At 36.2% G+C, this 47172-nt stretch carries 35 protein-coding genes; 15 read left to right on the top strand and 20 right to left on the bottom strand.

What is annotated here, in order from left to right; genetic code table 11:
• Positions 1 to 336: 336 nt before the first annotated feature.
• From GUB10_RS15395 to GUB10_RS15310, 18 genes are all read right to left on the bottom strand, one after another.
• A complete protein-coding gene (locus tag GUB10_RS15395; protein ID WP_193712346.1) occupies positions 337 to 825 on the bottom strand; it encodes an asparaginase domain-containing protein in 489 nt (162 codons plus the stop codon).
• A gap of 82 nt (positions 826 to 907) precedes the next feature.
• Positions 908 to 2845 carry a heavy metal translocating P-type ATPase gene (locus GUB10_RS15390; RefSeq protein WP_193712345.1) on the bottom strand — a complete coding sequence of 646 codons (1938 nt, stop codon included), beginning with the start codon at positions 2843 to 2845 and terminating at the stop codon, positions 908 to 910.
• Between the two features lie 12 nt (positions 2846 to 2857).
• A complete protein-coding gene (locus GUB10_RS15385) occupies positions 2858 to 3856 on the bottom strand; it encodes a sodium:calcium antiporter (RefSeq protein WP_009778867.1) in 999 nt (332 codons plus the stop codon).
• Positions 3857 to 3858: 2 nt separating this feature from the next.
• Complete coding sequence (locus GUB10_RS15380) at positions 3859 to 4539, bottom strand: lipoprotein signal peptidase (protein ID WP_009778866.1); 681 nt, start codon at positions 4537 to 4539, stop codon at positions 3859 to 3861.
• A gap of 44 nt (positions 4540 to 4583) precedes the next feature.
• A complete protein-coding gene (locus GUB10_RS15375) occupies positions 4584 to 5375 on the bottom strand; it encodes a cation diffusion facilitator family transporter (RefSeq protein WP_027885442.1) in 792 nt (263 codons plus the stop codon).
• 85 nt (positions 5376 to 5460) lie between these two features.
• On the bottom strand, positions 5461 to 5892 hold the full coding sequence (locus tag GUB10_RS15370; protein ID WP_193712344.1) for a hypothetical protein: 432 nt from the start codon (positions 5890 to 5892) through the stop codon (positions 5461 to 5463).
• A gap of 128 nt (positions 5893 to 6020) precedes the next feature.
• Positions 6021 to 7424: a dihydrolipoyl dehydrogenase gene (gene lpdA / locus GUB10_RS15365; RefSeq protein ID WP_193712343.1), complete on the bottom strand. Its 1404-nt coding sequence runs from the start codon at positions 7422 to 7424 to the stop codon at positions 6021 to 6023.
• Positions 7425 to 7513: 89 nt separating this feature from the next.
• Positions 7514 to 7942 carry a Fur family transcriptional regulator gene (locus GUB10_RS15360; protein WP_057482988.1) on the bottom strand — a complete coding sequence of 143 codons (429 nt, stop codon included), beginning with the start codon at positions 7940 to 7942 and terminating at the stop codon, positions 7514 to 7516.
• A gap of 35 nt (positions 7943 to 7977) precedes the next feature.
• Complete coding sequence (locus tag GUB10_RS15355; RefSeq protein WP_057482987.1) at positions 7978 to 10530, bottom strand: heavy metal translocating P-type ATPase; 2553 nt, start codon at positions 10528 to 10530, stop codon at positions 7978 to 7980.
• Between the two features lie 277 nt (positions 10531 to 10807).
• Positions 10808 to 11569: a helix-turn-helix domain-containing protein gene (locus GUB10_RS15350; RefSeq protein WP_057482986.1), complete on the bottom strand. Its 762-nt coding sequence runs from the start codon at positions 11567 to 11569 to the stop codon at positions 10808 to 10810.
• A gap of 57 nt (positions 11570 to 11626) precedes the next feature.
• Positions 11627 to 11845, bottom strand: a complete 219-nt coding sequence (locus GUB10_RS15345) for an SHOCT domain-containing protein (protein WP_008615618.1) — start codon at positions 11843 to 11845, stop codon at positions 11627 to 11629.
• Positions 11846 to 11875: 30 nt separating this feature from the next.
• Complete coding sequence (locus GUB10_RS15340; RefSeq protein WP_057482985.1) at positions 11876 to 12235, bottom strand: STAS/SEC14 domain-containing protein; 360 nt, start codon at positions 12233 to 12235, stop codon at positions 11876 to 11878.
• A 26-nt stretch (positions 12236 to 12261) separates the two neighbouring features.
• Entirely contained in the window at positions 12262 to 12684 is a 423-nt protein-coding gene (locus tag GUB10_RS15335; RefSeq protein ID WP_057482984.1) for a Fur family transcriptional regulator, read from the bottom strand.
• A 24-nt stretch (positions 12685 to 12708) separates the two neighbouring features.
• Positions 12709 to 13038, bottom strand: a complete 330-nt coding sequence (locus tag GUB10_RS15330; protein ID WP_057482983.1) for a P-II family nitrogen regulator — start codon at positions 13036 to 13038, stop codon at positions 12709 to 12711.
• A gap of 95 nt (positions 13039 to 13133) precedes the next feature.
• Positions 13134 to 14357: an efflux RND transporter periplasmic adaptor subunit gene (locus tag GUB10_RS15325; RefSeq protein ID WP_193712342.1), complete on the bottom strand. Its 1224-nt coding sequence runs from the start codon at positions 14355 to 14357 to the stop codon at positions 13134 to 13136.
• A 20-nt stretch (positions 14358 to 14377) separates the two neighbouring features.
• Positions 14378 to 18811: a CusA/CzcA family heavy metal efflux RND transporter gene (locus GUB10_RS15320; protein ID WP_193712341.1), complete on the bottom strand. Its 4434-nt coding sequence runs from the start codon at positions 18809 to 18811 to the stop codon at positions 14378 to 14380.
• A gap of 125 nt (positions 18812 to 18936) precedes the next feature.
• The gene (locus GUB10_RS15315) at positions 18937 to 19263 is read right to left on the bottom strand and encodes a DUF6660 family protein (RefSeq protein ID WP_225573949.1); all 327 of its coding nucleotides are present in this window, start codon (positions 19261 to 19263) and stop codon (positions 18937 to 18939) included.
• Positions 19264 to 19325: 62 nt separating this feature from the next.
• Positions 19326 to 20540 carry a site-specific integrase gene (locus GUB10_RS15310; protein ID WP_008610969.1) on the bottom strand — a complete coding sequence of 405 codons (1215 nt, stop codon included), beginning with the start codon at positions 20538 to 20540 and terminating at the stop codon, positions 19326 to 19328.
• A 447-nt stretch (positions 20541 to 20987) separates the two neighbouring features.
• Here GUB10_RS15310 and GUB10_RS15305 point away from each other — a divergent pair, with 447 nt between their 5' ends.
• From GUB10_RS15305 to GUB10_RS15255, 11 genes are all read left to right on the top strand, one after another.
• A complete protein-coding gene (locus GUB10_RS15305) occupies positions 20988 to 22211 on the top strand; it encodes a site-specific integrase (RefSeq protein WP_193712340.1) in 1224 nt (407 codons plus the stop codon).
• 347 nt (positions 22212 to 22558) lie between these two features.
• The gene (locus GUB10_RS15300) at positions 22559 to 22954 is read left to right on the top strand and encodes a response regulator (RefSeq protein ID WP_193712339.1); all 396 of its coding nucleotides are present in this window, start codon (positions 22559 to 22561) and stop codon (positions 22952 to 22954) included.
• Positions 22955 to 23000: 46 nt separating this feature from the next.
• Positions 23001 to 26507 carry a PAS domain S-box protein gene (locus GUB10_RS15295; protein ID WP_193712338.1) on the top strand — a complete coding sequence of 1169 codons (3507 nt, stop codon included), beginning with the start codon at positions 23001 to 23003 and terminating at the stop codon, positions 26505 to 26507.
• Between the two features lie 712 nt (positions 26508 to 27219).
• On the top strand, positions 27220 to 27999 hold the full coding sequence (locus tag GUB10_RS15290) for a LytTR family DNA-binding domain-containing protein (protein ID WP_193712337.1): 780 nt from the start codon (positions 27220 to 27222) through the stop codon (positions 27997 to 27999).
• A gap of 145 nt (positions 28000 to 28144) precedes the next feature.
• Positions 28145 to 29617, top strand: coding sequence for a sensor histidine kinase (locus GUB10_RS16200; RefSeq protein ID WP_193712336.1), 1473 nt, complete (start codon positions 28145 to 28147; stop codon positions 29615 to 29617).
• 96 nt (positions 29618 to 29713) lie between these two features.
• Positions 29714 to 32284: a zinc-dependent metalloprotease gene (locus GUB10_RS15280; protein WP_193712335.1), complete on the top strand. Its 2571-nt coding sequence runs from the start codon at positions 29714 to 29716 to the stop codon at positions 32282 to 32284.
• A gap of 3 nt (positions 32285 to 32287) precedes the next feature.
• Positions 32288 to 35584, top strand: coding sequence for a SusC/RagA family TonB-linked outer membrane protein (locus GUB10_RS15275; protein WP_193712334.1), 3297 nt, complete (start codon positions 32288 to 32290; stop codon positions 35582 to 35584).
• A gap of 10 nt (positions 35585 to 35594) precedes the next feature.
• Complete coding sequence (locus GUB10_RS15270) at positions 35595 to 36911, top strand: RagB/SusD family nutrient uptake outer membrane protein (protein WP_193712333.1); 1317 nt, start codon at positions 35595 to 35597, stop codon at positions 36909 to 36911.
• An 84-nt stretch (positions 36912 to 36995) separates the two neighbouring features.
• Positions 36996 to 38027 carry a hypothetical protein gene (locus GUB10_RS15265; protein ID WP_193712332.1) on the top strand — a complete coding sequence of 344 codons (1032 nt, stop codon included), beginning with the start codon at positions 36996 to 36998 and terminating at the stop codon, positions 38025 to 38027.
• Positions 38028 to 38098: 71 nt separating this feature from the next.
• Entirely contained in the window at positions 38099 to 38737 is a 639-nt protein-coding gene (locus GUB10_RS15260) for a hypothetical protein (RefSeq protein ID WP_193712331.1), read from the top strand.
• Positions 38738 to 39233: 496 nt separating this feature from the next.
• The gene (locus GUB10_RS15255) at positions 39234 to 40118 is read left to right on the top strand and encodes a mechanosensitive ion channel family protein (protein ID WP_193712330.1); all 885 of its coding nucleotides are present in this window, start codon (positions 39234 to 39236) and stop codon (positions 40116 to 40118) included.
• Between the two features lie 1537 nt (positions 40119 to 41655).
• Here GUB10_RS15255 and GUB10_RS15250 read toward each other — a convergent pair.
• Entirely contained in the window at positions 41656 to 42756 is a 1101-nt protein-coding gene (locus GUB10_RS15250; RefSeq protein WP_193712329.1) for a hypothetical protein, read from the bottom strand.
• Positions 42757 to 42758: 2 nt separating this feature from the next.
• On the bottom strand, positions 42759 to 43541 hold the full coding sequence (locus GUB10_RS15245) for an RNA polymerase sigma factor (RefSeq protein ID WP_193712328.1): 783 nt from the start codon (positions 43539 to 43541) through the stop codon (positions 42759 to 42761).
• A 397-nt stretch (positions 43542 to 43938) separates the two neighbouring features.
• Between GUB10_RS15245 and GUB10_RS15240 the strand changes: the two genes are divergently transcribed.
• The 4 genes from GUB10_RS15240 (at position 43939) to GUB10_RS15225 (ending at position 47084) form a co-directional block, all read left to right on the top strand.
• Positions 43939 to 44184 (top strand): helix-turn-helix domain-containing protein, encoded by a 246-nt coding sequence (locus GUB10_RS15240; RefSeq protein WP_193712327.1) that lies wholly within the window; start codon positions 43939 to 43941, stop codon positions 44182 to 44184.
• A gap of 162 nt (positions 44185 to 44346) precedes the next feature.
• Positions 44347 to 44889 (top strand): hypothetical protein, encoded by a 543-nt coding sequence (locus GUB10_RS15235; protein WP_193712326.1) that lies wholly within the window; start codon positions 44347 to 44349, stop codon positions 44887 to 44889.
• A 232-nt stretch (positions 44890 to 45121) separates the two neighbouring features.
• Entirely contained in the window at positions 45122 to 46087 is a 966-nt protein-coding gene (locus GUB10_RS15230; RefSeq protein WP_193712325.1) for a hypothetical protein, read from the top strand.
• Positions 46088 to 46259: 172 nt separating this feature from the next.
• Entirely contained in the window at positions 46260 to 47084 is an 825-nt protein-coding gene (locus GUB10_RS15225; RefSeq protein ID WP_193712324.1) for a hypothetical protein, read from the top strand.
• The last annotated feature ends 88 nt before the right edge of the window (positions 47085 to 47172 follow it).

Raw genomic sequence — 47172 nt, 5'->3', positions numbered from 1 at the left:
AACGTTTACACTCTTTTTTAGGGTATAAAACTCCTTATGAAGTAGAACAAAAATTTTATCAATTTAAAAATGTAGCATAGGTCTTAGAAAAAATGTCCGACTTTTTCTTGCAAGTCCAGATAATATACTGTAAAATAAATGGACCAGGAAAGTCGTCAATTGGCAAAAAACCACCAGTAGCATTATAAGCAACAAACAGGATTCCGAGGTAGAGAAAACGCCTTAGACTACTTCGCGTTTTCTTTCTGGAAAAGTAGAGTGTAAGCAATACTATGAACGTATCTATTAATAGATAGAAAAAAGTTGTCCAATGTATCGATGTGCCAAACATTTACGCTACTTCTCATTGCGCTCAAATTTGTTGGTTTCTAAATTCTTGGAAACATTGTCCCAATTAAAAATTTGTCCGTTCATAGCAATATAAACATCCGGTTTTAGAAGCTGTAATGAGCTAATTGCATACCCCAAATTAAAGGGTGCATCTGTATCTGCAGATGAACCCAAAATGAAAGACCCAACTAAAACGATTGTTTTGTTCAAATTGAGTTTTCCTATATATTTTGCGGTATCCTCCATCGTGAAAGTACCGTGGGTAATCAGTATCTTAGTCGCATTAGTTTCCTTTATCTTGCGCACCAACAGCTTTCTGTCATCATCTGTTACGACACGACTGTCTTTTTTAAAAACATTTTCTATGGTGTATTCAAAATCGATATTGGCTTTATTCAAAAAATCTTCAATCCCTACGTTGGATGAAGTAATACCAACATCATCTGTATAGTCCAGTCCCTCGATTGTGCCGCCTGTTGTGAAAATATGAATCATTGATTAATGACCTATTCTGACTTATAAAGATAGCTTTAATTTATTTGAAACTACTTTTATTTGCTCGGCCGTAATAAGCGTTCTAAGAATCCTGCCACTTCATTTTCTGTAATCTTACCGCATTGAGAATAGCCAGAAATGCGACACCAACATCTGCAAAAACTGCTTCCCACAATGTGGCCATACCAATTGCGCCCAAAATCATAAAGATAATTTTTACACCGAAAGCCAGACCAATATTCTGCCATACGATGCGTCTTGTAGACCGACCTATTTTTATTGCCCTTGCAATTTTAGAGGGTTGGTCGGTCTGGATAATGACATCCGCCGTTTCGATGGCCACATCACTACCCAAACCACCCATTGCAATGCCAACATCACTTATCGCCAAAACCGGGGCATCGTTAATACCATCGCCTATAAATGCTACTTTGGTTCCGGATTGCTTTTTGAGTTCTTCGACTTCGTTCAATTTGTCTTCAGGCAACAATCCACCTTTTGCCCAATCGATATTTAACTCTTTTGCAACTTGTTGTGTAATAGAGTCCTTGTCGCCTGATAGCATTATAATCCTGGAAATTCCTGAATCTCGAATTTGTTTAATGGCTTGGTGTGCATCATCCTTTAATTCATCTGCAATGGTTACATAACCTTCAAATTTTCCGTCAATAGACACCATAACAATTGATTCTACAATACCATCTGTTTCCGAAGGAACTTCAATACTGTTTGAGGTCATCAATGCTTTGTTACCTACAAGTACTGTTTTTCCGTTGACCATCCCTTTCAATCCTTTTCCGGCAACCTCTGAAACATTGGTGGCCTCATAATCAGAACCGTCCGCTTTATATTCCAAGATCGCCTTGGCAATGGGATGTGTGGATTGTTCTTCCATCGCCATCAGGTACTTCATAAACGTTGCCTTTTCTAATGTTATGGGTTTGATTTCCTTTATTTTGAATACCCCGTGAGTAACGGTTCCTGTTTTGTCCATTACTACCGTATTCACTTGGGTCATTGCATCCAAGAAGGATGCACCCTTGAATAGAATACCGTTTCGGGATGCTGCACCCAACCCACCGAAGTAACCCAGGGGAATGGAAATCACCAATGCACAGGGACAAGAAATTACCAGAAAAATCAAGGCCCGGTATAACCACTCCTGAAATACGTACCCGTCCACAAAAAAATAAGGTAAAAACGTTAAGCATACTGCTAAGAAAACTACGATAGGAGTATAGATGCGTGCAAATTTCCTTATAAACAGTTCGGTCTTTGATTTACGTGCTGTGGCATTTTGCACCATATCGAGAATTCGAGCAATGGAACTATCCTTAAATTCCTTGGTGGTTTCCACTTCTACAACACCTTCTAGATTGATGCTCCCGGCAAAAACCTTGTCTCCTTTGGCAATGGTGTCGGGTTTGCTTTCCCCCGTAATCGCTGCGGTATTGACCGATGCTTTTTTAGATAGCAATTGGCCATCTAAAGGGAACTTTTCACCTACGCGCACTTGTATTTTTTCTCCAATTTCAACGGTCTCGGGATCGACCGAAACATAATCGCCGTTCCGATACACCACGGCCTCATTAGGACGTACATCAAGAAGCGCCTTTATGTTGCCCTTTGCTCGTTTTACAGCTGCGTTTTGGAAAAGTTCGCCCACGGCGTAAAACAGCATTACGGCCACACCTTCCGGGTATTCCCCAATGGCGAACGCCCCTAAGGTTGCGATAGACATTAGGAAGAATTCGGTAAAGAAATCACCGTCCCTGATACTTTTCCATCCCTCTTTTATAACAGGAAAACCAACGGGGATGTAGGCTACCGCATACCAAGCGATTCGTACCCAACCTTTAAAAAACGGAAAGGCATCAAAGTAATCAATAGCAATTCCCGCTATCAACATCACAAAACTGAATATGGAAGGGATGTATTCCTTAATGCTCAGTTGTGATGAAACCTTATTTTCAATTGAAGGATCCTTGAGGTCTCTTAGATTTAGTTTTTTCTTTTTCATATATGTTTTATTTTAAAATAGTTTTAGAACAAAAAATACCATTGTCAATAGATAGACGATATAGGCTGCATCGAACGCGAATATCTGCCATCTGCTAAAACCGTGAAGTTCCTTGCTTTGATGGACAAAAAGGGAGTACAAAAGCGGCATCAGTCCAACGAAGGCAAGATTCACCCAAAACAACTGGAAATCTTCGATAGGGGTAGTAACCAGCGCCAACGGGAAAAAGGCGACCGTCATCGTAACAGCATTATCTGCGATAACACTAGTGGTGCCTGCCGTTACTTCGCCTCCTTTCACCACGCTCCAGGTCTTAAATATTTCAGGCGCGGTGGTCATTATACCCGTGATGAACAATCCCCCAACGATTTCAGAAATATTCAGGGCCGAAACAATATTTTCTGTTGCCTTAACAATAAAAAAAGCACCCACAGCTATGGCCAGGGCCCCGGCCACGGATAACCAGACTTTCTTTTTGTCCCATTCTACTTTTTCGCCCTTTTCCCTGCCTTTTATAATGGCATGCGTTAAAAAAGCAGCATAGGCAGCCAGCATAATATAGCCATCGATGGGTTGTAATCCACGCCAGGCTTTGGGAAGGGTTAGTATAGCTACCAAAGCAATGATTGCCAGGTAGGGGATGGACAATACCGAAACAGAACGTTTGTTCAGAGCCAGTAGGTTGGCATCCAGATGTTTTTGGTGTTCCTTATTATTTTTAAATTGCTTTCTGGAAGCGAAATAGGCTATGCTAACCATCAACGGAATGGAAATTATATTGGAACCCAAAAGGTTGCCCAGACCAATTTCCGATACTCCCCGGGCTGCACTGGTAACGTTTACAGCTACCTCGGGGCTGGCGGTCACAATGGCAAGGAGAGCTGCTCCTGCAGAAGCTGTAAGCCCCCATTGCTTACGGAGCATCTTTAAAGGCGTCAAGAGTTGGTCCGCACCCCAATGGGCAGCCCAAGCTGCCAATCCCAATACTACTACCCAAAGCCAAACGTTCATAACTAATCGTTGTTTATAATTTTTCTGTTACCCTCAGTATATTTCAACTTTTTATTTTCCGATATTTTCTGGTCTTTTTTTTGTTGGCTTTGAAAGATCAGGAGTAAAATCACTCCCGTGCTAATCCAGACATCTGCGGTATTAAATACAGGGTCAAAAAAAGTAAATTGATTACCTCCCCAAAATGGCAGCCACTCCGGAAGCCTTGTATCAATAATGGGAAGGAACCACATATCCACGACATTGCCATTTAAAAATCCAGCATATCCACCCCCTGACGGGAATATTTCTGCAACGTTTTGTACTGCCGGATCACTTTTTTCAAAGATCAGTCCGTAAAATGCACCGTCAATCAAATTACCCAATGCACCTGCGTATATAAATGCTGCACAGATTACAAAAACCTTTGCATATCCTTCACGTATCATCTTTTTGATATAAAAAGTCCCCCAAACAATGGCGGCCAGCCGAAATAGGATCAAAACAAGCTTGGCCAGATATCCCTCCCCAAACTTAAAGCCCCAGGCCATTCCGGGATTTTCCAAAAAATGCAAGCGAAACCAATCCAGGCCAAATACGTAGTACTCCTCGCCATAATAAAAATGGGTCTTCACATAAATCTTTATGGTCTGGTCTATTGCCAACAACAGTAAAATCAATAATGCTACACTACTTTTATTCATAATTTCCTATTGTTTCCCAACGTCTTGTGCAACATATATTTGCATTATTTAGATAATTTTAAAATTCTTATGGCGCCCCGCATTACAAACGTGAAGACGATGCCGCCAATCACCAAATCGGGCCATTTGCTATTCAGAAAATAGACCAGTACCCCTGCCACTATAACCCCACCGTTTACAATAATATCATTGGACGTAAAAATGGCACTGGCCTGCATATGGGCCTCCTTACTTTTAGCCTTGTTTATCAACCAAAGCGAAATAAGGTTCCCCAGTAGGGCTAAAATGGAAACTACAATCATCCACTGGAACATTGGTGTTTCACTACTGGTAAAAAACCTTCTTAATACCTCTGCAAAACCAAGTGTTGCCAATGCCATCTGAAAATACCCGCTGAATTTTGCGACCTTCTTTTTTCTTGAAATGGCACCGCCTACCGCGAATAGGCTTAGCGCATATACGATGGAATCTGCCAGCATATCCAACGAATCCGCCACAAGTCCCATAGAAGAGGAAATCCAACCTGTGGTCATTTCGATAACGAAAAAACCAAAGTTGATGCCCAAGACCCACCAAAGGATTCTTTTTTGTTTGGATTGGTCTTCCATTACGGGTGGTTCGGCTTCTGTGGTTCCCTCTAAAGAATCCCCAAGGTTTAAACCGGCTATTGATGTTTGTATATCTTCAATGCCATCCACATGATATACTTCCAATTTCCTGTTGGGAATATCAAAATCCAAATATTTCACTTGAGCATAAGATTCCAACTTCATCCGGATCATCTGCTCTTCCGAAGGGCAATCCATTTTGGTTATCTTAAATGTTGTTTTCTCCATTATCTCTTTTTTTATTTTTAATATTCGTTATAATAGTTGTCCTTTATCCGGATACAATTGTTACAAAATCCTTTTAGCAGCAGGTTTACTTCTTCTGCCTGAAACCACTCCGGCAAAGGCACTTTTGCTCTTCATCTTTCTCCCATTTACCAATGTATGTTTCCCAGTGGCTCTTTTGAATTTTTAGGAACCCCCGCAGGCTATCCGGTTTCATCAAAGACATAGACATTTCATTTCTTTGCCTGTATGCTGAATTATTCAGTGTCTGGACACCCTTCTGGAGGAATAATGTTTTTTGCACTCTTTTAGGAGCAGCGTCTTTTCGCTGAAACTTTTCAGTGTCATAGAAAACCTCCGCGGCTTCTTTTCCACTCATGCAGATCGTTTCCTTTAACATCAAACGGGTTCTAAAAATATCGGACCAAAGCTTTTGACGCTTTTTCTGAATAAATTCATAGCCGTCACGAAGTAGCGTCAAACTACTATCGATGTTTTTGTCTTTCGGAATAGTTCTCATGCTCTTTACATTTTTAAAATATTTATTTTATTTTTTAGACCATAAACTTAAACTTAATACAAACTGATTTAAGTCTTATGAAATGATTAAAAACTGCCTAATCCGATTTTACAATTAAATTAAGGCCGTTAAATATGCAACGCTCTGTCTTCGGTGGCTGCCAGACAGGCCTCTTTAAAGGTTTCTGAAAAAGTTGGGTGCCCGTGGGACATCCTTGCAACATCTTCGGCAGATGCCCTGAATTCCATCGCTACCACCGCTTCGGTATAGCTGTCTGCAATGCGTGGCCCTATCATATGCACTCCCAATATCTCATCAGTTTCTTTATCTGCGATTACTTTTATGAAGCCGTCGGTGTCCATACTTATTTTCGCCCTTGCGTTGGCCTTAAAAGGAAAAGAGCCTGTTTTAATACTTCTTCCTGCTTCTTTCAATTCTTCTTCGGTTAAGCCTACCCCGGCCACTTCGGGCTGGGTATAAACAATATTAGGAATAAGCGAATAATTGATATGTGGCTTTTGATCTGCTATCCTTTCGGCTACAAAAACGCCCTCTTCACTGGCTTTATGGGCAAGCATTGCCCCTCGGATTACATCCCCAATGGCATATACACCCTTGACATTGGTTTCAAGGTTCTCATTTACCGTTACCTGTCCTTTCTCATTGGTTTCCACGCCAATGTTTTCAAGGCCTAAATTGGCGGTGTACGGTTTCCGGCCAATGGCCATAAGGCAATAGTCGCCTTCTAAATTCATTTCTTTTTTATCGGACAGGTTTTCCGCTTTCAATTCAACTTTGTTGTCCGTTGCTGTTGCATTGGTCACTTTATGTTCCAAATAAAACTCAATTCCCTGTTTTCTTAGGGAACGATGCAATTGATGTCCCAGTGCGCCATCCATAGTGGCGATGAGGCTATCAAAATATTCCACAATAGACACCTTAGAGCCCAGGCGGGCGAAAACAGAACCTATCTCAACCCCGATAACGCCTCCACCAACGACCAATAAATGGTCGGGAATTTCCTGTAGCGCAAGGGCCTCGGTAGAAGAGATTATCCTTTTTTTATCGATTTTAATATTGGGCAAGGAAGCGGGTTTGGACCCTGTGGCAATGATAATTTTATCGGTTTCTATAGTTTCCGTTTTAGCTTCGGCCTTAATCTCAATCGTGTTTTTGTCCTTGATGGTGCCGTGGCCTTCATAGACGGTAACTTTGTTCTTTTTCATCAGATACCCAACGCCATTGATGATTTCCTGTACCACATCCTGAACCCTTTGGTTCATTTTTTTGATATCGACATTGGCTTCTTTAACATCAATCCCAAAATTTTCGAATTGATGCTTGAGTTTGTAATAATGCTCAGAGGCTTCCAACCAGGCTTTTGACGGGATACAGCCCACGTTAAGGCAGGTGCCGCCAAGCGTGTTGTACCTTTCAATAATGGCTACTTTTAATCCTAATTGGGCGCAACGGATCGCACTTACATACCCGCCCGGGCCAGATCCTATTATAGTTACATCAAATTTTTCCATATTCACATTTTTTTAAGTTAGTTACGGTGGAAAAAACCTTAAGCTTGACCATTGGGGGCTGGGATTCAGGCTTAAGGCACTCCCACCTATTATTTTTTACTACAGTTTTTACATATCCCTTTTAAAACTAGGTTCACATCGTTCACCTCATACTGGTTTGGCAAACTCTCTTCCGATATTTTATTTGGTAAACAGATTGTTTTCTTACAATTGGTACAATGAAAGTGCATATGTAAATCTGTACTGTGTTTACCTTTGGCGTTTTCATCGGAAATCGCATATTTTGCAAAAGCAGTTCCATCGTCAATTTGGTGCACCATGCTTTTTTTCTCAAAGAGCTTTATCGCCCTGTAGAAAGTGGTCTTATTGGCTGTTTTGATATTTTTATTGATAAAGACTTTTTGCATTTCATTTAAACTTACTGCATAAGTTTTCCTTTTGAGGTATTTGTAAATTTTCAACCTCATTTCAGTGGGACGTATCCCTTTTGACGATAATTTTTTTTCCGTTTTTGTCATTTTATATTCTTTCGAAAAACAGTCTAAGTCCGGATCTAATCTTTTTTATAAGCCAAAAGCCTTAACGCATTAAAAACCACCAGAAGCGTCGAACCTTCATGGATTACTACCGCCACTCCAATATTTGCCAAGCCGAATATGGTTGAAGGTATAAGCAGGGCCACAATACCAAGGCTAACCCAAAGGTTTTGCCTGATAATCGCCTTTGCCTTCCTGCTTAAACCTATGGCAAAGGGCAGGGTTTCCAACTTATCGGCCATTAGCGCAATATCCGCCGTTTCCAGGGCTACATCACTTCCCGCAGCACCCATAGCTATTCCTACAGTGCTGTTTGCCATGGCAGGGGCATCATTAACGCCATCGCCCACCATTGCCACCTTGGATTCCTTTTCTTTTAATTCTTTTATAGCATCCACTTTTTCTTCCGGTAATAAACTACCCCAGGCATCGGTCAATCCTATTTCTTCTGCTACTGCGTCTGCTACCTTCTGGTTATCACCAGTAAGCATGATCATTCGTTTAATTCCTATTTCTTTTAATTTTTTAAGGGTTCCCTTGGCGGCTTCACGAGGGGTATCCATTAATGCAATGATGCCTATATATTCTTCATTTTTTCGTATAAGCATTGTTGTATTTCCACCACCTTCAAGACCACGCACTTTCGTAGCTATTTTTTCGGAAGGTGTACTCTCATCAAGCCCTTCGTACAGGTCGAGGTTACCTATATAGATTTTATCATTGCCAAATGATGCTTTAATCCCTTTACCCAGAACTGCCTCTAAATTAGAGGCATTTGGGATTTCCTCGCCTTCCAGACGCTCTTTTCCATCACGAACTACAGCTTTGGCCAGGGGGTGATCACTAAGACCTTCCACGGCTACTGCTATTTTGAGAAGTTCATTGTCTGAAATATCCCCAAGTGGCACCACTTGGGTAAGTTTTGGCTTTCCTTCCGTTAGAGTTCCGGTTTTATCAAAGGCTAGGGCGGTAATAACCCCCAGGTCCTCCAGAGGGCGCCCTCCTTTAATTAATACCCCGCCACGGGCAGCTCTGGCCACTCCACTTAATACAGCACTTGGGGTCGAGATTGCCAACGCACAGGGACTTGCAGCTACTAATACGGCCATCGCCCTGTAAAAGCTGGCGCTAAAGGGTTCGTCAATAACTAAAAAAGCAAACAAAAGAATCCCGACCAAAATAAGGACGGACGGCACAAAATATTTTTCAAATTTATCGGTGAGCAACTGGGTAGGCGATTTTTGAGTCTGAGCTTCGTTAACCAGTTTCACCAATCGGGAAAGCGTTGAATCTTTGGCTGCTTTGATAACTTTAATCTCCAAAGTATTGTTCCCATTGATCGTTCCGGCAAAAACGCGGTTTTCATCTTTAATATCATCTACCTCTGAGTAATCCTTCTCAACATCTTCTACGGGAACTTTATCTACCGGTACACTCTCCCCGGTTATTGGAGCCTGGTTAACACTACTCTGCCCATCTACCACTACGCCATCTGCAGATATTTTACTATTTGGTTTCACCACAATGATATCCCCAATATTGAGTTTTTCGATACCAACTTCTTCCGTTTTACCATTTTTCTTAACCAAAGCTGTTTTTGGCGCCAGTTCTGCCAGTGCAGCTATAGATTTTCGTGCTTTGTTCATTGCATAATGCTCCAAGGCATGCCCCAGGCTAAAGAGAAATAATAACAAAGCTCCTTCAGCCCATTCCCCAAGAATAGCTGCTCCTATAGCTGCGACCAACATGAGAAAATCAATTTCAAATCCACCTTTGGCTACGGTCTGTATGGCTTCTTTTGCTGTAAAGTAACCTCCAAAAAAGTAGGCACCTATGTATAGGGATAAGCTGACCCATTCCGGTATTGATGTTACGTAGGACAAACCAAAACCAATACCCAAAAGAGCACCACAAATAATAGCAAAAATAAGTTCGGTGTTTTTCCCAAAAATACCTCCGTGGGCGTGGGAATGTTCTTCCCCGGCCCCGTGGCTATCCGCTTCTCTATGATTCTGGAGATCAGTATCTTTATGCTTTTGTTCTTCTATATCCCTTACCTTTTCTTTATTTAAATTTTGAGGATTCTTTTCGGCAGATTTAAAGCCCTTATTCTCAGCAGAGGAGCTTTTTTTAACTTGTAGGTTTTCTTTTTCGAGCTTTGTAGTTATCTCATCAAAACTTGTTTCCCGTTTATCATATTCTAAACGGATCATTCCTCCGGCATTGGCGGAAGCTTCCAAAACACCATTGATATTCAACAGACTCTTTTCTATAGTCCTTGCATGCCGGGTATGTCTAATCCCCTCAACCTCTATAAGCAAATGTCCATATTTCGCGGTAATTTCAGCCCCGGTTCTTTCTGCCAATGATTGAATGCGGTCAATAGAAATTATATCCGGATCGTAATGAAAGCACAATTGTGGCACCGTATCTTCCTGATCATCCGCTATGTGGACTTTTTCAAGGCCATTTTCGGCTTCCAGTTCCTTAATTAGCCTTTCCACACAAGCGTCTTTTTCATTAGGTACCTGTGGAAGGATTACGGGAATTTTGATTTTTAGTTTTTTCATATCCTTAGTTATTTGTATCCAGTTTTTTGCTTGTTCCTTATCCTGAAGGTCAAAATATTTGACTTCTGAACCGGTAAAGAAATGAGTAGCTTTAACGACCCATTCCTGCTATTTTTTTCGCCTACAAATTTTATGACTTTTTTCGATGATATTGTGGATTAGCGGATGGGTTTTTTATATCCTTCTTCGTGATTCTACCATTGATTTTAGCAGCAATCAAGTTTTCTTTTTCTATGTCCAATACCTATATCATTTTTTCAATTTTATAGGGTTTATATTAATTTAAGTGTATCTCCAAATACTCCAGAGCCTCAGGCATATCCAACTCGCGGGTTCCGTTCCCGGTTCTGATAAAGAAATGCGAACGATCGCCCAAATTCAAATACACAGGTTTTTGTGATTTGTGAACCCTTACATAACAGATATCCTTTTCTTCGAATTGGTAAAAGGCCACTTTAACCAAAGGGCAAAAATGAGTGCCGAACTTGAGGGACACCAATTGCATTATATATTGCTCAAACCCGTCCTTGCCAGGTTTTTTTAAAGTACCGCAATCCTGTTCCAGCCCCAGAATACTACCTTCATCATCAATTCCGATAATTAAATGCCCTTCTTGGGTGTTCATAAACCCGGCAATTGTTTTTGCTATTACGTCCTCCAAAGCCTTATTCGGTTTAAACTGCCTCAAATCCCATCTCAAGGTAGATTTAAATTCTACTTGCTGGTTTTCTCCTGCCGCAATCAGCTCCCTGATCTCCTCCAGCTTATCTCTTCTTCCGGTCAATTGAAATATTCTTTGCCTGACCATAAACATAAGCGACAAGGCAATGCCCAGCAGTCCAAATAGCAATTTGATGATGGCTTGATCCAAATCCCATGAACTAACTTCCTGCTGATATGAAGCAAGCAGAGATTTCCACCATTCGCCATTACCTCCCTGCATGTCATACATGTGGAGTGAAATAACCAGGGGCTGTATTATAAATAAGCCAAGGGCTAATCCAATGAATATAAAAACAAATACTTTGCGTTTTTTCATTTTTACCTTCTTTTATAAGCCATAGGTGCCATCGCTTTCGATGCCTGTGCCTTATAACTACTTCTTCTTATCCTGAAGGACTTTCTTCTTTTGTTCAAATTCCTCATCGCTTATCTCGCCCCGGGCGTATCGTTCTCTCAGGGCTTCCATAGCCTTATCCTTCCGTCTATTTTGTCCCGGGGTGGGATAAGGAATTAAGAATATCCAAAAGATGAGGATTATCCAAAGCCCCCACCATATCCAGTGCATTCCCCCAAAATTCCAGTTGTCCATCATAATCTTTCTGTTTAAATTTATTTAACTTTTTTAATGATTTCCTTTCTCCATCCATTCCTTGGCCAAATGTTTTTCTTCAAGGCTAAAGAATTTAATATGTGCCTTTGTAAAGGGTATCAAAACTTCGGTAAACTGTTCCTGCCATTTTGTAATTCCCACCAATGCAACCTTTTTAACGCGTTCTTCATTCGGAAGTTTCAGTTCAATGCCCTTCCAATACGCACTTGCAGTCCACCCCTCAAAATTTTCCATTTCAATATACCAGTATACTTTATGGTTTGCCTGTATATGGTTTTTTAATTGAGATATCAAATTGTCATAATCGGTAGCATCCAATCTATTTTGAGCTACCATATATACCTTGTTTTCTTTTTTATAAATTTTCATCATTGTTCCAATTTTTTAAATCAAAAAACTTAATCCAAGTCATTGCTACATTTCTCACAGACTCCCTTAGCCACCAGATTAATATCCTCTGCCACGTAACCTTCGGGCAGATTTATCTGAGGGATTTTATGTTCTGTAAGGCACACGGTTTCCCCGCAACTATTGCAATGAAAATGTAAGTGAAGGTCGTTACCCACCTCGCATTCACAATTGTCTTCACACAGGGCATATTTAATGATGCCGGTGCCATCCTCAATTTGATGCACAATTCCTTTTTCTTCAAATGTCTTCATAGTACGGAAAAGCGTACTCCTTTCCGAGCTTTCGAAATCTTTCCCAAGGTCGCCTAAACTAATGGCCACATTCAATTGTGCCAACCGTTTATAGGTCATCAGGCGCATTGCCGTAGGGCGGATGCCTTTGCTTTCTAACTTTTTTACTATTTTTTCCATTGGGCGTAAAAGGGTTTAGAAAATTTAACGCTTTAAGGATTCCCCGGTTTTTATCTTGAAAGCATCTTCAATGTCAGACAAATAAATGATGCCATCACCTGGATCCGGTGTTTTCCCGTTTTCCAGGATGATATTGATAGCCGATTGTGCTTCTTCATTTTGACATACCAGTTCTAACTTTACCACCGGGCTGTCGGTTACACGGAAATCTAAAGAAGGTGATGCGCCTTTTGCTTTAAATGCTCCGGTACCTTCCCCCTGAGACAGCGTCATACTTTTGAATCCGCTTTCGCTAAGGGATTCTATCACTATTTGAACCCGTTTTGGCTTTATAAATGCTTTTATTTCTTTCATTACTGTGGTTTTAATTTAGTATTAAGGATGAACCCTCTGGAATTTTAATCAAGACAAACATTTAACAGAGAGTCCATCCATCTATTTTTTTTAATTTAATGACCATGGGAAGTCTGGCTTTTCTGCATTTCAGAGACCAGATAATAGGCATTATTATAAGCAACCAAAGTACCTTCAGGCAGAGGCTCCAGCAGTTTAATTTCAACCCAACCATCTTCAGTTATTCCCGTTCTTACCTGCACCGGTTTCAATTCCCACTCGGTTTCACCATCTTCCTGGTGTTTTTGGGCCGTAAAGATGTAGGGATTTCCTTCTTCTTCAATTATTGCTTCTTCCGGTAAGGCAGGAACAGCTTCTTCACCCGTCCTGATTTTTCCTTTGATATACATACCAGGAATAAGATAATCTTTCTTATTATCTATTTCTGCATGTACGTGTACCGCTTTGGGGTTTTGTTCAAATTGTTTTCCCACGGAATAAATCTCTCCCGTTAAATTACTTCCAGGAACCGATTCCAGCGTAAAAGAAATTTTTTGACCTTCTTTAACCTTATAAATATCTTTTTCAAAAACCATTAGATCGGCATGAACATGTTCATTATCAACTACCATAAACATACTGGTTTGTGGTTCTACATATTGGCCAATTTGCACCTTTACTTTTTCTATATAACCTTCAATAGGACTAACTACCGGTATATATTCGTAAAGTTCCCCATTTCTAACCCTCGAAACACTCAGGTTTAACTGACGTAATTGTGATTCATATCCACGTACTTCACCTTGTACAGACTGATAATCTGCCTGTGTTTGTTGAAAAGATTTCCCCGACCCTACTTCGGCTTCATATAATCGTTTTTGCCTTGCAAATTCCTTTTCCAAAAACTGCATCCGGCTGTATGCATTTATATAGTCCGTTTGGATTTTCGTCAAAGTAGGATGGGAAAGGTAAGCCAGTATCTGACCCTTATTTACTTTATCCCCTTCAATAACTTTTATTGAATTTATATTGCCCCCTAAGACGGCCGTAACTGTAGCTTCGTATTGAGGCGGCACTTCTAGTTGTCCATTGGCTTCCACTATTCCTGATAATGCTTTCTTAGGTAAGGTATCTACTTTGATTCCCAAACTATTAAATTTCATCTCTGAAAGATGTACCGAGCGCATCCCGCCTTCTTCTTCATTGTGACCTTGTGTTTCTTTAGAATCCGATGCTTTAGTCTCCTGAGTATCTTTTTCCGAATTAGAATTTTCTTCACACCCCAAAAACAATGTAAGTGATAAGGCAAGCATTAAAATATTTATTGATCTTATGTTCATATCGTTTTCTTTCTTAGTTTTTAATTTGAATTTTCAAGGTAATATTCAAGTTGGTACCGGCTATCGAGATAATCATCGAAAGCACCCCAGGCATTTACCTCAATTCTAATGGCATCTCTTATATTCTGAAGGAAGGTTACATAATCTATAGCTCCTTCCTTAAAAGCTAATACAGCTCCATCCTGTTGCTCCTTAGCCAATGGAAGCGCTTCATTTTTATAATAATTCCAGGAGTTTCTCCATTTGATGAATTCTTCCCGCATATTTTTATAGGCGGTTTCCAGTTCGAGTTTATCCTGGTAAAAATTTTGCTCGGCAATCTTTCGATGGACTTTAGCTTCTTGTGTACGTCCTAATTCCGGTCCAAAAAATAGCGGGATTTGAATTCCCAATTGATATTGATAGAATCCCGACTGTCCATTTATTTCCTGCCTGGCATACTGGCCCTGAAATTTGGGCAGAAATTCTGATTTTCGTTCTCTGGTAATTGCTTTTGCAATATCCACCCTTTGTTCAGAAACCTGAAGCGATGGATGATTTTCAAGGGACTCTACCAGAAAGTTCAAAGGTTCGTCTAAGGTTTCAACGGGCAAATCTGGTACATCATAGATCGTATCACTGGCAAACCAGAGGTTTAGGCGCTGCAATGATTTCAGGTAATTTCGATAGGACTGTTCTAATTGTATTTTTACCTCATTCCCCTGATTAGAAGTGGCAAGATATTCGAGTTTAGAGGTAGCTTCTGTCTCATATCGAATCCTTGCGGCCCTTTCAATGTCTTCAAAAATTGAGTCCATCTTCCGGTAAACCTGATACATTTTTTTCCGGGTATAAACTGACGCCCAGGCTCTACTTACTTCACGTTCAACTTCTAAAGTATTTAATTCTAAAGCATTTTCGGCCAATGCGACCCTTTCTTTCTGCAATTTTAAACGCGGGGCAATTCCGAAAATATCAATGCCTTGTTGTTGGACGCCAATCTGGGTATAAATTCCATCAGAACCATTTCCTACTTCTTCCTTTCCTGTAAAGATTTGGGTATTTCCAAAATCATAAGCGGTTTTACGCAGTACTTCTTCACTTTCAATTTCAAGTTGGGCAGCTTTTAGCTGGGGAAAATTTTTAATTGCGATTTCTCTAGCCTCTTCCAAGCTAATTGTTTGTAAAGAATCCTGTTGTGAATATTCAGATGACATTGCATCAGATTGTGCATTTACAGAAAAGGTTCCGCCTAAAACTAAGCCAATTATCAAAATCGTAGCTAAAGATCGCGAATTGGAAGAACCTAGTTTATTCTGTTCTTTTTTCTCTCGTTTTCTTTCTACAAGGGTATATAGTACTGGTAATACAACCAGCGTAAGCAGTGTAGCTGTAAGCATCCCACCTATAACCACCGTAGCAAGTGGTTGTTGAACTTCTGCACCGGCTGATGTGGAAAATGCCATTGGTAAAAAACCGAAAATATCTGTTGTTGCTGTTAACATAATAGGTCGTATTCGTTCTTTGGTTCCTGTAAAAATTCTATCTCTTATACTGGTTACTCCTTCTTCTTTTAAAGAATTGAATCTATTTATTAGTACCAGCCCGTTTAAAACTGCAACCCCGAATAATACAATAAAACCTACCCCAGCAGAAATACTGAATGGCATTCCCCGCAACCAAAGGGCAAAAACACCTCCAATGGCAGCGAGGGGTATGGCTATATAGATCATGACAGATTGGGAAAACGATTTTAGGGCAAAATATAGAAGAACAAATATCAAGAAAAGGGCAATGGGTACAACAATTATCAAGCGGTCCTTAGCACTCTGAAGATTTTCGAATTCCCCCCCATAAGTTATATAATACCCGGGAGGTAATTCTAATTCTTCATCTAATCTTTGCTGAATATCATTAACGACTGACTCTACATCCCTTCCCCGGGCATTTACACCCACATAGGTTCTTCTGTAGGTATCATCTCTCGAAATTTGCATAGGGCCCGGAACATATTCGATATCTGCTATTTCTTTTATCGGTACCTGAGTTCCGTCGGGAAGATCGATATACATTCCACGCAAGTCATCAATATTCTTTCTATGTTCTTCATCAAATCTTACTACTAAATCGAATCGCTTTTCTCCTTCAAAAATGACTCCTGCGGTTCCTCCCGCAAAAGCAGTACTTATATAATCATTTGCTTTTTGGATATCCAGGCCATATTGAGCAATTTTATCACGGTTAAATTTCACGGTCATTTGTGGCAGCCCAGATGTTCGTTCAGGATTAACATCTCCTGCTCCAGGTACGGTCTGGATAATATTAGCCATTTCCTGTACCTTTTCCGACAACACATCCAGGTCCTCCCCATATAGTTTAACCGCAATATCTTCTCTTACTCCTTCTAATAATTCGTTGAACCTTAATTCTACAGGTTGAGTAAACACCAGATTTACCCCTGTAAGTTCTTTATTCAGTTTTTCCTTGATCTGTGCTATAAGTTCTTCTTTAGTTTCAGCGCTTGTCCATTTATCCTTATCCTTTTCAAGGATCAGATACATATCTGCGATATCCATTGGCATTGGATCTGTAGGAATGTCGGCTACTCCAATCCTTGCGGTTACCGTTTTAATTTCAGGGAAATTTTCTAGGAGTATGTTTTCTATTTTTTTGGAAACTTCAATAGATTCTGTTAATGAACTCCCTGGTCTGATCAAAGCCTGCATGGCAATATCTCCTTCATCAAGTTGAGGCACAAATTCTCCTCCCATTCTGGAAAAGATAAATCCGGCTATCACAAGTAGAATGGCGGCGGCCCCAACAACAATGAGCTTCAGTTTTAATGCCCCTTTCAGTAAAGGCATATACACTTTTTGGATTCCACCAATTATCTTATCACTTAACCTTTCCAACCAGCGTTCAAATCTTCCAAACCAGTTCTTTTTATTCTGAATGGGTTTCATAAATAGGGCAGACATCATAGGGACATAGGTAAGACATAAGAAAATAGCTCCAATCATCGCAAAACCGAAGGTATAAGCCATAGGCTTAAACATCTTTCCTTCTACCCCCGTAAGAAAAAGTATAGGAGTGAATACAATAAGAATTATAATCTGTCCAAAAAACGCGGAACTCATCATCGTACTTCCCGCATCATAGGCTACTTCATCCATTTTAGCCTGAGTAAATTTCAGTTTGCCTGATCTAATCCGTTTTTGTATTTCATACACGGTTCCTTCGATGATAATCACTGCACCGTCTATAATGATTCCAAAGTCAATAGCGCCCAAACTCATTAGATTAGCCCAGACATTGAATTGTTTCATTAAAATAAAAGCAAAAAGCAGTGATAGTGGAATCGTGGTTGCGGTAATAAGACCACCTCTTAGACTACCTAATAATAATACCAGGGCAAAAATTACTATTAATGCACCTTCCAGTAAATTAGTTTTGACTGTATCAGTCGTTCTGGCTATCAATTCACTCCGATCAATAATTGGTTCTATGGTTAAACCTTCAGGAAGTGACTTTTCAACTTCTGCCATCCTATCTTTAACATCCTGAATTACAGCATTGGGATTGGCACCTTTTAGCATCATAATTATCCCACCTACGGCTTCTTCTCCATCCTGGGTGAAAGCCCCGTAGCGTACCTGATTTCCAAACTGAACATCTTCCGCAACATCTCCAATAGTTATCGGAACAGCATTTTCGGTAGTAATAGCAATTTTCCTTATATCTTCCAGTGAACGGATTAAACCTTCACCTCTAATAAAATTTGACATTTTATTTTTCTCAATATAAGCTCCCCCTGTATTTACATTATTTCGAGCCAAAGCCTCGTAAACCTCAGAGATACTTATACCCATACTGTTTAATTTTTCCGGGTTTATTGCTACCTCATATTGTTTTATGGAGCCTCCAAAAGAATTTACTTCCACCACCCCATCCAGTAAGGTTAGCTGTCGTTTAACTATCCAATCCTGAATAGTTCGAAGCTCCATAGGGGAATATTCTGTTTCATATTCCTTTTTTGGCTTTATGGTATACTCATAGATTTGACCTAATCCGGTTGAAATAGGCCCCATCGAAGGACTTCCAAATTTATCGGGAATGGTCTCTCCCAATTCATTTAGTTTTTCCTGTACAAGTTGACGAGGAAGATAGGTTCCCATATCATCTTTGAAAACAATAGTAACTACCGAAAGTCCAAAACGTGAAATAGAGCGAATCTCTGTAACCCCAGGTAAATTACCCATCGAAAGTTCTACAGGATAGGTTACAAATTGTTCAATATCTTCTGTGGCAAGATTAGGTGACTGGGTAATCACCTGAACCTGATTATTAGTAATATCTGGTACCGATCCCAGGTTAACGGTCATCATGGACCAAATACCTGTTCCTATAAGTGCTAAGGTAAGTAGCCCAATAATAAATTTATTATTAATGGAAAATGAAATGATTCTATTGATCATATAAAAAATTAATTCAGTTAAACATTTCGATATTTTCTAAGAGTTGAAAAAATCGATAATACTGGTCCGGAGAATTTGTAGAACTCCAGGATGAGAAAGGATATAGTTATCCTATAAAAACTGAATTATACTTTTGGGGGATCTAAAAAAGAAAGGATAGGTTCTTCCACTGAGCTGTCAAAATGGACAAAGGCTTTTGATGGAATTTCAATAATCAAAGCCTTGAAATTTGAAGAACCGAAATCTACTGTATGCACATGGCAGCAATGGCAACTACAAAAAGGAGGGCATAAATCTGCTACTTTATCATGTGAATAGTCGATATCTAAATTCTGCGTAGCAACCACTGTTACTTCTGAATCAGAAATCACTTGTGAAGTGTCACTATCATTACAGGCTAATAAGTTAAGCCCGAATATATATAGAGATAATATGACAGCGATAATTTTCACACTACAAAGATAAAAAAAAATCAATGCACAGATTGTGCAAAGATGATTTAGAATTTCAGAAATCAAAAATTAATGACGCTATCCAAAGCATTATCGGCATCCCTATGCATAAAGTTAGATTGGTAATTTATAGTAGTGGTAATCGATGAATGTCTATATAATTTTTGGAGCATATTAATTGGGATTTTATCTTCCGATATATTCCCAAATGTATGTCTAGCAATGTGCATAGTTACTTTTTTTGATATTTTGGCTTTATCAGCGACCGATACCAAATATTTATTGAATTTCTTGTTGGCCGTTTTTGTTTTAGCATAGACATCTTTTGCATCTTGTAAATTTGCCTTTTTCATTTCCGGAAATATAAAATCGTCATCATTTTGTTTACTGTCCTGATAATATTCCAAAATCGGAAATATTTTATCTGGGATTTTAAGGGATAACAATTTTAAATTCTTGTTCATTCGATAATGCAGCCTTTCGTCATAAATATCGGTCCAACGAATTTTCAATACGTCAGCTACCCGAATTCCGGCAAAATAAAAACTGAAAAGCCAAACATTTCTAGCGTGAGTCTCGTTGTCGGTCAGATTTTCAACGGATTCAAGTTTTATGACCTCATTTTTGGTAAGGCCTATTTTTTCGGTTTCAGGGAACTTAATCCGTATTTTATCTGAACCGAAGGGATAGAGTTTTCTATCTACTATACCCAATTTAATAGCTCTATTATAGATAGTTCTAATCACAATAAGATTATTTACTATCGACCTTTCCGATAGGTTGTGTTTTGTACGGAGGTAAGTTTTAAATCTCTTTAGAAAGTTTTCATCAATTTCTTGAAAGGTAAGTTGTTTTGATTTGGTAAAGTTCAATACGTGGTTAACACGAGCCTTGTCGGTCGAGAGCCTAGACAGCTTTTCGTTTGCTTCTAAATCATCAAGAAAATCTTGTGCCACTTCGAAAAAAGTAACTGATTCGGAAGATGCATAAAGTTTCTCTTTTATTTGATTAGCCGATATATCCTTTTTGCTCGATTGCAAATCAATCAGCATCTTATTCGCCTCAGACAGTTTAGTACTAAGCAAGCCGTTTAACCTATCTGAGTAAGGGTGTGATTTTCTAACTCTAATATTTTTTCCATCCCAATCATTAGGGTCAATATTATGACCTATATAATGATAATTTGAGCGACGGTTTTTAGTAATACGAATACAAAGAGGACAATGCCCTTCTTTATTGGGCTTTTTCCGAAGTACTATTTTTGCGTTTGATGCCATATCTTAAGTATTGAGAATATAAAGATAATCATTTTTGGTACAACATAGGTACAACATTTATTGATTTTAGACCATATCAAATGAAATCAATAAAAATTAAATATTTATTAATCAGTTGATTATAAGTGTATTTAGTGAAATTTAATATCAAATACGCTGGATTCAAAATCCAGTTTCTTCGGAAGTGCGGGTTCGATTCCCGCCTCGAGTACTTTTAAGACTTCAAACAAAACCAAAACCCCGTAAAACTCAATGTTTACGGGGTTTTTTATTTTTTATAATATCAAATAATAACATTTGAACAGATATTAAAAGTGTCCCATTCGGTGCCCTTTTCAAAAGTCCAAAACAGGTCACCGAATCAACCTTAACATATTGATTTAATGTATTTTACAACTATTTTGTTTAGTTTTTTTTCTTTAGATTTATCATTCAAAATATATCATTATGCAGAACTTATTATCAATTCTCTTCTATATCAAGCGAAGTAAAACTAACAAACAAGGAAAAGTTCCTGTTTATATGAGAATCACCTATAATGGAAAAAGAGCTGAAGTTAGTACCATGAGAAGAGTGGAATTAAACAAATGGAATTCAAAAGCCAATTGTTTTAAAGGTCAATCGAACGAAGCTAAATCAGTAAACAGGCATCTGGATATTATGAAAAACCGCCTATACACTATATTTCAAAAACTTCAGGATTCAGATGAGAATATTTCGGCAGCTGTATTGAAAAATATATTTATAGGCAATGATGATTCATCGAAAAAGAGAATTCTGGAAATGTTTCAGGATCATAATTTAAGAATGGAAAAACTGGTTAATAAAGATTATTCATTTAGAACACTACAACGTTACAAGACCACAAAAAAGCATTTAACCAATTTTATTGCATCCCATTTTAAGACTGATGATTTTCGCGTAAAAGATATTGACATAAAATTCATTAATAGTTTTATTTACTATTTGAAAACAGATCTGAATCTTTCACATAATTCTGCTTTAAAATATCTAGCCTATTTGAAAAAAGTTGTCCGTATGGCTGTGGCCAATGGCTGGTTGGAAAAAGATCCCTTTTACAATTTTAAACTAAAGCGCCAGGTTATAGATCGGGAATTTTTAACGAAAGAGGAAATAATTAAAATAATGGAAAAGAGCCTTAGCATCCGAAGAATGGAACAAGTAAGGGACGCTTTTATATTCTCTTGTTATACTGGATGTTCTTATTCCGATATTGAAAAATTAACTGCACAAAATATTATTAGGGGAATTGATGGTAGCCAATGGTTAAAATTTAAAAGAACGAAAACCAAATCCCTAAGCAGTATTCCACTCTTAAAAGTTCCAGAAGAAATTATTAAAAAATATAAAAACATTACAAATCCCAAGGGCACTCTTTTACCAGTGCTATCCAATCAAAAAACAAATAGCTACTTAAAGGAAATTGCAGATGCCTGTGAAATTGAAAAGAATCTAACTTTCCATGTTGCAAGACATACATTTGCTACGACAATTACCCTTTCAAACGGTGTTCCCATTGAAAGTGTAAGTAAAATGCTTGGTCATAAATCAATAAAAATTACCCAACATTACGCCAAGATTTTGGACGGGAAATTAAGTGAGGATATGAATAATTTAAGAAGCCGAATGGCTGCTGACAACAGCAATTGATTTTTTTCGGCAACTAAGCTATAGATAGTTCCTGTATTGTTTATTGTTTAGTGAATAATATTTTCAGTCACACCTTTACATAAATTCCCTCAAAGCAAAATAAAATAATCATTGATTATTAAAAATCAAAAAGATTTAAACAAAGAGAAATCTCCAAGGAGAAAGAGTTTTTTTTCTAGAAACTTAAAGCATTCCCATGACAGCCAAATATCTAATTTTTAATGCAAAATTTTGAAATTTCCCTGTTAATAATATAATTAATTTTAATACTATCAGTTTAGGGAATAACCTAGTAATCCTTATTATTGATAAACTAAATTTATTGTTCACGCCCCAAAAGACCTGATATGCACCCTACACAAAAAATTTGCATCTTAGCTATTGATGACAATGCTATAAACCTTCTACTAATTGAACGACTTATTAAAAAGACATGTCCTGATGCCACGGTATTAAGCTGTAAGAATGGAGAAGATGCTATCCAAAAGTTTAAAGAAAACAAAGTAGATCTTATATTTCTAGATATTGAATTACCTACCATAGATGGATTTGAAACCGCAAGACTAATAAGAGAGTGTGAAACGGATGGTGGAAGAGCACAAATTATAGCGCTAAGCGGGTATAAAAAAGATCAATTAGAAGAAATAGGAGATATTATGTATATGGATGGATTTTTAAGAAAACCTATAAAATTACCACCATTGGAAGAGATTATAAAGAAGTTCATTACTGTAGGAATATAGTATTCATTTTTAACAAATTTATAGCACGACAAATTTAATATTGAAAATGAATAAACCTGAAGAAACTAGTAACGAGAGTGCCAGATTAAGAGAGTTAGATGCTTATAATATTGAAACCGCAGCGAGAGAAGACGATTTTGACTTCCTAACCAAAATGGCTGCTCAAATTTGTCATACCAAGATATCGCTTATAAGTCTGATTACAGCAGATAAACAATTGTTTCTTTCTAATGAAGGTTTAAAAAGCAGCGAAACCTGTAAAGAAATTTCCTTTTGCGCTCATGCCGTAAACCATCCTGATAAATTATTTATAGTAGAAAATGCGCAGGAAGATGAGCGTTTTAAAGATAATCCTCTGGTCACACAAGAACCTTTCATACGTTTTTATGCTGGCGTACCATTGGTTAATGAAAATGGATATGCACTAGGCACCTTATGTGTTATAGATTCTGAACCTAAAATTCTAGGTAATGAGCAAAAAAAATTATTGAGTAGCCTCGGAAACCAAGCGATGAAGCTTTTAGAGTTAAGAAAAAAGCAAATTCAAGCCAGTAATATTAATCAAGAACTTAGGAAAAATCTTGATTTATTGGAAGAAACTCAGCAAGCTAATAAAATTGGGGGTTGGGAGCTGCATATAGGAACGGGAAAAACAATTTGGACAGAATTTGTTTATCATATTCACGAGGTGTCTTTAGATTATGAATTTGATAAAAAAAGTGCAATAGAATTTTATCATCCTAACGATAGGGCAAAAATTAGTAAAGCAATAGAGGATACCATAGCAACTGGTAATCGATTTGATGTAACCTGCAGGTTAATTACAGCAAAAAATAATGAGATTTGGGTAAGAAGTACAGGCCGTAAAGTAGGAGATAAATTGATTGGAAGCTTCCAGGACATTACAGAATTTAAGAAAAATGAACTCAAATTTAGAGGAATTTTCAATTCCACATTTACACTTATTGGCTTTTTAGATCTCGATGGAACACTACTGGAAGCCAATGAGACCGCTTTAAAAGTTGCTAATCTTCAACCAGAAGATGTAATTGGCAAACCTTTCTGGGATTGTTACTGGTGGCAGATATCGGAAGAAACCAAAGAGGAGTTAAAAAGAAATTTTTACAAAGCTGCAAAAGGTGAAATGGTTTCTTACGAAGTGAAGGTATGGACTGCAAACAAAATTTCCACTACTATACTTTTTAGACTCAAACCTATATTTGACGACCATGATAATGTTGTTTATGTGTTACCAGAAGGAAGTCCGGTGCAGGATATTGTGGATGTTAGACAGCGGTTTAAATCTGTTATTGAAGGCACCAATGTGGGCACCTGGGAATGGAATGTCCAAACGGGTGAGACTATTTTTAATGAAAAATGGGCAGAAATTTTAGGTTATACTTTAGAGGAACTACAACCGGTAAGTATAAAAACCTGGACTGGACTGGCACATCCAGATGATCTTATAGAATCCAATCATCTGTTAAAGAAATGCTTCCAAAAAAGAGCCGAGTTTTACGAGTTTGAAAGCAGAATGAAACATAGAAATGGCGATTGGGTTTGGGTCATGGAGCGAGGGAAGGTATTTGAATGGACGCATGATGGTAAACCATTAAAAATGTACGGGACTCTCCAGGACATCAATCAACGTAAAAAATACGAAGAAGAATTAAGAGTAAGTGAAGAAGCATTTAGGGGAAATTTTGAAAATGCAGCCATAGGTATGGCTTTACTTAATGAAGAAGGAAAATGGTTAAAAGTTAATGAAAAAGTCTGTGAAATCTTAGGTTATACAGCTGAAGAACTGATGCAACTTACTTTTCAGGATATTACCCATCCCGAAGACTTAGATAAAGATTTAAATTTACTTAAGGAAGTAATTGAAGGTAAACGAACGAATTATAATTTGGAAAAAAGATATTTTCATAAAAATGGAAATATTGTTCATATAATTCTCGCTGTTTCAGTAGTAAGGAATCATAGTGGAGCCATTCTTTATTTCGTATCTCAAATAATTGACATTACTGCAGCAAAGAAACATACCCAGAAATTAAAATATCAGCAGAATTTACTAAATGCCTTGTACGAATTATCACCTATTGGTATTGCTCTTAATGACTTTGAAACGGGAAAATTTAAGGATGTTAATAATAAGTTGATTGAGCCTTCTGGTTATACTCGAAAAGAATTTTTGAATTTGAGTTATTGGGATTTAACCCCCATAGAATATGAGACCAGAGAGAAAAATGCACTCAAACATTTGGAGGAAACAGGAGTGTACGGACCATTTCAAAAAGAATTTAAACGAAAAGATGGATCTAGATACCCGGTTCTTTTACGGGGAGTGATGGTGGAGGATCTCAATAAAAATAAATTCATTTGGTCTTTTATTCAGGACATAAGTAAAGAGAAAGAAGCAGAGAAAAAGTTACAGGCAGCCCTTTCCAATCTTCAGGCTATATTAGATGCAAGTACTCAAGTAATTATCATTGCAACTAACAAAAAGGGCTTAATCACTCATTTTAATTCAGGGGCAGAAACTGCATTAGGATATAAGCAGGAGGAAGTACTCGGGAGATTAACTCCACTATCTATTCATGAAAAGCAGGAAATTAGGGATGAAGCAAAAAAAATTGCTGATAGTAATCGAAAATTCTCAGATTTTGAAATACTTACCCACGAGGCTCATAAAGAAAAATCTGGGGCTAAAGAATGGACCTATATTAGAAAAGATGGTAGTAAGTTTACTGTCCTATTATCAGTAACTGCTATTAAAAAAAACGATAAAATTACAGGCTATCTTGGAGTGGCAGTAGATATTTCAGAATTAAAAAGGGTTGAAACTGAGATTAAATCTTTGCTTGACATCACCCAGGATCAAAACAACCGCTTAAAGAATTTCGCTCATATCGTTTCCCATAATTTGAGATCCCATAGCTCTGGAATTATTGGCCTATTAGATGTATTAGAAACCGACCATCCAGAATTGAAAAGTAATGAGCTTTTTATAATGGTTAGTCGTGGCGCAGAAAATTTGCAACAAACCGTGGAAGATCTTAGTGATGTAATATCAGTTAGCTTCAATAAAGCTAATCTACATACTGTCAATTTGCATGATGTGATCGAAAAAAATATAGATAGCTTATCCAGTCAAATAAGAAATGCAAAAATAAACATTGAAAACTTGGTTGATCTAAACGCAAAAATTAAGGGGGTTCCTGCCTATATAGAAAGTATAGTTTTAAATTTCATCACTAACGCTATCAAATATAGGTCACCTGAAAGAAATAGTTATTTAAAAATTTACAGTACTGTTAAGAAAGATAAAACAATGCTATTCTTCAAAGATAATGGTCTGGGAATGGATTTAAAAAACCACGGAGACCGTTTGTTCAAAATGTATAAGACTTTTCACAGCCATGAGGATTCTAGAGGTTTAGGATTATTCATTGTTAAAAACCAAATAGAAAGTATGAACGGAAAAATTGAAGTGGAGAGTCAAGAAAATATTGGTACAACTTTTAAAGTCATTCTATATAATGAAAAAGATTAATTTTGCATGAGTCATAGAAAGTGATCCTTTGCATCAAACAATTACTTAAAACACTTTAAACCCACCGGCCCTGCAACTAATTTAAAACATTCAAACACGGCAAGAAAGTTTATGATCTATATCGTTCCCTTTTTAGCGTGGAAGAGTACAAATTAGAATTAATATTACTTGATGAAACCTATTAAACTAAATCAATTAAAAACCGTGAAAAGTAACACTGATCACTGAATTTTTTTAAAAAAATGCCATCTTCATTTCTTACTAATTCAAAGACTATAATTTATTCTAAAGATAAGGCTTTAGACAAAGTAATTAGAACCTACAAAATTTCAATTTTTAAGAATCGATAACAATAGATCGCAAAATGTGTATAGTTAATCTAGAAATTACATGAAAGCATTTACCTCATCAAGTTAACTTATTCTCATTCCGATGAGTCACTCCTTTTTAGTATACCTCTAGACAAAAAGGTCCCTTCTTATAATATTGGTTTTTAAGAAAGGTTGCATCAGATGAAACTCCTTATTTACAATAGAAAATTCATTAGATTTCGCTTTTTATATTTTTGCTCTAAAAAAGATTTCCTAATTTCGCAAGCTTATCCTATAAGGATGAGAGAGATAACAGCTTTATCAAAACATTATTCAAAATCACTCTATTTAAAAATAGAGTGTACCAAATGCATGTTGTTATTAATTAATAGGCGAAATTTATGGAGGTAGTTATTATTGAAGATGAGGAATTAGCTGCAGATTCTTTAGAGAGTTTGTTATTAAAAACACACTATAATTTATCTATCAAAAAAAAATTAGGAAGTGTAGAGCAAGCTTTGGAATGGTTTAAAAACAACACCTGTGATCTAATATTTAGCGACATTAGCCTTGGGGATGGTGAAAGTTTTGAGATTTTTGAGATTTTAAAGATTGACATCCCAATTATATTCACTACTGCCTTTAATCAATATGCTATCCAATCTTTCCAATTTAATGCTATTGATTATTTATTAAAACCCTATGAGAAAGAAAAATTAAATAGAGCTTTAGAAAAATTTTTTAGTTACAAAAATCAGACTTCTTCTGCCAGTGAAAGCAAAAATGAACTGGATAATTTAATTGCCCAATTAAAAATAATTCCAGAAATAAATCAGAAAAAAACACGCTTTCTTGTTTCTAAAGGCGAAGAATTAGTTTCCATAAGTAGCGAGGATATAGCCTACTTTATGGCTGAAAATAAATCGCTTTTTTTATGTAAAAAAGACGGTGAAATTTTTCTATATGATGACACCATATCCAATCTTGAAAAAAAATTAGATCTAAAAGATTTTTTCAAAATAAACCGAAAGTTCATTGTTCAACACAACGCAATCAAATCAATAGTAAAATATAGCCAAAATAGACTCAAATTAGAACTACATCCATTGCCCAATACCCAGGACCCAGTTTTAATAAGTGCTAAAAACATTCAATCCTTCAAGAGCTGGTTAAATAATTAGAATGAAGTCTTATAAATTTCTACACCAGTTCCAAAAGCACCAAAAATATTTCTACGCTAGCTTAATATTGATTTTCTTTTTTTTTGCTGCAAGTGCTGTAATTACACCAAAAATAACTTTGGTAGCAGAAAGCCTATTGGAGGATGTGATTCACGAAAGCCTTAATTCAAAAAAGAATAGTATTAAATTTGAATTCAATAATCTCAATAATTTTCTGATATACTCGGAAAATCTGATTAAAAACTCTTCTAATACTTCCTATAAGGAGTTAGAAAAAAAATTAACTTTAATAAAAGATATAGCTCTTTTTTCCGATCTCATTTCAGATAGTTTTCTTTATGTAATGACCCCTAATGGAACTAAGAGTATTGAATCCTCCAATTTCACAAATGAATCGTTTAAACTAAAAAAAGGCATATCAAAGGATTTAGATGTTTCGAACTCTCCTAAATTTATAGATACGGTTATAGCATCCACAGAGAATGTTATATATAGGAAATCTTACATGCAGAATCAAAGTGAAGATACTATTCTGGTTGTAGGATATGATATTGATTTATTGGCTTTCTGGAAAAATTTTTCAGAGAACAATGTCGCACGAATTGGTTATACTGTGGTTACAGATAGCCACGGCATCTGTCTACTGCATCCTGAAACAAAATTTATTGGAAAAAAGCTGAATCGATATTTTAATAATGTTTCGATCCAAAATATTCTTAATAATGAAAATACATCACCGGGGATTCGTCTAAAAGATGAAACCACATCGCAGTATTTAAATTTAGAAGTAAGACGTTATTTTGACAAAATTGTAGTAGGTAACAATTCGTTAATTGTAATCGAAAGTTTTCCATTAGATATGGTTTTAAAAGAAAAAACTGAACAGATTCAAGATTACTTTCTATGGATTAGCTTACTTGCTTTTATAATTTTTATGCTATTATTTCTGGTCTCACGGTATCAACTTAAGGAAGAATTTCTTGAAAATCTTCAAATAGTTGAAGAAAAGGAAAAGCTAATAAATGCCAATGAAAAGTATCAAAAGGAGAATGCAGTTTTACAGCTTACCCAATTGAAAAAGAAGATAAACCCCCATTTTCTCTTTAACAGCCTTAACTCCTTGCATATTCTTATTGATTCCAAACCAGAATTATCAAAAGAATTTGTTATTAAACTAGCAGATGTTTATCGATACCTCCTTGAAAACAAGGAAGGCAATTTAATAACCGTAAAAAAAGAAATCACCTTTTTAAAACAATATTTCTTTCTTCATGAAATTCGTTTTAAAAAAAGTATAAATGTGACTATAAATAACACCTGTAAAGACGAAAGCATTCTATACAAGAGGATTCCTTTCCTAGCACTTGAAATACTAGTTGAGAATGCTATTAAGCATAATGAATTCACCAAACATCATCCATTAAATATAGAGATTCTTATCGGAAGTAGTAAAATTCAAGTTATGAATAACTACGTCCCTCGTAAGCTCAAGAATTCGGAAAGCCACAAAATAGGATTAAACTATTTAAAAAACTCGTACAAATATTACAATGTAAAAACCTTTAAAACAGAGATTTCTGACGGAAAATTCATTTGCCACCTCCCTCTATTAACGTAAACTTAAACTTCACTCCATAAATTGCTGAGTTCACTCCATTTGATTTTTATTAACATCTCATTTAATAGAATTTTAGCATTAATTTAATCTTATTTTATGGAAAAAATTTTATTGAAAGGTAGGACAGTATATATAATTTTAGTACTCTTTCCTTTATTCGTTTTTAGCACCAACATTTTTGCTCAGGATAAACCAAACGAAAAGGCTAATGAGAAAAAAACGCAAGACGAAGCCAATAAAAAGAGTGATTCCATAACTAAAGAAGATAAAGAATTATCCTATCAAAAGTTTCTAAAAGATGGGAACCTTAAGGAAGGACTATTCAATATTTACAATTTAAAAGGCGACTACTATTTCGAAATCCCGGATTCTTTAATTACCAAAGATCTCTTAATAGTAAATAAAGTTTCAAGTGTGCCCTATGCATTAAATGGTCACGGATTAAATAAAGGAATGGCTTTCGAGACTAAACTTATACGGTTTTACAAAGACACCTTACATAATAAATTATGGGTTAAAACTATAAACCCAAGAGTACAATCGCCAAAATCAGATGCCATTACGCGCTCAGTTCAGGCAAACTTCGGAGAATCTATTATAGAAGAGTTTGACATCAAAACGCAAAATACCGACTCTACCTCTTCTTTTATCAAAGTAAATAAGATTTTTAATGGGAAGAAAAAAAGCTTTAGTGATGTCCTAGCCAACACTGGCTTGGGAGGAAGCATTAAAACAGACCTTTCAATTCTAGAAGAAGTCAAGTCCTTTCCTAAAAATATAGTAATAAAGGCACTACTTTCCACTTCCGTAAGTGAAGGTGGAAGCCCAGAGTTACCATTATCAATTGGTGTTACTACAAACATTGTTCTTCTTCCCTCCAAAATTATGAAGCCAAGGTTTGGAGATAAGCGTATTGGCTATTTTTCTACGCCAATGGAATACTATTCTGATATACAACAGCAGGTAGAATCCCGGGACTTAATTACAAGATGGAAATTGGAACCAAAAAAAGAAGATATTGAAAAATATAAAGAAGGAATACTGGTTGAACCTAAGGAGCCTATAGTTTATTATATAGATCCATCTACCCCACCACAATGGATTCCCTATATAAAAAAAGGTGTTCTAAATTGGAATGCTGCATTTGAAAAAGCAGGTTTTAAAAATACAATTCAGGTTAGAATTCCCTCAGAAGAAGATAAAGACTTTGATATAGATGATGTACGGTACTCCGTTATTACTTATGCAGCTTCCGAAAATCAAAATGCAATGGGGCCTTCTATTGTTGATCCACGAAGTGGGCAAATCTTAGAATCAGACATTATATGGTGGCACAACCTTATGAAAGGTTTGCATTCCTGGATACGCGTTCAAACTGGTCCTATCGATCCTGAAGCAAGGCCTAATACTTTTTCAAACGAATTAATGGGAGAGGCAATTCGGTTCGTTTCATCTCACGAAGTGGGTCACACGTTCGGTCTTAAACATAATATGGGTGCCTCATTCAGCTATCCTGTAGATTCCTTAAGATCAAAAAGTTTTACTTCCAAAATGGCGGGAACAGCACCGTCTATAATGGATTATGCTCGGTTTAATTATGTAGCCCAACCGGAAGATAGTGTGACAGCTATTACTCCCGAAATCGGTGTTTATGACAAATACGCTATTGAGTGGGGCTACCGATGGCTTGAAAATAAATCTTCCCATGAAGAAATCCCGATTTTAAATCAGTGGATTCGTAGACACGAAAATGACCCTCAATATTTTTATGGACCACAGCAAGCTGAGGTAGTTGATCCAAGATCTCAAAGTGAAGACCTAGGAGATAATTCAGTAAGAGCCAGCGAATATGGGTTAAAGAATTTAAAGCGAATTGTCCCGAATATTCTTGCCTGGACCAAGGAAGATGGCAAAGATTATTATAAGGCTTCAAAATTATACAAATCCGTAATAGATCAGTGGGATTTATACAATCATCATGTTATGGCTAATATTGGAGGAGTGTATCTCAACAATACTGTTTATGGTGATGGGAAAGACACTTATGAACCTGTACCCGCGACTCTACAAAAAAGCGCTTTAAATTATTTGATTAAAAACGGGATAACACCACAAAAGTGGTTATTTACACCCGAGATTATAGACAAAGTATTTGCAGTACGAGATGCTCCAGATGGAGAACGCTATTACTCTCCTGTTTCCATGTTACGCATTTACCAGACCAATTTAATCTACGACTTATTAGGTACAGACAGGCTTATGAGGATTACAGAAAATGAGATCCTGGTAAATAAGGGTGATAAAGTCTTTACAGAACAATATTTATTTGATGAACTATTTGATGCAATTTTCGAAAATACTAAAAAGGGGAAATCATTAGATATGTTTGAAAGAATCACTCAAAAGAATTACGTGGATGTCTTGACTGTTGACAGAAATAAACTGCTAAAAAAAACAAAAGAAAATGTGCTCTCCCAAAATTCAAAACAATTTAAAAATATCCACTTTTCATACATCCCCCGTGTTTCCGATGTTGCTACGAGTAAAAGAGCTGCACTGGAAGATATTCTAAAATTACTAAAAAAGAAAAAGAAAAGAGGTGACCGCATTACTAGGGCACATTACCGCGACCTTATCTCAAGAATCGAGTATAATTTGAAGAATTAGAAAATGAAGAATCTCCTATACCTATTGATCTTAATTCCAACTTTTCTGGCAGCTCAACAAAACCAAAAACTGGTAAGTGGAACTGTAATCGATGCGACTATGAATATGCCAATTCCAGGAGCTTCGGTATATATTTCCTCTTCCTTGGTTGGAAACCAGGCGAAGCAGGAAGGTGTTCTGGAAGGCGCCATGCTAGGAACCACAACAGATTTTGACGGTAACTTTGAGTTAAAAATCAACGATAATATCAAAACGCTAATGGTTTCTTATATGGGATATGAAACCAAATCAGTGGATGTCTCCAAATCATCTACAGGTTTAAATATTATTCTTGAAGCAAGTTCGGAAAATTTAACTGAGGTACTTATAACCGGTTATCAGAAAATTGAGAAGCGCAAAGCTACTTCCTCCTATTCTACAATTGATGTATCAGAAATTCAGCAAGCAGGAGTACCCACAGTAGATCAGATGCTCACTGGACAACTTCCGGGGGTTCTTGTTCAACCCACCAGTGGTGCGCCCGGTGCACCTTCAAAAATCTCAATTAGAGGAACAGCCACATTAAATGGTTCTTCAGATCCCCTTTGGGTTTTGGATGGTATTCCGCTAGAAGGAGAAGATATTCCGGCTGATTTTCGAGATAAGGACAATATTGACAATTTACAATCCTATCCGATAGCAGGGCTAAACCCTAATGATATTGAAAGCATTACTGTTTTAAAAGATGCAGCGGCCACCTCAATTTATGGTGCGAGAGCAGCAAACGGTGTAATTGTGATTACCAGTAAAAATGGAAAAAAGGGCAAAATGCGTATTAATACCAATGCCAATGTTTTTGTAACGCAAAAACCTGATTATAGCAAATTAAGCCTGATGAATTCTTCCCAAAAGGTAGACTTTGAACTCTTTTTGGCAAGTCGGGAAGATCTTCAATATCAAAAAGAGCGCGGTGATGTTGCCAGAATATTAAATTCTTTTGATGAATACAATACTTTTCAAAGTGACGGTTTTTCGGCTATTTCTCCAGAAGCACAAAACGCCATAAACAACCTAAGAGCTAATAGTACTAATTGGGAGGACCAATTATACCAAATGGCGGTGAACCAACAGTACGGTCTAAGTATTTCAGGAGGTAATGATAAGAACGATTATTATTTTTCTACAGGTATTTTTGATGAAAAGGGCGGAACTATTGGTACCGGCCAGCAGCGATTCAACATTACCTTAAAAAACAACTTTTCTCTAAACGACAAGCTTAAAGTAGGAGTAGCCTTATTTGGAAACCAGAATAAGACTTTTTCCTACATCACTGGTGCAGATTCTTATACAAATCCTGCCTATTATGCCAGGAACGCGAATCCATATCTAAAGCTAACCGATGATGAGGGAAACTATGTCTATGACCCAGATTTGGTGGAACGTTCAGATCTCAACCTTAATTATAATGTTCTTGAAGAGCGCAAAAACACCAGTCACGATTTAGCGGCAAATTCCCTAAAATCAATTTTCAACATAGATTATGAACTAAATAGCGATCTTCATTTCTCTACACAATTAGGTTTACAATTGGATTTCAATAAAACGGAAAAGTTCAGCGACAAAAACAGTTATTATACCCGCAAGTACAGGCAAAGATCTCAATACAGCACTCCAGAGGGTGATAGTTACTACATGCCTGAAGGAGGAATTATTCAGAATTGGAATAAAGAAGCTTTTCAATATAATTGGAAAACAACCGCCAATTACAATACTACCTTCAACAATCTCCATGAACTGGATGTAATGTTAGGCACAGAGTTCAGAAGAAATAAAACAAATCAAATTCATACTAAAGGATTCGGTTTCAACCCTAATACCTTAACAACCGTTCAGATAACCGATGATAGAGCCTTAGACAACTCATTATTTGATCCCTACCAAAAAGGTTCTAATGAGAATGCCTTTACATCGTTTTTCGGTACGGCATCCTATACTTATGATCGAAAGTATACTATTTTCAGCAGTTTAAGATATGACGGCTCTAATCTCTTTGGAGTAAACCCAGAGTTTCGTTATCTGCCAATTTGGTCGCTTGCGGGTTCATGGAAAATAGACGAAGAGAGTTTTATGGCCGATCTGGAGTTTGTAAGCAACCTGAAACTTAGGGGTTCTTACGGGATTCAAGGAAATATAGACAAATCAACATCCCCTTTTGTGTTGGGTAGTTATGGTAATGTCTCAATCTTACCAGGTATGAATGAAGAAATCATTCAAGCCCTGGGAGCTCCGAACCCAGATCTAAGGTGGGAAAAAACAACTTCATCAAACATAGGGCTTGATTTGGGGTTGTTAGATAATCGGATTTATATAACCGGTGATTATTATTACAAAAAAAGTACCGATTTGATAGGGCTGAAAGCGGTGCCCCTGGAGAGTGGGTACAATTTCATCAACACTAACTGGGGCACCATAAGTAATCGCGGTTTCGAACTGGCAATTAATACCATGAATATTACTAATCCAAACTTCAAATGGACTAGCGGCTTCAATATTGCCCATAATAAAAGCGTAGTAGAAGATATAGCAATTAGGAAAGAAAATTTCAAACCCTCATTACAAGGTTATAGCGCAAATGCCATTTTTGCTATTAAGACAGCTGGATTAGATAGTAATGGACTACCAGTGTTCCTAAAGGATGGCAAACAAGTATCTGCCGTAGATTTTTATAATTTAGAACAAGCCACAGACGGCAGCCAGTTAACCCGAGAAGAACATAGGAATCTGTACTCCTATGTTGGTGATGGAGCACCAAAATTTAGTGGAGGTTTCAGAAATACTTTTCAATACAAACAATTTGACCTTAGAATACTTAGCAATTTCAATTTAAAACAAACAGTGCAGGCCACACCAAGCTACTACCCTACTCTAGCACAACCTGGTAATAATTACAGTACCGAAATTTTAAATGCGGGCACTGGTAATTTGCCTGCACTTATTGGCGCTAATTCTCCAGGGTTTAACACAGATTTGGTTTACAACTGGTACAATTCGTACGATGTAGGAAAAACTTACGATAACTTGGACATCTGGGTAAAGGATATTTCTTATATCCGCATTAGCAGTATTAAACTAAGTTATGCTTTTCCAAGAAAACAATTGGAAAGCTTAAAAATATCAGGACTAAGCTTAAATATAGAAGGCCGAAACCTATTAGTCTTCGGAAGCAATTACGATGGTTATTTTGACCCCGAAACATTTGGAAGCCTCTATGCCCAACCAATCCCAAAAGTAATCTCGGGAGGGTTTAACCTTACCTTTTAAAAAAATTTTTATGAAAAAACTAATATACCTTTCTATTACAGTATTACTGTGTTTTTCCTGTAATGATTATTTAGATATAAAGCCGGTAGGCCAGGTCATTCCGACGTCAGTAGAAGACTACAGAAGTTTTTTAACTTCAGCCTATTCAATTACACATCTCAATAAAATATTAACAACTTACAGAGGTGATGAATTACAGATCACTCCAGAAAGCCCCGGGGTAGAGCAATATGAAGATATTTATACTTGGAATGATGAAAATCCAAGTCCATTAACACGACAATTTCCTTATGGTAGCTTTTACAATGTTATTTTTTATTGCAATCATGTTATAGAAAACAAAGATAATATCGAAGGAGATGCTGAGACCATCGATGAGTTGGTGGGTGAAGCTTTTGCTCTTAGAGCTATGCAATATTTTGAACTTGTAAACCTCTATTCTAAACCATTTAATCTTGCTACCGCTGAAGGGGATCCAGCAGTTCCAATTGTTACTAAGTATGAAACCGAAGTAGACTACACAGCAAGCACAGTAAAAGAAATTTATGACTTCATTCTTGAAGATCTAAAAATGGCTGAAAACCTAATTTCTGTAGATAAGCAATCTACAGGTTTTAATTATCGGTTTTCCAGGGTAGCTGTAAAAGCATTTAAAGCCCGTGTCTTTTTATATCTGGGCGAATGGCAGGATGCGATCGAAAACACGGAAGCGGCGTTGACAATAAATTCCGATTTACAAGATTTGAATACTGATATGTCTGCTATGCCCTCGGAATATAATTCAATAGAATCCATACTGGCCTTGGAAACAGTTGCATCTTTTGACATCGCAACGAACGCTACGATTTCTGATGATTTGATCAATTCTTACAATCAATCCTCAGATTTACGTTTTGATCTTTATTTCAAAGAAACTCTCACAGAAAGATACAGAAGTAAAAAAAGCAAGGATAATAAATTCAAGGTTAGCTATAGAACTTCAGAGTTGTATTTAATTAAATCGGAGGCACTTGCCAGGCTGGGTCAAACTGAACTTTCTAAAACGGTATTATTGGAGTTTGCTCAAAACAGGTATACACCAGAAGGATTCGAGTCCTTCAAAACGAATATTCAAGAATTAGACCAAGAAAACCTACTTATTGTTATTTCTGAAGAACGTCGCAGAGAATTCGCTATTGAAGGCCATCGTTGGTATGACTTAAGGCGAACCACTCAACCAGAAATTACAAAGAGATATGATAATCAGACTTATACTTTAGAAAAAAATGATGATAGATATATAGTCCCCATTCCCAATGATGCAATAATAAACAATCCATTTTTATAAAAAAATAAAAATCAATAAGCCGTTGCTATCTTGCGGTTTGCTCTTAAAACGAAAAGATAAAATAACCCTTTAAACAATTACATAATGAAAAAAACGTATTCAATTATTTTAAGCATTTTTGTGGTAGCCATTACGGCAATTTCCTGTTCCAAAGACGATGATTCTACACCTCAATTATCTTCTCTTGCCGAAATCACTGATTTCACGCTAGATTTTGAAGGTATAAGTGCAGATGATATCCACTATGATCTGGGAACTGATATTGCAGTAAGCGTTCCTTTTGGCACTTCTCTATCAGGTGTAATTCCAAGTATTTCAGTTTCACAAAATGCCACAATTTCTCCAGCTTCAGGAGAAGCAATTACTTTTGAAGACGGAGAAGCTAAAACTTTTACCGTAACTGCGGAAGATGGTTCTATAAAAGATTACACGGTTACTATAAATATTCGTGGAGAAGTAGGAAGTGGTTCCAAACTTGAAACTTATACCCTTACTGATATGTTTGGTGAAAACTCTGTTAGTACTTATACATACAATGACGCAAATTTTGTAGAAGAAATCTCAAAAGAAATCAATGATTTTGGTGAAACTTCTAACATTACTTATGCTTTTGAGTACAATGATAAAAACCAAGTTATATCTAAAAGTGTAGATGCCACAGATGAGAAAACAGTTTATACTTACGAAAATAATAAGATCGTAAAAGCTGAGTACACAAAAGAGGGAACTGCCATTTATACTTTCAACTACGAGTATAAAGAAAATGGAGATTTAGCTTCTGAAAAACGGATAGATCATGAGAATGACGATTCTGTTGATGAAATCAAATATGTTATAGAAGATGGGAATGTGGTTGAAGAAGATAGATATGGAGAGGTTTACGTTGCCACGTATGATGAAAAAAACAATCCTTTCATAGGGATGTATCCTACGGCTTACGCAGCAATTAATATAGGAATACAGTCTGTAAACGTGAACAACCCTATCAGTGGGACTCTTGCAGATGATACTATCACTTATGAGTACAATGAAGATGGATATCCGGTTAGCGCTTCGTACACATATTTTGATGGCTTAGCCACGGTAGATAAAACCTTTACTTATTACTCTGAATGAATTAGCCTTTAGTTTTCATTTTGACCATGAAACAAGCACTCTATTAGGGTGCTTGTTTTTTAATATTACCAATGAAAAATTACATCCTATTTCTATTCTTAATTATTTCTTCCTGCAATAGTACTACTTCACAAGTAGAGCCGTTAGCCAAAGGCGAGGAACAATTTTTGAATAGAGAAAACAAAATAATAAATTTATACACCACCGCAGCGGTTCCGCTATTTAACGACTATAAATGCATAAATATTCCTGCCAAATTACAAGTTGATGAAAAGGACTATTCCATCAATGCTGGAGCTGCGATAGATTATATTGAAATAAGTAGGGGGCTTATAAATTTGGAAAGTAGCACAATTCAACTTTTTGTATTAGCACATGAACTTGCTCATATAGCCACACTTAGCCAGGCAAAAAGTTTTGGTCTTCCTGGGGAGATTCCTGCTGGTAAGAGAACTAATGAATATAAAAAAGCAGAATACCTGGCAGATTTAATAGCCTTCCATTTAATCTTAAAACAAAGACCAGAAGATTTTAATTTTTTAAAATCAAACTTTAGTTTTTTAATTAGTTTACTAGGTAATGGAGATTTCACTCATCCATCAGGCCAAGAACGTATAGCATCTATAAAAAAATATATTCTAGAAACCGAAGAGCAAAATATAGATATTGCTTTTAAAAATAGGTTCAACAAAATTTTTTATATGAATTAAAAACACAGCATTAACTCAGTTTTTGATTTTTAAGAAGTATTTATTTTTCATTTGAAAATATTTTTACCATTTCATTTATTGAATCCCTGAATTTAAGGATCCCTATAGATAAAACACTACTCTCAGGCATTCGAACATAGAATAATTGAACAATAAAATAAGTCTTTAGGTTTATTTCTCCCCTGTAAAATACATGTATTATTTTCAATATTTTTTTGAAGTCTTTTTGAACAATATGGTAATCGGTATATAAAATATAAAAGACCAATTTTCACAAACTAGATGGTCAATTTTATTTGAATTGCCTCTAGTACATACAACTCATCTACTCCAAATTATTGATTTCTATAATGCTTAAATTATGCTATTGTGTTTTCTTAAACATTTAAACTCTTTAGAAAACCCCATATCCTTTAATAATTTAACAAAAATTAAACACGGAAATTTATTGCAAATAAAAATAAATAAGGAATTTGCTATAAAACAAATTTTAATTATGGAAAAACTAAACAATTGGGGCGCCATTGCAAAAGAATACGCAGAAAAATTTATTGACTATTTACCAACATTAATCGGAGCCTTAGCTCTTCTTTTTATCGGTCTTTGGGTTATAAATTTGATAGTAAAATATGTCAATAAATTATTTCAAAAAGAAGATTATGATGAAACTTTAGAAAAATTCACACTAACAGCCATTCGATGGGGTTTACGGATTATATTGTTTGTCTTAGTAATCACACAATTAGGTGTAGAAAGCGCCTCACTGGTCGCTGCCCTTGGTGCCGCCGGTTTAGCAATTGGTCTTGCAATGCAAGGATCACTTTCAAATTTAGCAGGGGGAGTTTTATTAATAGTTTTAAAACCATTTAAAGTTGGTGACTGGATAGAGGCTCAGGGAGTTTCAGGTTCTGTAGTAGAAATTTCTTTATTCTACACAAAAATAGATACATTTGGGAATCAGCGTGCTGTAATTCCCAATGGTGAATTAAGTAACGACAATATCATCAACTATAGCTACAATGGCACCAGGAAGGAAAATCTAAGTTTCGGAATTTCTTATGATGATGACCTTAAGAAAGCAAAAGAAGTTTTAAGAAATTTAGTAGAAGAACAAGAAGATGTACTAAAAGATCCAGCACCGCAAATCATCGTTTCTGAACTGGGAGCAGACTCGGTTAACTTTTCGGTACGATATTTCGCTGAAAACAATAAATTTTGGGATCTCCATTGGTATATGATTGAAGAAGGGAAAATAAGACTAGAGGAAGCCGGTATGACAATTCCATATCCGCAAAGAGATGTTTATCTTTACGATCAAACAAAAATGAATGGCACGATTGAAAAAAAGTCAAGAAAAAATGACAACGATTCGGCTAATTAGTTGAGTATGTATTTTTAATATAAAAGAATCAAATAAGCGACACTAGAGGTGTCGCTTATTTATACTTAACCGTACCACTGAAAATAGTGGTTGCTACTTCTTTCTGAAATCATCCTTGATATGTGAATTCAATTACCTAACATGTAATACTCCATTGCAACAATTCGGGTAAAAACTTTATAATTTGATTTTCTTAAGATTTAAAAAATAATCGGAATTCAACTCTATAATTATCTGAATTCTTGAGCGTGCCGCAATATAATTTAAACTAAATTAATGTTTCCCGGGCCTGTCCTAAAATAATTTACTTTTTTCACCTTAAGCATTTTCCTTTTTTGGCGAGATAAAGATCATAGTAGATCAGGATGAACAAGAAATTCTGTAAGTTTCATTTACTTCTTCCAGCGCCATCGCATTACCTTTTGATGCCATTCATCTTCAAGTTTTCAAATTAGAGAGGAGTTATAAATAGCATAGCGGTTTATGCACTCCGGTTAATTTCAAAACTTGTTTTTTAGCAGCAAAAAGTAAGGTGACAAAAAAAGGTTCTAAAAGAAAGTTGTAAAATCCTGATTAATGAATTTTAGTTACTATATGGCGGACTTGAATCAAAAAGCTTAGAAAATCTTCTAATTAGAAAATCGTGTTCATAACTTTTTGGTTCGTGTCCAAGACAAATTAAATTGAACCTCTTTTAATGGAATGAAGCTTCTGCGAAATAGAAGTAAAAGTGGTGAATGCCTGGGAATTTATTGGAAATAATCAGATTCATCTGGAGTTTCTACTAAATCTAGAAACTTTATATCCAATTGTAAAACCGGTCATTTTATGGAAATTGAATTCCACACACAGGAACGGAATGAATAACTATTTTCTATTCAAATCTATTGAAGAATGGATAGCACACACAATAGACTGGGCGAACGGAAATTAGGATATGAAGTAACAATTTTCGAGTATGTTATTAAAATGTTTCAGCCAAAGTATGGTTAATTTGATCTATTCTACTTCCTTTTAACGTATAAACCCGAATTTGTCGCAAATTGGTGCCTATTTTCACAGCTTCCCAAGGCATTTGTCGCAAATTGTATTAATTAAGAAAAACTAATAAAACATAAAAAACTGAAAAACAATTAAATACATCCTAATAACACCGCGCAGCGTGTTATCCTCTTGCTATTCATTTTTATCCGCTTCGCTACTCAAAATGCTCTGGACTAATATGCCTAAAATATTGCGAAATAAATAAGCCCACGCCTTTGTATATGCTAAACTTATTTATCGAATGCAATTTTCAACCCGGTATCTCACGGGTGGTACAGGTACCCTCATCAATGAATTCTATCTACTTATAATTCAATTCCGGTTATATCAGCTGTGATTTATTTTGGTTATCAATTTATAATAATTCCAGTTCCTTTGTTCCTTTAAACTTAAAAGGTTAATAGGGAAGGCTTTGTTGTATATGCTGCTTGCATTTAGTGAGTGCTATTAAGGACCTCACCTTGTGGGTGTACAAGCACCCTCATCAATTAATTTAATCCACTATAAGTTCAATACCAGCTTTTTCGGCCTTGTATTTTATTTTGGTCATCAATTCGTAATAATTCCAGTTCCTTAAAATAAATCCGTCTTCTTTTTTGGCAATTTCCATTTTATCTTCCTGGTTTAATAAAATGAGTGTCCCCGCTTGTTGTTTAATACAAAAATCAATGAGCTTACGGCTATATACATGCAAGCGATTACCTACATAGTTTTTTTCCTTTTCGTGGAATCTATCCACTGCTTTTGTTTTGCGTTTACGACCTTTTCCCGATCTGCAATAAGTAGCACCGTTTTGTGCCCTTTTTAGAGAAGCCTGTATAGCCAACCTTCTATATAGAAATTCTTCTCGACTGCCAATACTAAGTTTTTCTTTACCGGATTTGACTATAATAGGATACTCCATAGATAAAGAAGCTTCTGCAATTATTTCCGGTTTCAGTTTATGCTCCTCTTTCTCAACCTCAAAAACGGCTAACCAATAAATTTTTTGATTTTTAAGTTGAAGTTTAGAGGCGCAAAGTTTGATCTGGCCGGCCACTACCTGTTCCAGTAAGCTTCGTTTATCGGTATAATCTTTTCCTAAATAAGCTTTCAAGGGAACGGAGAATAATCGAAAACAAAAGGTCTTTTTTTCTTCTTTATAACATAAGCGCTGAACACCTCTCGTTCCAAAAGGAACAGCGATATCCCTTCTAAAATTAGCCAGGGAGCGTGCTCCACTCCTATAAGACGATAGGTCATTCCTAAAGCTGCTCATTATATTATTATTCAGGTTGGATAGAATATTGGTAGGGATTTCCCCTTTAAAACGATCGGATACCACCCGGTAGGTGCAGTTGGTTTTTGAAAAATTGAGTATGCCGTCTTCAGCTTTTTTTTCATCCGCCAGCCTATATTTTATTCCTTCCGATAAATAAAAGAATTCCTTAATCATTTCTTGCACGTAGAGATGTGCAATAATGAGATTAGCCGCCCTGTAGCTTCGGTTCTGCCAGCGGTACAGGGTCTCAAGAGCCTCCCTTTTTTCTTCTTTGGTAGGGGCATCCACCTGCAGCTGGATTTTCCGGGTGAGTTTTATCGTTTCTTTTCCCATGACTAAGCCGATTGTTGTTGTTCGTGTTTGAGCTGCATTAGTTTATAGGCCGCCATAAATTCCTTATGAACTTCCTTTTGAGTAAGGTTCAGCTCCCGAGCAATATCCGCAAAGGAATATTGCTTTTCCGTACGCAGCTGTAGCACCTTTTGCTGTTCCCGGGTCATGGTAGCCTGAATCTTTACCGCCAACATCGGTCTTGGTTTAGCTTCAAGCGAACTCCCTTTATTAACAATATTCTTAATATCCTCAATAGCACTTTTTATTTCGGTACTGGTTTTGGTGGAACTGGTTCCCATCACCTGGGCTATGGCCTTATACTGAAAACCGTATTTTAAGCAGAGTTCAATTAGGAGCTTTCTTTCACTACTAAGCAAGGGGAGAACACTCCGAATCCGGTCGAGAGCTTTCTGATCCGCTTCTTGGTCCTTTAGATGCTCATCTATTTCTTCCGGATCATGGCCGTGCATATAATCCTGGTAGTTTCCGAAATAATCTAACCTGGAGACGCTCCGCTGAAACTTGTTCTTGGGCTTGCAATAGTAATAGATACACTCAGTTTTCATCACATAACGAAGGAAAGAGTATATATGTTCCGGTTCTTTTATCCTATCCCTTTTCTTCCATAAAATGAGGAAAGTATCCTGGAGGATGGTTTCTATGACAAATTCATCTCGTATTAATTGTTTCCCTATCCAAAAGAGCCTGCGGTAGTACCTGGCATAGATAAACTCCAAAGCATCAGGATGTCCTTGTTGTAATAATTTAAAGATACGCTGTAACATAAGCAGTCGCTTTTAAGTGGAGGCATTACCTCCAGAATTAAAATGGAAATAGCTAAAGCGAATTCCTACAAGTTGTAAAGAGAAGGTAGCTTTGAAAGTAAGTCGAAAAAGAAAGGGCATGAGACTTAACTTATTGTATCAGAGGTACTGGTATACCATGGAACGACAAGTAAGCTCACGCCCGGGTCGTGAGCATTACCACTTATCATCTCGTTCCTTAAAAATTACCAGTTTTCTGACACAAGATTCAAAGCGAATGCTTCTAATATTTTACTTAAAGAAGTTTCGCAAATATATTAATATGAGATAAATATATAAAAATTATCAAAATGTAGTTTGTATTACCTACATTAATTATGTTAAATTTTATGAGATTGCTGTTTATAAGGGCTCATAAATGAAAGGACATCAAACTTACCTTGAAAAATTTGGAGAAAACGTTCTCAAACGAAGGATTGAGCTAAAACTTAGTTATAGACAGTTGGCACAAAAATGCGATATAGATTTCAGTGCTATTTCAAAAATTGAAAAGGGTCAAAAAAGTTTTGAATTTCAAACTATAATTGAGCTTGCCAAGGGTCTGGAAATTCATCCCAAAGAATTATTTGATTTTGGTTTTTCCCTTGAGAATTTAGAAAAGTAATTTAACCCTTGCCAATTCCATATTTTTTCTTCTCTCTTTACGGTTTTCCGTAATCTCGCACTATTTTAATGTTTTATATTTATCGGAATTGGGTTTATCCCGATAATTTTATGATTAAATAAGTATATTGAGCAAGATATAACGAGTTAGCGGCAAGCAAGAATGACAAACGAACAAATAAAATATTCGATTGAAACAGGTGAAATGAAACTTGGAAATTGGGACAAATTCACCCATTATGGAATAGTTGGTTTTCTATTCTTCATTCCAGCAATGTTCATTTTCTTTCATTTACAAGACTATTTTCAGGGGACACCGAGACCTTTTCGAGAAGGAGAAATATGGTTTATGATTATTCCTTCTATACTTGGACTTTTATTTTATCGACTTCAAAGGAATCGGCTAAAATTTAAATCAATAGACACTAATTTGACTCGTGAAGAATTTGACCCAATAATTGAAAAAGTAGCAAATGAACTTGAGTGGACGCCTTATGTGATTAACAAAAAGATAATAATCGCCAAGACTCACCCAAGTTTCTTTTCGGGAAGTTGGGGTGAACAAATAACAATCCTATTTGACAGAAATAGAATTTTAGTTAACAGCATTTGTGACCCTGACAAGAAAAGTTCTGTTGTATCAATGGGACGGAACAAACAAAATATGGATAGATTAATTGAAGAAATAAAAAAAGCCAGCCGCTAACACTGTATATAGCAAATAGGGCGCTCGGTGGTTTACGAAAGTTAAGTGCTATTTTAAACACCGCCAAATCGTTGATTTGGCTTTAAAAATGAATAAATTAAAAACAAAATACAACGTTTTGGCTCAGTGCAAACTTGAAAGGATATTGCTTTCTACTGCCCTACTTGCCATATACTAAACGTTAGGCACAATTTAACACTTAAATACTAACCTAAAAAGAAGAAAAAGTTATATGAGTGATAATAACACTTTCGTTCTAAACAATGTAATAAATGATCTTTTAGACGCTGATAAAAGTTTAATTAATCCGTTAATGAAATTAAACTATTTCGGACGTCTTACTAAGAACATAGAATTGACAAATTATACAGAAAATGAAATTAATGGATATCCAGCAGATTCAGAAATACCAGAATATAGACTTTTGGGGTCAAGATTATTTGTGGATTTACAAGCGGGATTCCACTCTCATCCTAATAATGAAATTCCATTATCAGTTCTTGATGAAGATTTACAAAATTTCTTTAAAAATATACCCGTTTTTGATAGTATTAGAGAGATTGAGCAGATGAATTCAAATATGAAGGATAATAAGTCACCTGAAGTTCAATTACCAGTTCCTCTTGAGCTTCTGCCAAGAATTCAACCACCAGCCGTAAGATTATACAAGAGTACTGCTAGGCTTCAAATTTCTGGAGCGAGGTTAATTGGAAGTGGACTAAAAATTTTAAGAATTACAGAAAAAGTTCGAACTAATCTTCTAGCATTTTCTATGGAACTTGCAGATAAATTTGGATACGAAATTAAAATAGAAGAATTTAATGAAAAACAAGCTACTAATAATCAAACAATAATAAAGTATATGACTACAAATAACATCAAAAATGCAGGAGACGGTAACGTCATTAATACAGGTGATAAAGCTAAAATAACTGCTAACATCCAAATAAATAAAGGTAATAAGAACGAATTAGCTGATTTTCTTCAAGAAAAAGGAGTTTCAAAAGATGATACAAAGGAACTATTAGAAATTGTAGACAAAGAAGAACCTGACCAGGAAAATAAAAAATTCGGAGAGAAAGTTAATGAATGGATTAAAAAGATGATTGGAAAAGCACTTGAAGGAACTTGGAATGTAGGCGTTGGAGCAGCGGGATCTATTCTTGCGGAAGGGATTGGAGCGTTTTATGGATTCTAGTAAACTGTGCCTAACAACGGCTCATCGCAAATAACGGGCAGTTGACTGAAAATTGCTATTTTACAGATCAATTATTAAAATAACTAATCCGACAAATCCGCGTCCTTACTCCCGCAACTTGCGATAGCCGGGACCGTTATGCATCATCTAATCTGAACAAAAATTATTTTAATTGGAAGAAGAATATTATTTTATTTTTAAAAGCTGGAGTTTAGACAGTAATCAATGGTCTATATTAATTGGTTCAATCGGAGTATTTCTAACATTGATTGGATTTGCAATTGCTTTTAAGCTATATAAAAACCAACGAAATGATAGCGCAAAAGATGCATATGTATTTTTTCAATTATCATTGCCAGATTTAAATAATGCTATTATAGCAACCATCGAAAACCTTGAGAATTTTATAAAAAACTTAGAAAATGACAACTTTTCTAATCCTATGTTATCTGCCTCTCTGAACGATAAGTTTATTAATAAAATAAACATCGTTGATTTAGTTAGATATTATAACCAAGAAAAAAAGAATAAATTAGAGCAATTAAGAGAATTATTGATAGACGCAAATTTCTTTGGAGAATATCATTCTTACTTTACTAATGAAATAAATTATTTTAGGAATAACTACTTAAAAAAAGAGTCACAGTTTTCGAAATGGCAGCTTTTGAGAACTAATAAATTTTTATCTTCAATGGCTGATCAAAACGAATCAGATTTATATAAAAGATTTTATGCCAATTGGACTAGAAATTTGAACCAAGATTCAGAAGTGTTTGAACTAAATGAAAAAGGTGAAGCAATAAAATTGATTAATCGTCCCTTATTATTAAAAAAACATATTACTCCATTAGCTATGGGAATTTTACCTTTTATAGAATATAGCGAAAAGGCTAATGAAATTAATTTAATTTCAAATCAAATTATAGCTGCATATGATGATGTAGCCTTTGTAGCCTTCCCTAAAAATGTAGCCTTCCCTAAAAATAAGACAGTTTAAAATTCGAAATTGTTAATTTTAAAACCGATAAACTGTCCGATGAAAAAAAGTAGATTTACAGAAAGTCAGATCATCAAGATCTTGAAAG

Origin of the sequence: Salegentibacter sp. BLCTC, from assembly GCF_015143665.1 — a bacterium.
GTDB lineage: Bacteria > Bacteroidota > Bacteroidia > Flavobacteriales > Flavobacteriaceae > Salegentibacter > Salegentibacter maritimus.
The sequence above is the reverse complement of the archived record's forward strand: the minus strand, read 5'-3'. Positions and strand labels throughout refer to the sequence as shown.

What these genes read in the sequence shown, in the direction of transcription:
- GUB10_RS15270 (WP_193712333.1), top strand. Translation starts at nt 35,595, where the DNA reads ATGAAAAAACTAATATACCTTTCTATTACAGTATTACTGTGTTTTTCC.
- GUB10_RS15380 (WP_009778866.1), bottom strand. Translation starts at nt 4,539, where the DNA reads ATGAATAAAAGTAGTGTAGCATTATTGATTTTACTGTTGTTGGCAATA.
- GUB10_RS15230 (WP_193712325.1), top strand. Translation starts at nt 45,122, where the DNA reads ATGAGTGATAATAACACTTTCGTTCTAAACAATGTAATAAATGATCTT.
- GUB10_RS15330 (WP_057482983.1), bottom strand. Translation starts at nt 13,038, where the DNA reads ATGAAAGAAATAAAAGCATTTATAAAGCCAAAACGGGTTCAAATAGTG.
- GUB10_RS15345 (WP_008615618.1), bottom strand. Translation starts at nt 11,845, where the DNA reads ATGATGGACAACTGGAATTTTGGGGGAATGCACTGGATATGGTGGGGG.
- GUB10_RS15235 (WP_193712326.1), top strand. Translation starts at nt 44,347, where the DNA reads ATGACAAACGAACAAATAAAATATTCGATTGAAACAGGTGAAATGAAA.
- GUB10_RS15340 (WP_057482985.1), bottom strand. Translation starts at nt 12,235, where the DNA reads ATGATGAAAATTTATAAAAAAGAAAACAAGGTATATATGGTAGCTCAA.
- GUB10_RS15250 (WP_193712329.1), bottom strand. Translation starts at nt 42,756, where the DNA reads ATGGGAAAAGAAACGATAAAACTCACCCGGAAAATCCAGCTGCAGGTG.
- GUB10_RS15360 (WP_057482988.1), bottom strand. Translation starts at nt 7,942, where the DNA reads ATGACAAAAACGGAAAAAAAATTATCGTCAAAAGGGATACGTCCCACT.
- GUB10_RS15350 (WP_057482986.1), bottom strand. Translation starts at nt 11,569, where the DNA reads ATGAAAAAACGCAAAGTATTTGTTTTTATATTCATTGGATTAGCCCTT.
- GUB10_RS15335 (WP_057482984.1), bottom strand. Translation starts at nt 12,684, where the DNA reads ATGGAAAAAATAGTAAAAAAGTTAGAAAGCAAAGGCATCCGCCCTACG.
- GUB10_RS15310 (WP_008610969.1), bottom strand. Translation starts at nt 20,540, where the DNA reads ATGGCATCAAACGCAAAAATAGTACTTCGGAAAAAGCCCAATAAAGAA.
- GUB10_RS15300 (WP_193712339.1), top strand. Translation starts at nt 22,559, where the DNA reads ATGCACCCTACACAAAAAATTTGCATCTTAGCTATTGATGACAATGCT.
- GUB10_RS15295 (WP_193712338.1), top strand. Translation starts at nt 23,001, where the DNA reads ATGAATAAACCTGAAGAAACTAGTAACGAGAGTGCCAGATTAAGAGAG.
- GUB10_RS15245 (WP_193712328.1), bottom strand. Translation starts at nt 43,541, where the DNA reads ATGTTACAGCGTATCTTTAAATTATTACAACAAGGACATCCTGATGCT.
- GUB10_RS15290 (WP_193712337.1), top strand. Translation starts at nt 27,220, where the DNA reads ATGGAGGTAGTTATTATTGAAGATGAGGAATTAGCTGCAGATTCTTTA.
- GUB10_RS15355 (WP_057482987.1), bottom strand. Translation starts at nt 10,530, where the DNA reads ATGAAAAAACTAAAAATCAAAATTCCCGTAATCCTTCCACAGGTACCT.
- lpdA (WP_193712343.1), bottom strand. Translation starts at nt 7,424, where the DNA reads ATGGAAAAATTTGATGTAACTATAATAGGATCTGGCCCGGGCGGGTAT.
- GUB10_RS15325 (WP_193712342.1), bottom strand. Translation starts at nt 14,357, where the DNA reads ATGAACATAAGATCAATAAATATTTTAATGCTTGCCTTATCACTTACA.
- GUB10_RS15390 (WP_193712345.1), bottom strand. Translation starts at nt 2,845, where the DNA reads ATGAAAAAGAAAAAACTAAATCTAAGAGACCTCAAGGATCCTTCAATT.
- GUB10_RS15370 (WP_193712344.1), bottom strand. Translation starts at nt 5,892, where the DNA reads ATGAGAACTATTCCGAAAGACAAAAACATCGATAGTAGTTTGACGCTA.
- GUB10_RS15265 (WP_193712332.1), top strand. Translation starts at nt 36,996, where the DNA reads ATGAAAAAAACGTATTCAATTATTTTAAGCATTTTTGTGGTAGCCATT.
- GUB10_RS15320 (WP_193712341.1), bottom strand. Translation starts at nt 18,811, where the DNA reads ATGATCAATAGAATCATTTCATTTTCCATTAATAATAAATTTATTATT.
- GUB10_RS15240 (WP_193712327.1), top strand. Translation starts at nt 43,939, where the DNA reads ATGAAAGGACATCAAACTTACCTTGAAAAATTTGGAGAAAACGTTCTC.
- GUB10_RS15375 (WP_027885442.1), bottom strand. Translation starts at nt 5,375, where the DNA reads ATGGAGAAAACAACATTTAAGATAACCAAAATGGATTGCCCTTCGGAA.
- GUB10_RS15385 (WP_009778867.1), bottom strand. Translation starts at nt 3,856, where the DNA reads ATGAACGTTTGGCTTTGGGTAGTAGTATTGGGATTGGCAGCTTGGGCT.
- GUB10_RS15260 (WP_193712331.1), top strand. Translation starts at nt 38,099, where the DNA reads ATGAAAAATTACATCCTATTTCTATTCTTAATTATTTCTTCCTGCAAT.
- GUB10_RS15275 (WP_193712334.1), top strand. Translation starts at nt 32,288, where the DNA reads ATGAAGAATCTCCTATACCTATTGATCTTAATTCCAACTTTTCTGGCA.
- GUB10_RS15280 (WP_193712335.1), top strand. Translation starts at nt 29,714, where the DNA reads ATGGAAAAAATTTTATTGAAAGGTAGGACAGTATATATAATTTTAGTA.
- GUB10_RS15255 (WP_193712330.1), top strand. Translation starts at nt 39,234, where the DNA reads ATGGAAAAACTAAACAATTGGGGCGCCATTGCAAAAGAATACGCAGAA.
- GUB10_RS15395 (WP_193712346.1), bottom strand. Translation starts at nt 825, where the DNA reads ATGATTCATATTTTCACAACAGGCGGCACAATCGAGGGACTGGACTAT.
- GUB10_RS15305 (WP_193712340.1), top strand. Translation starts at nt 20,988, where the DNA reads ATGCAGAACTTATTATCAATTCTCTTCTATATCAAGCGAAGTAAAACT.